The sequence below is a fragment of the Actinomadura verrucosospora genome (assembly GCF_039540335.1).
GTDB classification, from domain to species: Bacteria; Actinomycetota; Actinomycetes; order Streptosporangiales; family Streptosporangiaceae; genus Spirillospora; species Spirillospora verrucosospora.
Map to the genome: position 1 here is coordinate 57,330 of NZ_BAABEV010000028.1, position 56,160 is coordinate 113,489.

Consider the following 56,160-nt stretch of genomic DNA (forward strand, 5'->3'; position numbering starts at 1 on the left):
CCGCTTCCTGGACGCCGCCGGCGGGGAGCTGCCGCCGGGCGGAGCAGCGCTCGCCCAGCTGGCGTCGATCGACGACTCCGGGGTGCCGGACGAGGTCCGCGCGACCCGGTTCCGGGTGGCCTGCGACGTGACCAACCCGCTCGTCGGGCCGGACGGCGCCGCCGCCGTGTTCGGCCCGCAGAAGGGCGCGTCCCCCGGCCAGGTCGCCGATCTCGACGCCGCCCTCGCCGTCTTCGCCGACGTGGTCGCCGCGCGCGGCGGCCCTCGCGTGCACGACCTGCCCGGGGCCGGTGCGGCGGGCGGCACCTGCGGCGGGCTCGTCGGCCTGCTCGGCGCCGAGCCGTCCGGCGGCGCCCTCCTGGTCGCCGAGGCCGTCGGCCTGCCCGCCGCGCTCGACGGCGCCGACCTCGTCGTCACGGGCGAGGGACGGGTGGACGGGCAGAGCGCCGGCGGCAAGGTGGTCTCCGCGGTCGCGTCGCTCGCCCGGGACCGCGGCGTCCCGTGCGTCGCCCTGGCCGGCGGCGTCACCGGCCCGCTGGAGGAGCTGCACGCGCTCGGCCTGACCGCCGCGTTCAGCCTCGCCGACGGCCCCCGCACCCTGGAGGAGCTGAAGGCGGGGGCCGCGCCCCTGCTCACCGCCGTCGCCGAGCAGGCGGTCCGCCTGTTCCGCGGCTAGCAGGCGCCTGCGGGTTCGGGTTCTGGTTCGGGCGCCGGTGCGGGCGTGCGGGCCCCCACGGTCAGCCGGGGCAGCAGGACGTGCGTCAGGGGTCCGATCGCCACCGCGTAGAGGACCGTTCCAACACCGACCGTGCCGCCGAGCAGCCAGCCGACGGCCAGCACGGCCAGCTCGATCGTCGTCCGGACCACCCGGATCGAGTGGCCGCGCGCCGCGAGCCCCGTCATCAGCCCGTCCCGGGGGCCCGGGCCGAGGCCGGCGCCGATGTAGCAGCCGGTGGCGAAGCCGCCCACCAGCACGGCGGCGATCAGGAAGGCCCAGCGTCCGGCGAGCGCGCCGGGGGCGGGCAGCAGCCACAGGAACAGGTCGGCGAAGACGCCGACGAGGACGACGTTGCTGACGGTCCCGATGCCGGGCCGCTGCCGCATCGGGATCCACGCGAGCATCACGACCGCGCCCGCGATGATGATCCACGCGCCCATCGACAGGCCGAAGCGCCGTGAGAGCCCCTGGTGGAAGACGTCCCAGGGGTCGTTGCCCAGCCCGGACGACACCTGGAGGGCGATTCCGAGCCCGTACAAGGCCAATCCAACGTAGAGCTGCACCAGGCGGCGCACCATCAAGGCCATTTCGAGCTTCCCCTCCGCTGCCGGCCATCGTTTCGGACCACCTTGCCCCCGAGTGGACTGGAATCGGTAGAGCCAATGTGCGAAAGTGGCCCGTATGAGCACGCGCTACGTGAGCGGCCCGCACCTGGCCCGGCTGCTCGGGGACGTCTCGGGCGAGCGCCCCGTCTACGCGGCGGTGGCCCGGTCGCTGCGCGCCCTCGTCCTGGACGGCAGGCTCGCGCTGCGCACGCGGCTGCCCGCCGAACGCGACCTGGCCGCCGCCCTCGGCGTCAGCCGCACCACCGTGACGACCGCCTACGACCGGCTCCGCGACGAGGGCTACGTCCAGAGCCGGCAGGGCGCGGGAAGCTGGACGGCGCTGCCGCCGGTGCGCATGTCGTCGGCCGAGCCGCCCGGCGCGCCCGACGGCGGGGCCGTCCCCGCCGGCCACCGGTACGGCATGGCCCACCCCGCACCGGACGACCCGTCGTTCATCGACCTCGGCTGCGCCACCCCCGGCGCCCCCGCCATCTTCGAGGAGGCCGTCGCCGCCGCCGTCGACGAGCTGCCCCGCTACAGCTCCGGCCCCGGCTACGAGCCCGCGGGGCTGGCGAGCCTGCGGCAGGTCATCGCGGACGGCTACACCGCGCGCGGCGTCGCGACCCGCGCCGACCAGATCGTCGTCACCACCGGCGCGCAGCACGCGTTCACGCTGCTGACCCAGCTGCTGGTGGAGCCGGGCGACGCCGTGATGGTCGAGCGCCCCACCTACCCGCACGCGCTCGGCGCGCTGCGCCGCCGCGGGGCCCGGCTCGTCCCCGTCGGCGTCAACGAGGGCTGGGACGTCGAGCTCGCCGCCGGCGCCATGCGGCAGGCCGCCGCCCGGATGGCGTACCTGATCCCCGACTTCCAGAACCCGACCGGGTACGTGATGGGGGCGGGCGACCGGGCCGGGATGGTCGACGCGGCGCGGCGCGCGGACGCGTTCCTCGTCGCCGACGAGACCTTCGCCGAGCTCGCCCACGACCCCGACGCGCCGCGCGAGCCGCCGCTGGCCTCCTTCGACGCGGGCGGCCGGGTCGTCACGATCGGCTCGGCCTCCAAGCTGCTGTGGGGCGGGCTGCGGATCGGGTGGATCCGCGCCACCGCCCCGCTGGCCCGCCGCCTCGTGCTGGCCCGCGAGCCCCTCGACATGGCGAGCCCCGTCCTGGACCAGCTGATCGTCCGGGAGCTGCTGCTGCGGGTGGAGGAGGTCCGCGCCGAGCGCGCCGAGAGCCTGCTGCGCGGCCGCGACGCGCTCGCCGCGGCGCTGCGCGAGCTGCTGCCGGGCTGGGAGTTCCGGCTCCCGGACGGGGGGATGTCGTTGTGGGCGAGGATCGGCGCGCCGATCGCCTCCCGGCTCGCCGAGGCGTCAGAGCGGCTCGGCGTCCGCGTCGTCGCGGGCCCGGTGTTCGGGGCGGACGGCGTGCTGGAGGACTACGTGCGCCTCCCGTACGTGCTGCCGCCGGACACGCTACGCCTGGCGGTGCGGCGGCTGGCCCTCGCCCAGCGCGAGGCCGAGGCGGCGCCGGCGGCCCGGCCGCTGCCCGCCTACGTCTGACCGGGCCCGGCGCCGCGTCGGGCGGGCGTCAGGGAGCGCGCTGGATGTAGTCGACCAGGTGCTCGCGCTCGCTCTCCAGCTCGTCGATGGCGCTCTTGACGACGTCGCCGATGCTGACGATCCCGACGAGCCGGCCGTCCTCGACGACGGGCACGTGCCGGAACCGGTGCTCGGTCATGGCGCGGCGGAGGTCGTCCACCTGGTCGCCGGGGCCGCAGGTGCGGACCTCGGCGGTCATGATCTGCGAGACGGGGTGGTCGAGCAGCGCCGCGCCGTGCTCGTGCAGGCGCCGTACCACGTCCCGCTCGGACACGATGCCGGCGATCGAGGCGCCGTCGGGCGAGACCACCGCCGCCCCGATGTTGTGCTCCGCCAGGACGGCGAGGAGCTCTCGCACGGTGGCGTCGGGCCGCACCGTGGCCACCGCGTCTCCCTTCCTCCGCAGGATGTCGCGAATCCGCATGCCTCACGCTCCGGTGCCGGTTTCGGACCCGGGGGACGGCGGCCGCCGGGGGCGGGGGCCGCTGGCCGGGCCTTGGTCCTGCCAAAATCGCATGTTCCGGCTCCCAGCGAAACCCCCGGTCCGTGAACCCTTCCGGTCAGGCGACGGCATAAGGGCGGCATAAAAGCCGTAGATCGGGAACCAAGGGATGCATGTCGATGACGGCGGAACGAACCATCGAAACGGATATCCCGGCCCGGCTCGACCGGTTGCCGTGGTCACGCTGGCACTGGACGGTCCTGGTCGGCCTCGGCGCGGTCTGGATCCTGGACGGCCTGGAGGTGACCGTCGTCGGCGTCATCGGCCCGCGGCTCACCGACGCCTCCGGAGGGCTCGGGCTCACCGACGGGCAGGTCGGGCTGGCCGCGTCCATCTACGTGATCGGCGCCTGCCTGGGCGCCCTGTTCTTCGGGCATCTGACCGACCGGTTCGGGCGCAAGAAGCTCTTCATCGCCACGCTCGCGCTGTACCTGGCGGCGACGGTCGCGACCGCGTTCTCGTTCAACCCGATGTGGTTCTACGCCTGCCGGTTCCTCACGGGGGCCGGCATCGGCGGCGAGTACGCCGCCATCAACTCGGCCATCGACGAGCTGATCCCGGCGCGGGTGCGGGGCCGGGTGGACGTGGTGGTGAACGGCTCGTTCTGGATCGGGACGTCCATCGCGGCGGCGCTGTCGATCCCGGTGCTGAACGGCGACCTCGTCCCCGAGGACCTCGGCTGGCGGGCCCTGTTCGCTCTCGGCGCCCTCCTCGGCCTCGGCGTGCTGTTCGTCCGCCGGATGGTCCCGGAGAGCCCGCGCTGGCTGTTCATCCACGGGCGGGAGGACGAGGCCGAGCGCGTGGTGGGCGGCATCGAACGGGAGATCACCGAGGAGACCGGCGAGCCGCTGGAGGACCCCCGGCAGAGCATCCGGGTCCGGCAGCGCCGCGTCGTCTCGTTCGGGGAGATCGTCTCGACGGCGGTGCGGCGCTACCCGCGCCGGACGGTTCTCGGCCTCTCCCTCTTCATCGGGCAGGCGTTCCTCTACAACGCCGTCTACTTCACCTACGCGCTCGTGCTCAGCACGTTCTTCGACGTCCCCGACGCCAAGGTCGGCTACTACCTGATCCCGATCGGCATCGGCAACTTCCTGGGCGCGTTCTTCCTCGGCAAGCTGTTCGACACGGTCGGCCGCAGGACGATGGTCACGGCGTCCTACGTGGTCTCCGGCGTGCTGCTGATCGGCACGGGGCTGCTGTTCCGCGCGGATCTGCTCGACGCCTGGACGCTGACGGCCTGCTGGTGCGCGGTGTTCTTCTTCGCCTCCGCCGGCGCGTCGTCGGCCTACCTCACGGTCAGCGAGATCTTCCCGATGGAGACCCGGGCGATGGCGATCGCCGCGTTCTACGCGGTCGGGACGGGCCTCGGCGGCGTGATCGGGCCGGCGCTGTTCGGCCGCCTGGTGGAGACCGAGAAGGTGGCGAACGTCGTGAACGGCTACTACCTCGGCGCGGGGCTGATGATCGCCGCGGGGCTGGTGGAGCTGGCCATCGGCGTCGAGGCCGCGCAGCGCTCCCTGGAGGACGTGGCGGAGCCGCTCTCGGCGGAGAAGGCCGCGACCGCCTGACACACCCGCCCTGTCGCGCCTCCTCCCCCCGGTCAGGGGGCGAGGAGGCGCGAAAGCGCGCCGAGCGCCGGGGTGAGCAGGCGCCCCGCAGGACCGGCGTGGGCCAGGGCGGCGCGGGCCGCGTTGGCGCCGCACGCGCCGTGCACGCCGCCGCCCGGGTGAGCGGAGGCCGACGCCAGGTACAGGCCCGCGACCGGTGTCTCGGGGCGCCCGAGGCCGGGAACGGGCCGGAACACCAGTTGCTGGTGGAGCATCGCGGTGCCGCCGTTGAGCGCGCCGCCGCGCAGGTTGGCGTCGTGGTCCTGGAACGCGGGCGGCGCGGTGACGCGGCGGCCGAGGACGCGGGAGCGGAAGCCCGGGGCGAGGCGTTCGACGACGTCCTCGAGGCGGCGCGCCATGGCGTCGCGCTCGCGCTCGTCCCAGGCGCCGGTGATGCCGTCCGGCCCGGCGTCGGCCTTCACCCGGTGGGGGACGTGGGTGTACGCCCAGACCGACTCGGTTCCGGCGGGGGAGCGGGCGGGGTCGGCGGTCGTCATCTGGCCGAGGAGCGCGAAGGGCTCGGACGGGACGCGCCCGGTGGCGAGCTGCGCGCTGTAGTCGGTCATCGCGTCCAGGCCGGGGGACAGGTGGACGGTCCCGGCGCGCCCGGCGCCGTCCGCCGCCCACGGGATCGGCCCGGAGAGCGCCCAGTCCACCTTGAAGGTCGCGTGGTCCCAGACGAAGCGGCGCATGTCGGCGCGCAGGGAGGCCGGCAGGTCGGACCAGCCGACCAGGCCGCCGTAGAGGGCGGGGGCCGACACGTCGGCGAGGACGGCCCTCGCGGCGCGCACCGGTTCGCCCGACGCGGTGCGGACGCCGAGCGCGCGCCCGTCCCGCACGACGACCGAGGCGACCGGGGTGTCGCAGCGGACGCGCCCGCCGCGCGACTCCAGCCGCCGCACGAGCGCCGCCGTCAGCTCGCCCGCGCCGCCCTCGGGGACCGGCCACCCGTGCCGCTGCCCGGCCATGGCGAGCAGCCAGCCGAACAGCGACCCGGCGGTCGACTCGGGGAACATGTCGGTGTGCAGCGTCGACCCGGCGAGCAGCAGCGGGCCGCCGGGGCCGGCGAACTCCTGCTCCCCGAGCGTGCGGACGGGGGCCAGCAGCGTGCGGACGGCGCGGAGCCCGCCCGCCCGGCGCGCGGACGCCAGCAGCGGCAGCGCGGCCCGCACCGGCGGGAACGGGCCGAGCAGGGCGCGCAGGACGTCCTCTCCCATCTCGTCCCACAGGCGGCAGAGGCGCAGCCACGCCTCGCCGTCGCCCGCGCCGAGCGCGTCGAGGCCCGCGGCGGTCGCGTCGCGGTCGCGCTCCAGGACGGCGCAGCGCCCGTCCGGGAGCGGGTGGGCGAGGACGGCGGGCGCGTGCCGCCAGCGCAGCCCGTGCCGCTCCAGCTCCAGCGCCCGCATCGCGGGCGAGGCGACTCCGAGCGGGTAGAACGCGCTGCACAGGTCGCTCACGTGGTCGGGGTGCACGCCCCGGTCGCTGCGCACCGCGCCGCCCGGTTCGGGCTGCGCTTCGAGCACCTCCACGTCCCACCCGGCGTCGGCCAGCATGTTCGCGGCGACGAGGCCGTTGTGCCCCGCGCCGACGACGACGGCGTCGGCCATGCGGCATCCCTCCCGGTGATCACCTTACGGGCTCTCGCGGAGGGGCGGCGGTCAGCCCACGTCGAGCCGGGCCAGCAGCCGCATGACGCCCGGCGCCACGCGCGACCCGAGGTAGCCGAGGCGCGCCTCCGGGGTCACCGGGACGACCGCGCGGTCGCCGCGGACGGCCGCGACGATCTGCTCCGCCACGCGCTCCGGCCCGTAGCCGCGGCGCGCGTAGGCCCGCGCGACCCGCTCCCGGCTGAGCGCCTCGTCCTCCTCGCCCCGGCCGACGAAGCGGGACGTGCGGGTGATGTTGGTGTTGACGATCCCCGGGCACACGGCGCTGACCCCGATGCCCTGGCCCTTCAGCTCGGCGCGCATGCACTCCGACAGCATCAGCACGGCCGCCTTGCTGGTCGCGTAGGCGGGCAGCGCGCGGGACGGCGTGAACGCGGCGGCGGAGGAGGTGTTGACGATATGGCCGCCCTGCCCTCGCTCCACCATCTGCTCGGCGAAGAGCCGCGAGCCGTGGAGGACGCCCCACAGGTTGACGTCCAGGACTTTGCGCCAGTCGTCGGCGCTGTGCTCCAGGAACGGGCCGGCCATCCCGATCCCGGCGTTGTTGACCACGACGTCCGGCACGCCGTGCTCGTGCATGACCGCCTTGGCGAAGTCCTCCATCGCGCCGCGGTCGGACACGTCCACCTGGAAGGCGTGTGCCGCGGGGCCGAGGAGGCCGGCGAGTTCGGCGGTGCGCTCGGCGGAGGCCCGGTCGATGTCGGCGGCGACCACCTCGGCGCCGCGTTCGGCGAAGGCCAGCGCGGTCGCGCGGCCGATCCCGCTGCCCGCGCCCGTGACGACGACGAGGGAGCCGTCGAAGGACCGCCGGCCCCCGGCCACCCTGGCCCGCCTGAGCGCGCGCGACTCGGCGGCGCCGAGCGGGCCGCCCCGCACGCCCGCGATGTGCTCGCTCACCCAGCGGGCGACGACGTCGGGGTGGCTGCGGGGCACCCAGTGCCCGGCCTTGAGCGTGCGCAGCGACAGGTTCGGGACGCGTCCGGCCAGCCCGCCTACCAGGTGCGGCGAGACGAACAGGTCCTTGGTCGGGACGATGACCTGGGTCGGGACGTCCGTTCGCCGGTCGCGCGGGCGGCGCAGCCGCTGGAGCATGTTCGCCCGGTACAGCCCGACCCCCGCCGCGGCGTCGCGCGCCATGGTCCCGGCCGGGTGGCCCTGCCGGGGCGGGACGCCCTCTCCCAGCTCCAGGGCCTTGGCGAACGGCTTCGCCATCCCGGCCCGCCACAGCAGTTCCGGCAGCACCGGCGTCTGGAAGAAGTAGATGTACCAGGAGCGGAGGCCCTGCCCGGCCGCCCGCCGCAGGTTGGACGGGGTGGGGCGCGCCAGGTTCCGCCGCGTCCAGTGCGCGACGTGGTCCAGGCACGGGCCGGAGATCGAGGTGAACGAGGCGAAGCGGTCCGGCATCGTGCAGACCGCCTCCCACGCCTGGATGGAGCCCCAGTCGTGCCCCACCAGGTGCACCTTGCGCTCGGGCGCGGTCGCGTCCAGGACGGCCTCCATGTCGGCCATCAGGTACTCGAACGTGTAGCGCCTGCTCCCGCGCGGACGGGACGAGGCGCCCGCGCCGCGCACGTCGTACCGGACGACGTGGAACCGGTCGGCGAGCCGCGCCGCCACCTCGTCCCAGACGGCGTGGGTGTCGGGGTAGCCGTGGACCAGCAGGACGGTGGGGCGCGACCGGTCGCCCTGCTCGTAGACGGCGAGGTCGACGCCGTCTCCGCGGACGCGCCGCCGCGCGACGGGTGGGGCGGGGTGTGTCATGCGGTCGTCTCCCGTCGGGCCCACCGGTGCACGTGGGGCAGGTCGTCGTCGAGCCAGTGCGCGTCGTCCTCGGTGACCACGAGGATCTCCTCGAACTTCACGCCGACGCCGCGGAACCCGATGTGGGGCTCGACCGCCCACAGCCCGGGCGTCGGGGGGTGCTGGGACTGCGCGGCCCCGTTCCAGAGCGGGGAGCGCCCTTCCAGGCGCTCCTTGACCAGTTCGCGGCCGATGGTCTGGAGGAACCGTACACCGAATGGGAATCCCACGCGCTTCGGGAGGATCCCACCGATGACGCCGATCTGATGGCCGATGACGCGCCCCGGATACACGCGGTGGCGGCTGTCGTGGCCCTGGCGCTCGATGAGCGCGTCGACCTCGGCGTAGACGTCGGCGAACGTCCGCCGTTCGCGGACGAGACGCAGGATCAGCGCCCGGTAGGCGGCCAGGTCGGCGTCGAGTCGTTCCCAGATCCTGTTCTCGCCGAGGACGCCGCCGTACCCGATGTCGGCGGAGTAGCCGTCCCGCACCGGCGCCATGTCCAGGATGTAGGGCATGCCCTCCTCCAGGCGCGTCCCGCCGGGCAGGAACTGCGTGGGCAGCCGGAAGCCGCGGAAGGTCGACCGGTCGCCGAACCAGGCGAACGGGGTGTGCAGCCAGTCGTCGACGCCGCGTGCGCGCAGCCACCGGCGCATGCGGCGGCACGCCTCGCGCTCGGTCACGCCCGGTTCGAGCGTGCCGGCGACCTGCTCGGCGCACCGGTAGCACAGGCGCTGGACGGCGCGGAATCGTTCGAGCTCCGCGGCGTCGTGCACGCGGGCGAGCGCCACTTTATTGGACACAATGTTAATAAATCGCCGATCCGCCCCCGGGTCAAGTGGCTCGCGGAGTGACGCCCGCCACCGCGGAGTGCGCGGGACCGGGGCGCGGAGCGTGCCGCGGCGCGGTCTAGTAGGGGTCGTAGCCCGCGGCCCTGGCGGCGGGCGACCGCGTGAGGTAGTCCAGCGCGCGGGGCGTGGAGCAGACCTTGGAGGGGTGGTGGTCCGGCCTGAGGTAGACGGGCGCCTCGCCGAGCAGGAGCCGGAAGACGCCGGGCACGTGGCCGAGCCGCACCGACCGCCGGTAGGAGCGGTAGACGCGCAGCGGCGTCACCCTCCGCTTGATCGTCGGGTCCTGCTTGAGCAGGTAGAGCGAGCCGCCGATCAGCGCCCAGTAGAGGAAGAACAGCGACACCACCCACGCGGCGACGCGGGTCGGGTACCGGCCGCCCATGGCCGTGTAGACGTCGAAGACCACCGAGCGGTGCTCGACCTCCTCGGCGCCGTGCCAGCGCAGCAGGTCCAGCATCGTCGGGTCCACGCCGGCCTTGTCGAGCCGGTCGTTGTCCATGATCCACTGTCCGAGGACGGCGGTGTAGTGCTCGATCGAGGCGACCGCGGCCAGCTCGAAGCGCAGCCGGCGCCGCCAGGCCCGCGGATTCCGCTCCTTCAGCGCCGCCATCTGCGCGGGGCGCTCGGCGTTGCCCCGCCCCGCCGCGTCGGTGATCCTGGAGACGTCGATGCCCGCGCGCTCCAGGATCTGGTCCAGGACGCCCTGGTGGGAGCGGGCGTGCACCATCTCCTGCCCGATGAAGCCCTTGATCTCCTCCAGCAGCCGCTCGTCCCGGATGTACGGGCGGGCGTCCTTCACGCACTGGATGAACCACTTCTCGCCCTCGGGCAGGACGATGTGGAACGAGTTGATGATGTGCGTGGCGACCGGGTCGTTCGGGACCCAGTGCAGCGGGGTCCGCGACCAGTCGAAGGAGACGCGCCGCGGCTTGATCGGCGGATGGCGCTCGTCGACGGGCGCCGTGCCGCCGCTCGCCTGGGGCCTCGTCATGCGGTCCTCGCCTTCCACGCGTCCGGGCCGGCCGCGACGTGCCCCCGCGCCGCGCGTGTGCCATTGGCAGTGCAGTCAACTCCTGCGGCGCCCGTGGTTTCTTGAGACGAGGCCAACAAGTTACCGCTCGGTTTTCGGCCCGGCGTGACAAGTGGCGCCGCTCAGGGGCCGATACGCTCCGCACCCGTGTAGACGTTCATGGTCTCGCCGCGCAGGAAGCCGACGAGCGTCATCCCCGCGTCCTCGGCGAGGTCCACGGCCAGCGAGGACGGCGCCGACACCGCCGCGAGGACCGGGACGCCGGCCGTCATCGCCTTCTGCGTCAGCTCGAACGACGCGCGCCCGCTCACCATGAGGACCGTCCCGGTCAGCGGCAGCCGCCCCTGCCGCAGGGCCCACCCGATCACCTTGTCGACGGCGTTGTGGCGGCCGACGTCCTCGCGCAGGGCGAGGAGCCCGCCCTCGGCGTCGAAGAGCCCGGCGGCGTGCAGGCCGCCCGTCCGGTCGAACACCCGCTGCGCCGCGCGCAGCCGCTCCGGCATGGCCGCCAGCACGTCCGGGGTGAGCCGCACCGGGTCGCCGGCCACCTCGTAGGGCCGGTCGGTGCGCAGCGCCTCGATGCTCGACTTGCCGCACACCCCGCAGGCGCTGGTGGTGGTGAACGCCCGCGTCATGGAGTCGTCCGGCGGCGGCACGCCGGGGGAGAGCGCGACGTCCAGGGTGTTCTGCTCCGCGGTGTCGGCGCAGTACCGCATCGCCGCGATGTCGCCGGCCCGCCCGACCACGCCCTCGGCCGCCAGGAACCCGGCGACCAGGTCGAAGTCGTGCCCCGGCGTGCGCATCGTGATCGTCAGCGGTTTGCCGGCGACGCGGATCTCCAGCGGCTCCTCCGCCGCGAGCGTGTCGGGCCTGCGCACCCGGGCCCCGGACGCGCTCAGCCGAAGCACGGGCCTGCGTACGGTGATCCGCCCCATGACCGTTGACGGTACCCCGGGAACCGGCCCGAAACGAAGCCCTGGCGGGCGCGGCCGCCGCGCGGGCTAGTCGGGCACCCCGCGGGGGCGGGGCGCCCGCCACCCCTGGCGCATCGCGAGGACGCGCAACCCGAACGCCAGGGCGGCGGCGCCGGCCGTGACGGCGCCGCCGTGCAGGCCCGCGCTCTCGGCGCCCGCGGTCACGGCCGCCCCGAGCAGCGCGGGCACCGCGTACAGCTGCCGGTCGTACAGCACCGCCGGGATGCGGCCCGCCAGCACGTCCCGCAGGATGCCGCCGCCCACCGCCGTCACGATGCCGAGCAGCACCGCGTGCACCGGCGAGAGCCCGTACTCCAGCGCCTTGACCGTCCCCGTCGCGCAGAACAGCCCGAGTCCGGCCGCGTCGAACAGCAGCACCGCCGGCAGCAGCCGCGTCACCTGCGGATGCCAGAAGAACACCAGCGCCGACGCCGCCATCGGGACCAGCACGTACCCGAGGTCGGTGAACGCCGCCGGGGGGACGGCCCCGATGATCAGGTCGCGCAGGATCCCGCCGCCGAGCGCGGTGATCTCGGCCAGCACCACCATGCCGACGACGTCGAGCCGCTGCCGGACGGCCGCGAGCGCCCCCGACACGGCGAACACGAAGATCCCGGCGAGGTCCAGCAGCCACGCGGCCCCGTGGCCGCTCACCTACGGCGGTCCGTCCGGTCGATGTTCCAGTTGGCGACCACCACCGCGAACGGCGGGATCACGAGCGCCGCCACCGTCATCGCGATCGCGGCCGGGTGCGAGTACAGCCGGACCACCGCCCAGGCCAGCACGAACAGCGTGAGGCAGGTGCCCATCATGATCCCGTAGGCCAGCTTGCGACGCCTCATGCCCTCACGTTACGTCGCGCCCGCACGCCGCGGCGCGGGGCGGGGCGGGTGGCGGAGGCGTACGGGAATCGAACCCGCCGTCCCGAGATCCTCGGGACCGTCGGCTTTGAAGGCCGGGGAGGCCACCAGGCGCTCACACGCCTCCGGCGGTGATCTTAGCCGGTGTAGAGGCCGTCGATGTCGGCGGCGTACTTGGTGTGCACGACGCGGCGCTTCAGCTTGAGGGTCGGGGTGAGCTCCTCGCTCTCGGCGGTCCACTCGGCGGTGAGCAGGCGCCACCGCTTGACCTGCTGGACGCGGGCGAGCCGGGCGTTGGCGTCCTCGACGGCCCGGGCGACCTCCTCCAGGACGAGGGGGTGGTCGGCGAGGGCGGCCAGGTCGGTGGTGTCGACGCCGTGGGCGGCCGCCCAGACGGGCGCGACCTCGCCGTCGAGGGTGATGAGCGCGACGACGTAGGGGCGGCGGTCGCCGAAGGCGAGGGCCTGGCCGATGAGCGGGTGCTCCTTGAGGCGGTTCTCCACCAGGGAGGGGGAGATGTTCTCGCCGCCGGCGGTGATGATCAGTTCCTTCTTGCGGTCGACGACGGTGAGGAACCCGTCCGCGTCCAGGCGGCCGATGTCGCCGGTGTGCACCCAGCCGTCGGCGTCGATGAGGTCGGCGGTGGCGTCGGGGCGGTTCAGGTAGCCGGGGGTGCAGGTGGCGCCGCGGACGAGGATCTCGCCGTCGCCGGCGAGCCTGAGCTCGACGCCGGGGAACGGGCGGCCGACGGTGCCGAGCTTGAAGGAGTCGGCGAGGTTGGCGGTGACGGCGCCGGTCGTCTCCGTCATCCCGTAGGCGTCGAAGATCTTCAGGCCGAGCCCGGCGAAGAACCGGGCCACCTCGACGGGCAGCGGCGCGGCGGCGCTGGAGGCCTCGCGGACGCGGTCCAGGCCGAGCAGCGCGCGCATGGGGGTGAGGACGGCCCGGTCGGCCCGCTCGAAGGCCTCGGCGATCCGCGGGGTGAGGGTGTTGCCGTGCTCCTGCGCCGTGACGTACGCGCGGCCGGCGTCCAGGGCGGCGGCGACGGCCCGCTTCCTCGCCTCGTCCTGCTCGGCCGACAGCACCGCCTGGATGCCGCCCATGATCTTCTCCCAGACGCGCGGGACGCCGAAGAAGGAGTGCGGCCGCACCTCGCCGAGGATCGTCGTCAGCTGGGCCGGGTCGGGGCAGAAGTGGACGTGGGAGGCCAGCCGGACCGGCAGGTAGTAGCTCAGCACCCGGTCGGCGATGTGCGCGAACGGCAGGTAGGAGATGCCGGCGGGGTGCTCGGGCAGGACGGAGCTGCGCTCGACCATCTCCGCCTCGTGCAGCGCCATCGAGTGCGTGATCAGGACGCCCTTGGGGTCGCCGGTGGTACCGGAGGTGTACAGCAGCGTGGCGGTGTCCCCGGGCCCGACCGCCTGCCAGCGCCGGTCGATGGCGAGCGGGTCGGCGGCCAGCTCGCGGCGGCCGAGCTCGGTGAAGGCCTCCCAGCTGAGGAAGCGGTCGCCGGGCGGGCAGGCGGCGGAGTCCACCACGATGATCTTGCGCAGGTCCGGGAGGCGGTCCAGGACGGGCAGCCAGCGGCCGAGCTGGTCCGTGCCGTCCAGCACGGCGTACCTGGCCGAGCAGTCCCCGGCGACGAACGCGACCTGGTCGGGTGCGAGCGTCGCGTACACCGTGGTGGGAACGCCGCCGGCGTGCACGGCGCCGAGGTCGGCCAGCACGTGCTCGGACCGGTTCGGCATCATCAGCGCGACGACGTCGCCGGCCTCCAGGCCCAGGGCGGCGAACCCCGCGGCCGTCTCCAGCGCGCGGGTCCGCGTGTCCGCCCAGGTGAGCGTGCTCCACTCGCCGCCGGTCCGGTCGGAGTAGGCCGGCCTTCCGCCGTGCCGTGCGGCGGTCGCGGCGAGGGCGGTGCAGATCGTCTGCCCCGCGACGGCCCGGTCGAGGTCGGCCCGCTGTTCCTGGATCCCCATGTCGCCCCTCGTGGTCGGTGACCGAAGTAAGTGAAGACTTGCAGGAAGGAGATCGCATCACGCCGAACCGAGTTCGGACAAGGGGTTCGGGGGTTTTCGGCGCTGGTCGCGGGCCCGTTCGGCGGTCGGTGACCGGACGCGTACCGTCCGTTTGTTGATCATTTGAAGTAGTTGTGCGTTAAATTCAGCGGTGACCCGACTCGCCCCCGTGGCCCGCCTGACGCAGTACGCGCGCGGCGGCGGCTCCAGCAAAATTCCGCCCGGGGAGCTGGAGCGGGTCACGGCCGGTCTCACCGGCGGGGACGACGCCCTCCTCGTCGGCGGCCCCGACGGCGACGGCGCCGCCGTGCTGCGCCTCGACGGCGGCCGGGCCGTGGTCTCCACCGCCGACTTCCGCACCCCCGTCGTCGACGACGCCTACGACTGGGGGCGGATCGCCGCCGCCAGCGCGCTCTCCGACGTCTACGCCGTCGGGGGCGTGCCGCTGATGGCCCTGAACCTGCTCGGCTGGCCCGCCGACGCGCTGCCCGCCGAACTGGCCCGCGAGGTGCTGCGCGGCGGGCGGGACATGGCGGCCCTGGCCGGCGTCGCGATCGCCGGCGGGCACAGCATCGAGGACCCCGAGCCGAAGTACGGCCTCGCGGTCACCGGCACCGCCGACCCGGACCGCCTGCTGCGGCTGGACGCGGGCCGTCCCGGCGTCCCGCTCACGCTGACCAAGCCGCTCGGGGTCGGCGCGCTCAACGCCCGGCACCGGGCGACCGGGGAGGTGTTCCCGCACGCGGTCGCGGCCATGACGGAGCTGAACGCGGCGGCGGGCCTGGCCGCCCTCGAGCGCGGCGCCGCGTGCGCCGCCGCCGTCTCCGGCTTCGGGCTGCTCGGCCACCTGTACAAGCTGGCGCGGGCGAGCGGCGTCACGGCCGTCGTGGACGCCTCCGCCGTCCCCTGCCTCGACGGCGCGCGCGCCGCCGTGCGGGACGGGTTCGTGCCCGGCGGCACCCGCCGCAACCTCGCGTGGGTGTCGCCGCACACCCTCTTCCGCCGGATCGCCGAGGAGGAGCGGCTGCTGCTCGCCGACGCCCAGACCTCCGGCGGGCTGCTGGTCGCGGGGGAGATCCCGGGCGCGCCGGTCGTCGGGGAGCTCGTCGGCCGGGGGCGGCACACCCTCGTCGTCCGCTAGCGTCGCCCGGCCGTCCGCCGCCCGTGTCGCCGATCGGAGGGGCGGGTAGGTTCCCGGCACGGCCTCATCGGGGGCGGGGGAGGCGAGGCATGACCATCGGCGGACTCGTGGCCGCCGTCGTCCTGGGCGCCGCCATCGGTGTCCTGGGCAGGGTCGCCGTGCCGGGCCGCGAGAACATGCCGGCGTGGCTGCTGGTGGCGGTCGGGGTCGTCGCGGCGTTCGGCGGCACGGGCCTGGTCCATCTGTCCAGCCTCGGCGACGGCGGCTGGAACCTGTGGGAGGCGCTCTTCCAGATCTTCCTCTCGGTGGTCGCCGTCGTCCTGGTCGCGGCGTTCTGGCCGAAGCGGACCGGCCGCGACCCGTGACGCTCGCCCCCGGCGGTCTCTACTCCCGGCGCAGCACGGGGCGCAGGCCGTCCAGCACCTCCGGGTCCTCGATGGTGGACGGGACGGTCACCTCCTGCCCGTCGGCGATGCCCCGCATGACGCCTCGCAGGATCTTGCCCGACCGCGTCTTCGGCAGCGCGGGCACGACCGAGATCTCCCTGAGCGCGGCGACGGGCCCGATCTGCTCGCGCACCATCGCGACCAGTTCGGCGCACACCTCGCCCGGCTCGGCCAGGATGCCGCTCTTGAGCACGACCAGCCCGCGCGGCACCTGCCCCTTGAGCGCGTCCTGGACGCCGATGACGGCGCACTCGGCGACGGCCGGGTGGGAGGAGATGACCTCCTCCATCGTCCCGGTGGACAGCCGGTGCCCGGCCACGTTGATGACGTCGTCGGTGCGGCCCATCACCCAGACGTAGCCGTCCTCGTCGATGTGCCCGCCGTCGCCGGTCAGGTAGTGGCCGGGGAACTTCGTCAGGTACGACTCGACGAAGCGCTCGTCGTCCTGCCAGAGCGTGGGCAGCGTGCCCGGCGGCAGCGGCAGCCGGATCGCGATGTCGCCGTCGGCGCCGGGCGGGACGGGCGAGCCGTCCGGGCCGAGGACCCGCACGTCGTACCCGGGCACCGGCACCGACGGCGACCCCGCCTTGACCGGCATCGGCTCCAGCCCGCGCAGGTTCGCCACGATCGGCCAGCCGGTCTCGGTCTGCCACCAGTGGTCGATCACCGGGCGGTCCAGGACGCGCGAGGCCCAGCGGTAGGTGTCGGGGTCGAGGCGCTCGCCGGCGAGGAACAGCGTCTCCAGGGCCGACAGGTCGTGCCCGGCGAGCAGCGCGCCCTCGGGGTCCTCCTTCTTGACGGCCCGGATCGCGGTCGGCGCGGTGAACAGCGCCTTCACCCGGTGCTGCGCGGCCACCCGCCAGAACGCGCCCGCGTCCGGCGTCCCGACCGGCTTGCCCTCGTACAGCACGGTCGTGCAGCCGCTGAGCAGCGGCGCGTACACGATGTAGGAGTGCCCGACGACCCAGCCGACGTCGGAGGCCGCCCAGAACACGTCGCCCCGCCCCACGCCGAACACGTTCTCCATCGACCAGCGCAGCGCCACCGCGTGCCCGCCGTTGTCGCGCACGACGCCCTTCGGCCGCCCGGTCGTGCCGGAGGTGTAGAGGATGTAGAGCGGGTCGGTGGCGGCGACGGGGACGCACCCGGCGGGTTCGGCGGCCGCGACGGCCTCGTCCCACTCCACGTCCCGCGGCCGGACGAGGTCGGCGTGGAGCTGCTCGCGCTGCCGGATCACGCACCGCTCGACCTTGTGCCGGGCCAGCTCCAGCGCCCGGTCCAGCAGCGGCTTGTAGGGGACCACCCGGCCCGCCTCGATCCCGCAGGACGCCGACACGACCGCCTTCGGGCGGGCGTCGTCGATGCGCACCGCCAGCTCCCGCGCCGCGAACCCGCCGAAGACCACCGAGTGCACAGCGCCGAGCCGCGCGCACGCCAGCATCGCGATGACCGCCTCGGGCACCATCGGCAGGTAGATGACCACGCGGTCGCCGCGGTCGACGCCCAGCGCGCGCAGCGCCCCGGCGAACCGCGCGACATGGCCGGTCAGCTCCCGGTAGGAGTAGGTCCGCACGGTCCCGGTGACCGGGCTGTCGTAGATCAGCGCGGCCTGGTCGCCGCGGCCTTCCTCGACGTGCCGGTCCAGCGCGTTGTCGCAGGTGTTGAGCTCACCGCCGGTGAACCACCGGTAGAAGGGCGGCGCCCCGTCGTCCAGCACCCGGTCCGGCGGGACGAGCCACCGCACGTCCCGTGCCGCCAGCCCCCAGAAGCGGGTCGGATCGGCGATGCTGCGTTCGTACGCGGCCGCGTAGGCGCCCATGTCGTCCTCCCGGTGACGGGTCCTGGCCCGGATCTGCGCGGAGGCCCGGACCGGCGTCGCCGCGATTCGGGCCGCACCCCTATAGGGCATGGCGCGGGGCCGGTTCGTCAAGGGCCCGCGCCGCCGGGCGGGGTCTACCCGGGGTGGCGCAGGGCGTGCGCGACGGCGATGAGGGCGGCCAGCGCCGCCCCCGCGGAGACCACCCAGAAGCACAGCTCGTAGGCGCCGAGGGAGGGGACGCCGGCGCCCGCGGCCCGTCCGGCCAGGATCGACGCCGTGACGGCGCCCGCGACGCTGCCGCCCGTGGTGCGGACGAGCGAGTTGATGCCGCTGGCGATCCCGCTCTGGTCCATCGGGACGTGCCGGACGGCGAGCGTGCCGAGCGCGGCGTAGGCGATCCCGAACCCGACGCCCTGGAGGGCGCTGAACGCGAGCATGTCGTACACGTGCGCGTTCGACACCGCGAGCCACGCGTAGCAGAGCCCGGCGAACGCCGACCCGATCGCGAGGGTGTACGCGGGGCCGAGGCGCCCCGCGAGCCGCCCGGCCATCGCCGAGAACACCAGCATCGTCACGGTGCTCGGCAGCATGTAGAGCCCGACGTCCAGCACCGAGCCGCCGAGCCCGTACCCGACCTCCTCCGGCCGCGCCTGGACGAAGCCGGCGATCAGCGTGAAGGCGGCGAACATCGAGAAGCCGAGCAGCGCCGAGACGACGTTGGCCGACAGGGACCGGGGGCCGACCAGCAGGCCCAGCCGCACCAGCGGCGCGCGGACCCGCAGCTCGACCGCCGTCCAGACCGCGCACAGCGCGGCCGCGGCGCCGAACAGCCCCAGCACCCCGCGGGACGTCCAGCCCCAGGCGTTGCCCTGGCTGATGCCGAGCAGCAGGCAGACCAGCCAGCAGGCGAGCAGGGCCGCGCCCGGCAGGTCCGGCCGGCCGCCGGCGCGGACGCCGACGTCGCGCGCCGTCGCGGCGACCAGCACCAGCCCCGCCGCCGCCAGCGCGGCGGCGATCCAGAACACCGGGTGGTGGCTGCCGGTGCGGGTGGCGATCAGCCCGGTCACGATCATGCCGGCGCTGCCGCCGACGCCCATGGTGGCGCTGACGATGCCGATCGCCGTGGTCACCCGCTCGGCCGGGAACGTGTCGCGGATCATGCCGATGGCGAGCGGGATCAGCGCCGCCGAGACGCCCTGCAGGGCGCGCCCGGCGATCAGCACCGGCAGCGTGCCGGACACCGCGCACAGCACCGAGCCGGCCAGCAGCAGCGCGAGGGCGAGCAGGATCATCCGCTTCTTGCCGTACATGTCGCCGAACCGCGTCAGCAGCGGGGTGGCGACGGCGCCGGCCAGCAGGGACGCGGTGAACACCCACGTCACGTCCGTGATGGGGGCCTCGAAGCGGGTCATGAGCTGCGGCAGCAGCGGAAGCACGAGCGTCTGCTGCACCGACACGACCATCCCGGCGGCGGCGAGCGCGAGCAGGGTGGGGCCGGTGGGCCGGGCGGCCGGTGCGCCGGCTCCGGGCGCCGCCGGTGCGCCGGCCGCGCCGCCCTCCGGGGCGCCTGTGCCGCGAGCCGCCCGAGCGCCGGTCATGCGAACCTCCCGCATCGGCCGGTCGCCGGATCCCGGCGCGCGGCATGTAGTTACTTAACCTAAATAAGTGTAGAGCGGGCGAATCGCCCCTCGATGTCCGCAGGTCCGGCGCGACGCGCCAGCGCGTCGCGGTTTGCGCGGGGCCCGGGCGTCCCTAGGGTTGCCTTTCGTGGACCTTCGTCTGCGCAACCCCCGCACCGCCCTCCGGAACTCCGCCCCCCGCTCCGCCACTCCCCGCACGGCCCGTTCTCGCGCGGCCATCGGCGTTCAGGCCTGGAAAGGACGCTGATGCACGTCGTCACCACCGCCGGACACGGTGGGCACGGCAAGTCGGCGCTCGTGCGCGCCCTCACGGGCAGGAGTCCCGGCGAGACGGGCGCCTGGACGGAGCTGCCCTCGGGGAGGCGCGTCGCGTTCGTCGACGCGCCCGGCGACGAGCGGTCCGTTCCGGACTGGCTCGCCGGGGCGGCGCCCGCGTCCGCGGTCCTGCTCACCGTCGCCGCCGACGAGGGATGGATGCCGCAGACCCGCGAGCACCTGGAGGCCCTCTCCGCGCTCGGCGTCCGGTCCGGCGTCCTCGCGGTCACCAAGGCCGACGCCGCCGACCCCAGGCCCGCGCTGCGCCAGATCCGCGAGCGGCTGGCCGGGACGGCGCTGCGCGGTGCGGAGGCCGTCGCGGTGAGCGCCGAGACCGGCGCCGGGGTGGCCGAGCTGACCGCCGCGCTCGACCGCCTCGCCGGCCGGCTGCCCGTGCCCGACCCGGCCGCCCCGGTGCGGCTGTGGGCGGACCGCGCGTTCACCGCCGGGCGGCAGGCCGTCATCGCCGGCACCCTCGCCGCCGGGACGGTCGCCGTGGGGGACGAGCTGCTCCTCATGCCCGCGGGCGAGCGGGTCCGCGTCCGGACGATCGGCTGCGCCGGCGAGCCCCGGGAGTCGGTCGGCGGCGTCTCCCGCGTCGTGGTGACGCTGCGCGACGCCGGGCGCGTCGACCCCGGCATGGCCCTGGTCACGCCCGGCGCCTGGACGCACACCACCAGCGTCGACGTCCGGACCCGCTTCGGCGAGGCGTCCGGCAGGCTCGCGCGGCGGATGACGCTGCACATCGGGTCGGCCGCCGTCGCGGTCGGGCTGCGGCCCCTCGGCCCCGACACCGCGCGCCTGACCCTGAACACCCGGCTCGCCCTCCACCTCGGCGACACCGGGCTCCTGCGCGACCCCGACCGCCGCACGATCGCCGGGGTGAGCGTCCTGGACGTCCGGCCGCCCACCCTCGTGCGCCGCGGAGCGGGCGCCGCCCGCGCCCGCGAGCTGGCGACCTGGCCCGACCGCCCGGACGGCGCCGTCGTGCTCCGCCGGCACGGCGTGCTCCGGCGCTCGGAGCTGTCGGTCATGGGCTGCGCGCCGCCGCCCGGCGCCGTCGCCCTGGACGGCGAGTGGGTCGCCGACCCGGCGCACTGGCGGTCGCTGTTCGAGCGGCTCGCGGAGGAGACGGCCCGGCACGCCGCCGAGAGCCCCAGCGCCCCCGGCATCCCGCTGGAGTCCGTCCGGCTGCGCCTCGGCCTCCCCTCCCGGCAGCTCGCCGCCGCGCTCGTCCAGCCGCCGCTGCGCCTGGACGCGGGACGCGTCTACGGCCCGTCCCCGGGCCCCGGCCCCGCGCCGGCCGCCGAGCCCGCTCCTGCGGCGGTCGCCGCGGAACCGCCGCCGCCCTGGGCCGCGGCCGTGCGGCGCCTCCGCGCCGACCTCGCGGACACCCCGTTCGATCCCCCCAGCGCCGAGCGCCTCGAAGAGCTGGGCCTCACGGGCGAGGTCCTCGCCGGGGCGGAGCGCGCGGGCGCCGTCCTGCGGATCGACGACGGGGTCGTGCTGCTCCCGGGCGCCGACCGGGAGGCGCTGCGCGTCCTGTCCGAGCTCCCGCAGCCGTTCACGCCCGCCCAGGCCGGCGACGCGCTCGGGACCGGCCGGGACGTCGCCGTCGCCCTGCTGCGCCACCTCGACCGGCTCGGCCTCACCGAGCGCCGCCAGGGCGAAAACCGGTTGAACCGGGACGGGTGACTCTGGCGTCATAGATCGCGGTCCGGTTCCGTCGATCAAGGAGTGGGAATGCCGTACCAGACCCTGAAGGGCGGCCGCGTCCCGATCCGGATGTGGACCGACCCCGACACCGTCGAGGACCTCGCCCTCGACCAGCTGCGCAACGTCTCCGCCCTGCCGTGGGTGGAGGGCCTCGCGGTGATGCCCGACGTCCACTACGGCAAGGGCGCCACCGTCGGCTCGGTGATCGCGATGAGGAACGCGGTGTCCCCGGCCGCCGTCGGGGTCGACATCGGCTGCGGGATGACCGCCGCGAAGTCGTCGCTCACCGTCGAGGACATGCCCGACGACCTGTCGGGCCTGCGCTCGCGGCTGGAGAAGGCGATCCCCGTCGGGCGCGGCTCGCACAGGACCGCCGTGGACCCGTCCGCTCTGCCGGGCCTGAAGGAACGGGGCTGGTACGACTTCTGGAAGGCGTTCGACGACCTGCACCCGGCGGTGCGGTCCCGCCTCGGCCGCGCCCGCTCGCAGATGGGCACGCTCGGCGGCGGCAACCACTTCCTGGAGCTGTGCGCGGACGACGACGGCGCGATCTGGCTCGTCCTGCACTCGGGGTCGCGCAACATCGGCAACGAGCTGGCCGAGCAGCACATCGAGGCCGCCCGCAAGCTGCCGCACAACCAGGACCTGCCGGACGGCGACCTCGCCGTGTTCCTCACCGGCACCGCCAAGATGGACGCCTACCGGCACGACCTGTTCTGGGCGCAGGAGTACGCGCGCCGCAACCGCGCCGTCATGACCGCGCTCGCGCAGAACGTCGTCACCAGGCAGTTCGGCGAGAAGCGCTGCAGGTGGGGCGAGGTCATCTCCTGCCACCACAACTACGTGGCGGAGGAGGAGTACGGGGGAGTCGAGCTGCTCGTCACCCGCAAGGGCGCGATCCGCGCGGGCGCCGGCGACCTCGGGATCATCCCGGGCTCCATGGCGACCGGCACCTACATCGTCCGCGGCCTCGGCAACGAGACCGCCTACAACTCGGCCTCGCACGGCGCGGGCCGCAGGATGAGCCGCAACAAGGCCCGCAAGCACTTCACGGTCGAGGACCTGGTCGAGCAGACCAGGGGCGTCGAGTGCCGCAAGGACAGCGGCGTCATCGACGAGATCCCCGGCGCCTACAAGGACCTGGAGACGGTGATCGAGGCCCAGTCCGACCTCGTCGAGGTCGTGGCGCACCTCCGCCAGCTCATCTGCGTGAAGGGCTGACCCCGGCGGGGCGGCCGTGCCCGGCGGCCCGCCCCCCGCGGGCCGCCGGACCCTATTTCAGAAGCTGGGCCGTGTCGCTGTAGGCGTCCAGGTGCTCGGCGTGCGTCAGCCGGTAGACACCGGAATGGAAGTAGTTCGCCCACCGCAGCGGGTGGCCGAGGCTCGCGCGGGCCCGTCCCCAGTCGGTGACCGACCGCAGCCACCGATCGGACTTGGTGACGTCCCACGAGGCGTCCACGCCGTACTCGGCCAGGCCCAGGGAGATGCCGCGGGCGTCGGCGAACTGGCAGACCCGCCGCGTGCGGGCGTCCATCGGGGCGGCGTCCGTGGTGGAGGTGATCTCCCCGATCGGGTACTCGTCGATCGCGATGAAGTCGACCATGCCCGAGTCCGGCCAGTAATTCCGCAGCGCCGACCGCGGATCGGAGTAGGGCAGGTTGCACGAGTAGTTGGTGAAGCACACCCCCACCTTCACCCCCACCGCGCGGAACGGCGGCGCCGACCGCTTGTAGAGGCTGACGAAGGCGTCGCCGGACATGTTGTCGACCGGCTCGTGGTAGATGATCACGTCGCACTGGGCGCCCTTGGCGACGATGTCGGACGCGAGCGCCTGGAGCGCCGACAGCGGCGTCGACATGGTCGGCTTGATGCTGTAGACGCTCTTGCGCACGCCCACGTCGTAGCGGAGCTGCGAGGCGCTCACCGAGGACGGCGGGGCCCCGTCGTAGCAGCGGCGGACCGGCATGGGGCGGTCCGTGAGCGTCTCGAACGCGCTGATCGCCGCCGTCCACGTCTGGCCGGTCAGGGGGGTGACGGCCGCCCCCACCAGCGTCATGTGCCACCGTCCTCGCGGAGGTCCGCGGGCCGGCGCTCCACGGTCGCGACCGCCCGGTGGCGGATCCTCGTTCGGCTCATGTGCGCGTCCCCCCTTGGATCGCGAGATGGTGCCTCTCGGTAAAAATAATGCTACGTAGAGCGATATTGACTCGGCAGCCTTCTTTATGTGGCCATACCAGTCAGACGGGGGTGGCCGCGGGAGGACGGCGGGCGCGCCGCACCGGGTCGTCGGCGCCCGTGCGGGTCAGGCGCCGGACCGGGGCGCCTCCGGCAGGACGCGGTCGATGAAGGCGGTGACGTCGGCGAGGACCTCGTCGCGGTTGATCTCGTTGAAGACCTCGTGACGGGCGCCCGGATAGAGGCGCTCGGTGAGGTCGTCCCCGCGGATCGCCTCGATGCCGACGCGGGTGTCCCGCGGGCGGACGAGCTCGTCGGCGTCGCCGTGGACGTAGAAGGTCGGCAGCGCGCCCAGGGGCCCGTGCTCGTTGACGCGGCGCAGGGCGTCGTCCAGCGCCCGGACGGTGGGCTTCTTGAACGGGCCGTGCCAGATCAGCGGGTCCTCGGTGTAGGCCTTGCCGACCGCGGGGTCGCGAGAGAGCGTCGAGGTGTCGATCGGCTCGTCCGGCATCGCGTCGAGGGGCAGCAGCTCCTCGACGACGTGCCAGCGGCCGAGGACCGGTCCGGACAGCACGAGCGCTGCGAGGCCGTCGCCGTGGAGCTGGGCGTACCTGGTGGCGATCAGCCCGCCCATGGAGTGGCCGATCATGACGGCGGGCAGGCCCGGGTGGTCGCCGCGGGCCGCCTCCACGACCGTGTGCAGGTCGGCGACGACGTCCTCGACGTCCTCCACCAGCACGCGCTCGCCGGCCGAGCGGCCGTGGCCCGCGTGGTCCGGGCCGCAGACGACGGCCCCGTGCCGCACCAGGACGTCCGCGACGTGGCCGTAGCGGCCGAGGTGCTCGCCGTAGCCGTGCACGAGCACCGCGACGTAGCGCGGCTCGCCGTCCGCCCAGCTCCGGGCGGTGACCGCTCCCCGCGTGCCCGCGAACTCCCACTCCCGCGACGTCGCCACTCCGGCCTCCCTGCCGCCCGATGGAAGATCACCGTCTCCCGAGGGGGATCGGATCGTCAACCACCGCAATAGGCTGGAGATCCAGACCGCGACAGGAAGGGGTGCCCGTGCTGGTCGACACCTTCGGCCGTACCGCGACGGACCTGCGGGTCTCCCTCACCGACCGGTGCAACCTGCGCTGCTCGTACTGCATGCCGCCCGAGGGGCTGGACTGGCTGCCGAAGCCGGAACTGCTCACCGACGACGAGGTCGTCCGGCTGGTCGGGCTCGCCGTGCGCGACCTCGGCGTCACCGAGGTCCGCTACACGGGCGGCGAACCGCTGCTGCGGCGCGGCCTCGCCGGCATCGTGCGGCGGACGGCCGAGCTGGCGCCGCGCCCCCAGACCTCGCTGACCACCAACGGCATCGGGCTCGACCGGCTGGCCGCGCCGCTGGCCGAGGCCGGGCTCGACCGGGTCAACGTCTCCCTCGACACCCTCGACCGCGAGACCTTCCGGCGCCTCGCGCACCGCGACCGGCTCGCCGACGTGCTGGAGGGGCTGGCGGCGGCGCGCCGGACGGGCCTCGCACCGGTCAAGATCAACACCGTGCTGATGCGCGGGATCAACGACCACGAGGCCGTCCCGCTGCTGCGGTACTGCCTGGAGCACGGCTACCGGCTGCGGTTCATCGAGCAGATGCCGCTGGACGCCCAGCACGGCTGGACCCGCGAGAACATGATCACCGCGGACGAGATCCTGGACCGGCTGTCCGCCGAGTTCGACCTCGTGCCCGACACCGCGCACGAGCGCGGCAGCGCCCCCGCCGAGTCGTTCCTGGTCGACGGCGGCCCCGAGACGGTCGGCGTGATCGGCTCGGTCACCCGGCCGTTCTGCGGGGCCTGCGACCGGGTGCGGCTCACCGCCGACGGACAGGTCCGCAACTGCCTGTTCGCCACCGAGGAGTCCAACCTGCGGGACGCGATGCGCGGCGGCGCCGACGACGCCGAGCTGGCCGAGCGGTGGCGCCGGGCCGTGCGGACCAAGCGCGCCGGGCACGGCATCGACGACCCGGCGTTCCTCCAGCCCGCCCGGCCCATGTCGGCGATCGGCGGCTGACCCGCGTGGACGCCGGCCCGCCCTTCGACGCCGTGCTGCTCGCGGGCGGGCGCGCCCGGCGGTTCGGCGCCGACAAGCCCGCCGCCCCCGTGGGGGGACGCCGGCTGATCGAGTGGGCGGCGGCCGCCGCGTCCGGAGCGTCCCGGCTGATCGTCGTGGGGCCGCGCCGCGACGTCCTGCCGGGCGCCGTCGTCGTCCGCGAGGACCCGCCCGGCGCCGGGCCGGTGCCCGCGCTGCGCGCCGGGCTCGCCGAGGTCCGCGCGCCGAGGCTGGCGCTGCTCGCCGCCGACCTGCCCTTCCTCCGCCCCGCCCACGTCGCGGCGCTGCTGGAGGCGGCGGCGGAACGCGACGGGGCCGTCCTCGTGGACGGCGACGGCCGCGAGCAGTGGCTCGCGGGCTGCTGGCGCGCCGGCGCCCTGCGGACGGCGCTGGCGGGCTACGACGGCGCGTCCCTGCGCGGCCTCCTCGGCCCCCTGGACCCCGTGCCGGTCGCCCTGCCCCCGGACGCCCGCCCCGCCTGGTACGACTGCGACACCCCGGAGCAGCTGGCCGCCGCCGAGCGCCTGCTTTGATCGTGCGAGAGTGGGCACACCACCAGCACCATGCTCGAAGGGGGAACCCATGTCTGTCCTTGAGGACTGGCTCAGCGCGGCGTGCCTCGAACTGGGGCTGGAGCGCGGGGACGTCGACCAGGGCCTCGTCCTGGACCTCGCACGCGACGTCGCCCACAACGTCGCGCGGCCCGGCGCGCCGCTGACGGCCTACCTGCTCGGCCTCGCGGTCGGCCGCGGCGTGCCGGCGCGGGACGCCGCCGCCCGGCTGACCGAGATGGCCGAGGGCTGGCGGGCCGAGGTGCCCGAGCAGGCCGGCGAGCCGGTCCTCGACGACGCCTAGCCGCGGCCGGCGGGCTCGTCGCGCTCCGCGACCGGCACCACGTCCTTCAGGAAGTCCCGGCGGGACAGGAACGCCGACAGGCTCTCGCGGTGCTCGTCGCAGGCGAGCCAGACCTTCCGCCGGTCCGGCGTGTGGATCTTAGGGTTGTTCCACCGCAGCGCCCATACGGCGTCGGCACGGCACCCCTTGGCGGAGCACTGCAGTTCCTCAGGGCCGTTCCCCGGATCGGCGTTGGTCATGGGGCGAGCTTAGACACCTCCAGAGGCCGCGAAAACGACTCACCCGCCCGCGACCTCAGCCACCCACCACCGCAACGGAACGACAACCCCAACGGTTTCGATCGCGTCCGAAGGCAGGGCCGGGGGCGGAGACGCGAGCAAAGCGAGAACCGGATCGCGCAGCGAGCCTCTTTGCGAGTCGGAGCAGTGCCAGCGATCGCCGCGTTTTTCGACGATGGAGGGCCCTCCGGGCCCGAAGGAGGAGAACAAGGCAATGGACAGGCGGTGGCGAGCGCTTTCTGTGTGCCTTGTCGCGGCGTTCATGACGCTGCTGGACGTCAGCATCGTCAACGTGGCGCTGCCGTCGATCCGGGCGGGTCTGCACGCGTCCGACGCCCAGTTGCAGTGGATCCTGTCGGGGTACGCCCTGACGTTCGGGCTCGTCCTCGTCCCGGCGGGGCGGCTCGGTGACGCCCGCAGCCGCCGGGCGGTGTTCATGTCCGGGCTCGCCCTGTTCACGGCGGCGAGCGCGGCGGCGGGCGTCGCCCCGACGATCCTGCTGCTCGTCCTCGCCCGGCTCGTGCAGGGCGTCGCGGGCGGCATCCTCAACCCGCAGGTCGCCGGGCTCATCCAGCAGCTGTTCCGGGGCGCCGAGCGCGGACGGGCGTTCGGGGCGCTCGGCGCCGTCATCGGGGTCGCGACCGCCGTCGGCCCGCTGCTCGGCGGCGGGCTGATCGCGATCGCCGGATCGGCGGAGGGCTGGCGGTGGGTGTTCTACGTCAACATCCCCGTCGGGATCGCGGCGCTGTTCCTGGCGTGGCGGCTGCTGCCCGCCCCGGTCTACGGGCAGCGGCAGGGCCTGGACCCGCTCGGGGTGCTGCTGCTGGGCGCGGGGGTCCTGTGCGTGCTCCTGCCGCTCGTCCAGGAGCAGCAGTGGCGGGGCGCCCTGAAGTGGCTGCTGATCCCCGCGGGCGCCGCGCTGCTGGTGGCCTTCGCGGCCTGGGAGCGCCGGGCGCGGACGCCGATGGTCGTCCTCTCGCTGTTCCGCCTCCGCTCCTACACGCTGGGCACGGCGATCGCGCTGCTGTACTTCGCCGGGTTCACCGCGGTGTTCTTCATCTTCACCCTCTACCTGCAGAACGGCCTCGGCTACAGCGCGCTCGGCGCGGGCCTCGCCATCACCCCCTTCGCGGTCGGGTCCGGTGTGGCGTCCGCGCTCGGCGGCCGGGTCGTCTCCCGGTTCGGCCGCCCCCTCGTCGCCGCCGGCCTGTGCCTGGTGCTCGCGGGGCTCGGCGCGGCGTGGCTCGCGGTCGAGCTGAGGCCCGGCGCCGGCGTGGCCTGGGCGACCGCGGCGCCGCTGCTGCTGGCCGGGCTCGGCACCGGCCTGGTCATCTCGCCGAACCAGACGATCACGCTGTCGGAGGTGGACTACACCGAGGGCGGCAGCGCGGCGGGCGTCCTGCAGACCGGCCAGCGGGTCGGCACCGCGATGGGGATCGCCGCCGTCGGGGCGGTGTTCTTCGCCACGCTGGCCGGCACCGGCGGGGAGTGGGCGGCCGCCTTCCGGCACGGGCTGATCGTCGTGCTGGGGTTCGTGCTGGCGGCGCTGGCGGCGGCCGTCGCCGATCTGGCGGCCGGCCGCCGGCCGGCGTCAGCGCCGCCGGGCGAGGGCCCGCAGTCCGAGGCCGAGGGCCGCCGCGGAGCCGAGGGCGGCCGCGGCTAGCACCCGGTTCTGCCGCCTGATCCGCGCCGGGATCCGGGCGTACGGGATCGTCGAGAACGACACCAGCTCGTAGCGGGAGACGTAGCGTCCGGCCAGGCGGCGCTCCAGCGCGTGCGTCGCCGCCTGCTTCGCCCGGTAGACCGGCGAGGACACCCGGTCGCGCATCTCGACGAAGTTGTCCAGCGCCATCTCGGCGATCGCGTCGGTGTTGGCCTTGCGCCGCTCCTGGTAGAGCCGCAGCGCGCGGGCCCAGTCGCCGCCGGTCTCGGTCAGGCACCGGTCGATCTCGATGCAGTCCTCGAACGCGCAGTTCGCGCCCTGCCCGAAGAACGGCACGATCGCGTGCGCGGCGTCGCCCAGCAGCGCCACCACGGCTCCGTCGCCGGACCGCGTCCACGGCCAGCACCGGACGGTCACCAGCGACCCGACCGGGTTGCGCTCATAGTCGTCCGCGAGTTCCGGCATCAGGCCCGCCACGTCGGGATAGTGCCGCTCGAAGTAGGCGGTGACCTTCTCCGGGGAGTCGAGGGCGGCGAAGTCCTCCTTCGGCCAGAACAGCGTGCAGGTGAAGGAGCGGTCCAGGTTCGGCAGCGCGATCATCATCGAGGTCCCGCGCGGCCAGATGTGCAGGGCGTCGGGGTCGAGCGCGAACCCGCCGTCCTTCGGCGGGACGGTCAGCTCCTTGTAGCCGTGCTCCAGGAAGTCGGCGTCCTCGTCCAGGCGCAGCGACCGGCGGACCGCGCTGTAGGCGCCGTCCCCGGCCAGGACGACGTCGGCGGGCTCGGGGGCCGCGTCCTCCAGCAGGAGGGCGCCGGCCTCGACGTCCACGCCGGTGACGCGCTGGGAGAACCGCAGCGTGACGCCCGGCGTGCTCTCGGCGGTGTCCAGCAGCGACCGGTTCAGCTCGGCGCGGCTGATGGAGTTGATGGCGCGCTCCCCGTCGGCGCTGTAGGGCTGGAAGTTCCGCGCCCCCGACAGGGGGCGCACCATCCGCCCGTGCATGGGCAGCGCCTGCTTGAGCGACCGGTCGCGCAGGCCGACCTGCTCCAGCGCGGCCAGGCCCCGCGCCGAGACCGCCAGGTTGATCGAGCGTCCCCGCTCGGCGCCCGCGACGCGCGGGTCGGGGCGCCGCTCGTACACCGTCACCGCGATGCCGCGGCGGCCGAGCAGCACCGCGAGCAGGCAGCCCGCCAGGCCCGCCCCGACGATCGCGACCCGCTCGCCGCCCTCAGCCGCCATGGGCGGGGACCTCCTCGGTCTGGGAGCGGACCTCCCACAGGTCGGGGAAGGCGGGGGCGAACAGGGTGCTGCGCAGGTAGTCGGCGCCGGCCGACCCGCCCGTGCCGATCTTCGCGCCGATCGTCCGCTCGACCATCTTCAGGTGCCGGTACCGCCACTCCTGGACGCCCTCGTCCACGTCGACGAGCGCCTCGCAGACCTCGGCGGCCGGCCCGGACTCGTCCGCGTAGACGGCGAGCAGGACCTTCTGCACCCCGGGGTCGGGCTCCCACGGCCGGGAGAAGTCCCGCTCCAGGGCCTCGCGCGGCACCGGGTGGCCGCGCCCCGCGAGGTAGCGCAGCAGCGAGTCGAACACCGAGGGGCGGGACACGGCCGCCTGGAGCCGCTCGTCGCCGCGCAGGTCGGAGGCAGGGAAGGAGCGGCGCCCGAGGACGGCCTCGATCTCGCGGAACTGCTCGCTCTGGAAGCCGCTGGAGCTGCCGAGCGCGTCGCGGAACGAGGCGAACTGCCGGGGCGTCATCGTCTCCAGGACGTCCAGCTGCCCGACGACGGTCTTGAGGATCTTGGCGATGCGGCGGGCGGTGTGCAGCGACCCCCCGCTGTTGCCCTCCTCCAGCCGGCGCTGCAGCAGCGCGGCCTCGTGCAGGATCTGCTTGAACCACAGCTCGTAGACCTGGTGGATGATCACGAAGAGCAGCTCGTCGTGCGCCCGGGTCTTCGGCTCCTGGCACGACAGCAGGTCGTCGAGCCTCAGATAGCCGCCGTACGTCATCGTCGGCGAATCCGCCATCACGCCTCCTTGCGACACAACGGATGTGATTCGCAGCATATGGGATGGATCAGCACGTCCAGGCGGTGGGTGGTCGTGCGGAGGCGATACCCCCTACTGTTCAGAACCTGATTCGGCAACGGGCCGGGAGGCGCCGGATGGGCGAGATCGTCAGGGAGTTCGTGGGGCTGCCGTCGCCCCTGGCCGGCCGGGCGGGCGCGGGCGGCCACCCGTGCCAGGGGATCTACCACCGCCCCGCCGGGGCCGCCCCGAGGACCGCGTTCATCGCGGCCCACTACAACGTCGACTTCTCCGAGCACTACCTCGCCGAGCACCTCGCGGCCCGCGGCCACGGCTTCCTCGGCTGGAACACCCGCTTCCGCGGCAACGAGGCGTACTTCCTGCTCGACCACGCCCTCGCGGAGATCGGCGAGGGCGTCCGCTGGCTCCGCGAGCGGGCGGGCGCCGAGCGGATCGTCCTGCTCGGCAACTCCGGCGGCGGCTCGCTGATGGCCGCCTACCAGTCCCAGGCCGTCGAGCCCAACGTCACGCCCGTCGCGGGGATGCGTCCGGTCGCCGCCATCGAGGACCTGCCCGCCGGTGACCTGTTCGTCGCGCTCGCCGCCCACTCCGGCCGCCCGGAGGTCCTCACCGCCTGGATGGACCCCTCGGTCACCGACGAGACCGACCCGCTGTCGGCCGACCCGTCCCTGGACCCCTTCGACCCCGGCAACGGCCCCCCGTACAGCGCGGAGTTCCAGGCCCGCTACCGCGCCGCCCAGCGCGCGCGCAACGAGCGCATCACCGACCGGGTCCTCGCCCGCCTGGACGCGCTGAAGGGCACCCGCGCCCGCGACGCGCTGTTCACCGTGCACCGCACCTGGGCCGACCTGCGGATGGTCGACCCCGCCATCGAGCCGTCCGACCGCGAGCCCAACCGCTGCTACCTCGGCGACCCCGCCAAGGCCAACTACGGCGTGTTCGGCATCGGCTCGCTGTGCACGCTGCGCTCCTGGCTGTCGATGTGGAGCCTGCGCACCTCGCAGTGCACTGCCGCCCCGCACCTGGCGCGCATCACCGTCCCGTCGCTGGTGGTGCACGCCACGGCGGACGAGTGCGTCTACGAGAGCGACGCCCGCGCGATCTTCGACGCCCTGGCCGCGTCCGACCGGACCCTCCACCGCATCAGGGACACCCACTACCTGCCGGACTCCCGGCCCGAGGCCGCCGACCTGGTCGACGCCTGGGTCCGCGCCCGCTGAGTCACCACAGCCGCAGCGACCGGGTGAAGATCCCGGCCACGGCCTCCTCGTCCACCGGACGCGGCGAGGTCGCCAGCAGCCGCTGCTGCTTCATCGCCCCCTCCACCAGCGCGGGGACGTCGCCCTCCCCGTATCCGACGCCGCCGATCCCGTCCGGGATGCCGATGTCGCGCATCAGCCGCAGCACCGCCAGGGGCAGGTGCTCGGCGGGGTCGTCCGGCCGGTCCATCCGCGGGTCGAGCAGCTCCGCGGCCCGGACGTGCCGCTCGGGGCGCGCCTCGAAGGTGAACCGGAACGCCTCGGGCGCGGTCAGCGACACCGACATGCCGTGCGGGACCATCGCCTCCCCGCCGGGGTAGCCGTCCGGCCGGAAGTCCCTGACCTGCCCGGCGATGGGGTAGGCGTTGGCGTGCGGGATGTGCACGCCGGCGTTGCCGAACCCGAGCCCGGCGAACGTCGCCGCGAGCGCCATGTCGGTGCGCGCCTCTCGGTCGTCCCCGTCCGCGACGGCCCGGCGGAACGACCGCGACAGCAGGCTCAGCGACTTCTCGGCCCACATGTCCGACACCGGGTTGGCCCCGCAGTACGGCACCCGCTCCTCGGGCCTCTTGCGCTCGTACCGGTCGTAGGGGCGCGCGGTGTAGCTCTCCAGGGCGTGGCACAGGATGTCCATCCCCGCCGACGCGGTCACGCCGGGCGGCTGCGACATCGTCAGCTCCGGGTCCACCACGGCCAGCGCCGGCCGCAGCCGGGGGTGGCTGATGCCGGTCTTGACCCGCAGGTCCAGGACGTCCAGGACGCAGACCGTGGTGCTCTCCGCGCCGGTGCCCGTCGTGGTGGGGACGGCGACCAGCGGCAGCAGCGGCCGCTCCGGCGCCCGTCCCGCCCCCACGGGCGGGTTCAGGTAGTCGGCGAGATCGCCCTCGTTGGTCGTCAGGAGGTTGACGGCCTTCGCGGTGTCGATGCTCGACCCGCCCCCGACCGCCACGTAGGCGTCGTAGGGGCCGGTCGCGCGGGCGTGCTCGACCGCCGCGCGCATGCTCGCGTCCGTCGGCTCGACGCGCACGCCCTCGAACACCGCGGCCTCGATCCCGTAGGCCCTCATCGCGTCCGCGATCCGGTGCGGCCCGCCCGTCGCCGCGATCCCCGCGTCGGTGACGACCAGCACCCGCCGCGCCCCGAACTGCGCCAGATCGAACCCGATCTCGTCCGCGGCCCCGCTCCCGAACTTCAGCTGCGGCGCCCCATAGGTGAAGACCGTCTCGCTCGTCATCTTCCCAAGGTGCCACAGCCCCCGGCAGGGGGATCAGTCCAGATCTCCGGTGGCCATGCGGACGCGGCGCAGGGCGGTGGTGATGTCGGCGGCCTCGGCGGCGGGGAGGCCGGCGATGCCGAAGCCGGACTCGTTGAGGGCGAGCGTGGCCTCCTCGGCGAGGTCGCGGCCCGCGGGGGTGATGGTGGCGAGGACGACGCGGCGGTCGTCGGGGGAGGGGCGGCGGCCGACCAGGCCCCGCTGCTCCAGGCGGCCGATCACGTTGGTCACGGACGCGGGGTGCACCATGAGGCGGGCGCCCATCTTGCCCATGGGGAGGGTCCCGGTGCGGGCGAAGGCGAGCAGGCGCAGCGCCTCGTAGGCGGCGAACGTCAGCCCGTACGGCTTGAGGACGGCCTCGATCCGGCTGAGCAGGATCTGCTGGGCCCGCATCACCGAGGTGACGGCCGCCATGCGGTCGGCGTGCTCGGGCCAGCGGCCGCTCCACTGGCGGTGGGCCTCGGCGATGGGATCGGGCATGTCGGGCACCGGGCCACCGTATTCGGTCTTGACTGCGTCGCGCACGGAAACTATTTTAACTTCCAAATATTGGATGTCCAAGGGTTGAGGTGGAGACGGTGACGCGGGAGCTGCACGCGCCGGTGCACCCGGTGCGCTTCGTGACGGCGGCGGCGCTGTTCGACGGCCATGACGCGGCCATCAACATCATGCGGCGCATCCTGCAGTCCCAGGGCGCCGAGGTGGTGCACCTGGGGCACGACCGCTCCGTCCGGGAGGTCGTCGACGCGGTCCTGGAGGAGGACGCGCAGGGCGTGGCGATCAGCTCCTACCAGGGCGGCCACGTCGAGTACTTCGAGTACCTGTCGCGCAGCCTGAAGGAGGCCGGCGCCGAGCACGTGAAGGTGTTCGGCGGGGGCGGCGGCGTCATCGTGCACGAGGAGATCGCGCGGCTGTCGGACGCCGGCGTGCGGATCTTCTCCCCGGAGGACGGGCAGCGGCTCGGCCTGCCCGGCATGATCAACGAACTGGTCCGCGAGTGCGACGTCGACCTGGCCGCCGAGCCCGTGCCGGCCGACGCCGTGGTGGCGGGGGAGCGGCGCGCCCTCGCCCGGGCCATCACCTGCCTGCAGGCCGGCGGCCTGCCCGGGGACGACCGCGCGCGGCTCGCCGAGGCGGCGGCCGGGCGGCGCGTCCCCGTGCTGGGGATCACCGGGACGGGCGGCTCCGGGAAGTCGTCGCTCACCGACGAGCTGGTGCGGCGGCTGCGCGTCGACCAGGGCGACCGGCTGCGCGTCGCGGTGCTCGCCGTCGACCCGACGCGGCGGCGCGGCGGCGGCGCGCTGCTCGGCGACCGGATCAGGATGAACTCCCTGGACGGCGACCGCGTGTTCTTCCGCTCGCTGGCGACCCGGGGCGCGCGGGAGCTGCCGGAGAACGTCGAGGACATCGTCACCGCCTGCAAGGCCGCCGGATACGACCTGGTGGTCCTGGAGACGCCCGGCATCGGGCAGGGCGACGCCGCGATCGTCCCGCTGGTCGACGTGTCGCTGTACGTTATGACGCCGGAGTTCGGCGCCGCGTCCCAGCTCGAGAAGATCGACATGCTCGACTTCGCGGACGTGGTCGCCATCAACAAGTTCGAGCGGCGCGGCGCGGCCGACGCCCTGCGCGACGTGGGCCGCCAGCTCGTGCGCAACCGGGAGGCGTTCGGTCAGCGACCCGAGGACATGCCGGTGTTCGGCACCAGCGCCGCCACGTTCAACGACGACGGAGTCACGGCGCTCTACCAGCACCTCGGCGGGCTGCTGGCGGAGCACGGCCTGCGCCTGGAGGACGGAGCGCTCCCCGAGGTCGGAACCAAGGTGTCCACCGGCGCCGCGACCGTCATCCCGCCGAACCGGGTGCGGTACCTGTCCGACATCGCCGAGACCGTCCGGAACTACCACGCCGACACGGTGACGCAGATGGAGGCGGTCCGGCGCGTCCAGCGGCTGGACGAGGTGCGCGCCGAGCTGACGGACGCCTCCGAGGTGGAGGGCCTGCTGGAGAAGGCGCGCCGGGACGTGGAACCCGCGAACGCCGAGCTGGTCGAGGGGTGGCCCGCCGTCGTGGAGTCCTACTCCGGCGACGAGCAGGTCGTGAGGATCCGGGACCGGGAGCTGCGCACCAAGCTCACGCGCGAGTCGCTGTCGGGCAGCCGGATCCCCCGCGTCGCCCTGCCGCGCTACACCGACCACGGCGAGCTGCTGCGGTTCCTCCGCAACGAGAACCTGCCCGGCCGGTTCCCGTTCACCGCCGGGGTGTTCCCCTTCAAACGCGACAACGAGGACCCCGCCCGCATGTTCGCGGGCGAGGGCGACCCGTTCCGCACCAACCGACGCTTCAAGCTGCTGTCGGAGGGCCAGCCCGCGACGCGCCTGTCCACCGCGTTCGACTCGGTCACCCTGTACGGGCGCGACCCCGACGAGCGCCCCGACGTGTACGGCAAGGTCGGCACGTCCGGGGTGTCGATCGCCACGCTGGACGACATGAAGGCGCTGTACGACGGGTTCGACCTGTCGTCGCCGACCACCTCGGTGTCGATGACCATCAACGGTCCCGCGCCCACGATCCTGGCGTTCTTCCTCAACACGGCCATCGACCAGGGGCTGGACACCTTCTACGAGGAGAACGGGCGGGAGCCGTCCGAAGAGGAGGCCGCGCAGATCCGGGCGCGCGTCCTGTCGACCGTGCGGGGCACCGTGCAGGCCGACATCCTCAAGGAGGACCAGGGGCAGAACACCTGCATCTTCTCCACCGAGTTCTCGCTGCGGATGATGGGCGACATCCAGGAGTGGTTCATCGCCAACCAGGTCCGCAACTTCTACTCGGTGTCCATCTCCGGCTACCACATCGCCGAGGCCGGGGCGAACCCCATCAGCCAGCTCGCCTTCACCCTCGCCAACGGCTTCACCTACGTCGAGTCCTACCTGGCGCGCGGCATGGACGTCGACGACTTCGCGCCCAACCTGTCGTTCTTCTTCTCCAACGGCATGGACCCCGAGTACAACGTGCTGGGACGCGTGGCCCGCCGCATCTGGGCCGTCGCCATGCGCGACCGGTACGGCGCGAACGAGCGCAGCCAGAAGCTCAAGTACCACGTCCAGACGTCCGGTCGCTCCCTGCACGCGCAGGAGATGCACTTCAACGACATCCGCACGACGCTGCAGGCGCTCATCGCCATCTACGACAACTGCAACAGCCTGCACACCAACGCCTACGACGAGGCCGTCACCACGCCGACGGCCGAGTCGGTGCGGCGGGCCCTGGCGATCCAGCTCATCATCAACCGCGAGTGGGGCCTGGCGATGAACGAGAACCCGCTTCAGGGGTCGTTCATCATCGACGAGCTGACCGACCTGGTCGAGGAGGCGGTGCTGGCGGAGTTCGACCGCATCAGCGAGCGCGGCGGCGTCCTCGGCGCGATGGAGACCGGCTACCAGCGCGGCCGCATCCAGGACGAGTCGATGCTGTACGAGCAGCGCAAGCACGACGGCTCCCTGCCGATCGTCGGCGTCAACACCTTCCGCGGCCCCGAGGCCGGCGACGGGACGCCGCAGACGATCGAGCTCGCCCGCGCGACCGAGGACGAGAAGCGCTCCCAGCTCGACCGCGTCCACGCCTACCAGGGGGCGCACCGGGACGAGGCGCGGTCCGCCCTCGCCGCGCTCAAGGACGCGGCCCGGTCCGGCGAGAACGTGTTCGCGGTGCTGATGGACGCGGCGCGCGTGTGCAGCCTCCAGCAGATCACCGACGCGTTCTTCGAGGTCGGCGGCCAGTACCGCCGCAACGTCTGACGCCCCGCCGCCGATGGCCGTCCACGACGACACCGGCGCCCCGGCCCGTCTCCCGGACCGGGTGCGCCGCGTCGTGTCGATCGTCCCGTCCCTGACCGAGGCGGTCGCGGCGACCGCGCCGGAGCTGCTCGCCGGCGCCACCGACTGGTGCACCCGCCCCGAGGGCCTGGACGTGCCGCGGGTGCGGGGCACCAAGAACCCCGACCTGGAGAAGATCATCGGGCTGCGGCCCGACGTCGTCGTCGGCAACACCGAGGAGAACCGGCCCGCCGACGTCGCGGCGCTGCGCGCGGCCGGCGTGCCGGTGTGGATGACGCGGATCCGCACGGTCGAGGAGGCGCTGGCGTCGCTGGGGCGCATGCTCGCCGAGGCGTGCCGGGCACCGGCGCCCGGCTGGCTGGCGGAGGCGTCCCGCGTCTGGGCGGAGGTCGAACCCGGCGAGCCCCGGACGGCGGTGGTCCCGATCTGGCGACGGCCGTGGATGGTCGTCGGGCGCGACACCTTCGCCGGCGACGTCCTGGCCCGGCTCGGCGTGTCCAACGTCTACGCCGGGCATCCCGAGCGCTACCCGAAGATCCCGCTCGGTGAGCTGAACGCGGCCGGCGCGGAGCTGGTGGTCCTGCCGGACGAGCCGTACCGCTTCACCGAGGACGACGGCCCCGAGTCCTTCCCCGGCATCGACGCCGCGCTCGTCAGCGGCCGGCTCCTCACCTGGTACGGCCCGTCCCTGATCGAGGCCCCGGCCGCCCTCGCGGAAGGGCTCGCCGCGGCCCGCCCCCGCTAGCCGGGGCGGCGCGCGAACATGGCCTCCACGCAGCGGGCCATGCGCTCGTCGAGCTCCTCGGCGGGCACACCGATCTCCCGCGCGAGGTGCTCGCGCAGCAGCGTGTACCCGTAGACCGTGGACGCGATGGCCGCCTGCACGGCCGCCACGTCCTCGACCGGCAGCTCGCCGCGCGCCGCCTCCGCCGCGAGGTCCTCCCGGCCGGCGCCCCGGTTGAGCAGGACCCGGGGCCGGTCGTCGCCGTCCAGGACCAGCAGCGTCGCCAGACGGACCGGCTCGGGGTTGCGCAGGCTCGTCCAGAACAGCCGCGACAGCCGCTCCCGCAGCGGCAGCCCTGCCGCGTCCACCGCGTCCTCGGCGTTCGGGCGCGAGCGGTGGAACAGCGCCGAGCGCAGCAGCGCCCGCCGGGAGCCGAAGTACTGGTAGACCAGCCCGCGGTTGACCCCGGCCTCGTCGGCGACCTGGCGCAGGTTCAGCCCGGCGAGGACGCCGCCGCGCCGCAGCAGCGCGACCGCCGCCGCGCGCAGCGACTCCTCCGTCCTCTCCCGGTCGCGCGCCCGGGGCGCCCCGTCACGCGCGGGGACCACCGGCCACATAGATGACCTGCCCGGACACGAAGGACGCGTCGTCGCTCACCAGGAACGCGACGGTCCCGGCGATGTCCTCGGGCACGCCGACGCGCCGGACCGGGATCTCCTTGGCGGCCGCGGCCTTGAAGTCCTCGAAGTCGACGCCGACGCGGGCGGCGGTCGCGGCGGTCATCTCGGTGGCGATGAACCCGGGCGCGATCGCGTTGGCCGTGACCCCGAACCTGCCCAGCTCGATCGCCAGCGTCTTGGTGAACCCCTGGAGGCCCGCCTTGGCCGCCGAGTAGTTGACCTGGCCGCGGTTGCCGAGGGCCGACACCGACGACAGGTTCACGATCCGGCCCCAGCCGGCCTTGGTCATGTGCTCCTGCGCGGCGCGGGTCATCACGAACGAGCCCCGCAGGTGCACCGACATGACCGAGTCCCAGTCGTCGTCGGACATCTTGAACAGCAGGTTGTCGCGCGTGATGCCGGCGTTGTTCACCAGGACGACGGGCGGGCCGAGCTCCGCGGCGACGCGCGCCACGGCGGCGTTCGCCCGCGCGGTGTCGGCGACGTCCACGCCGACGGCGAGCGCGGTGCCGCCCTCCCCGGCGATCGTCTCGACGGTGCCGGCGCAGGCGGCCTCGTCCAGGTCGCAGACCGCGACGGCGAACCCCTCCCTGGCGAGACGGACGGCGGTGGCGGCGCCGATGCCGCGCGCGGCGCCGGTGACGATGGCCACCCGGGTGTCGGTCATGTGCGCAGCCCTTCCGTCAGACCTGGATGTCCTTGGCGATGATGGTCTTGAGCACCTCGCTGGTGCCGCCGTAGATCCGGGCGACCCGGGCGTCGGCGTACAGGCGCGCGATCGGGTACTCCAGGATGTAGCCGTAGCCGCCGTGCAGCTGGAGGCACTTGTCGACGACGCGGGCCTGCACCTCGGTGCAGAACAGCTTGCAGACGGCGGCGTCGGCGGGGGTGAGCTCGCCGGCGTCCAGCGCCTCGATGCAGCGGTCGACGAGCGAGCGGGCGGCCTCGACCTCGGTGGCGCACTCGGCCAGCACGAACTTGGTGTTCTGGAACGACGACACGGTCTTGCCGAAGACGGTGCGCTCCTGGACGTACCGGCGGGCGAACTCGACGGCGGCGGCCGCCGACGCGTAGGAGCTGGTCGCGATGCCGAGGCGCTCCTCGGCGAGGTTGTGCGTCAGGTACTCGAACCCGCGGCCCTCCTCGCCGAGCAGGTCCTCCACGGGCACCCGGACGTCGGTGAACGACAGCTCGGCGGTGTCGGAGCTGCGCAGCCCGATCTTCTCCAGCTTGCGGCCGACCGCGTAGCCCTCGCTCCGGGTGTCCACGGCGAGGATCGACAGGCCCGCCCGGCGGTTCTCCGGCGTGGCCGGGGACGTCCGCGCGACCACGAGCACCCGGTCGGCGAGGACGCCGCCGGTGATGAACGTCTTGGCGCCGTTCAGGACGTAGTGGTCGCCGTCCCGCCGCGCCGTGGTCTGCATGCCGGCGAGGTCGGAGCCGGTGCCGGGCTCGGTCATCGCGATGGCCGTCATCATCTCGCCGGACACGAACGGCGGCAGCCAGCGCTTCTTCTGCTCCGGCGACCCGTACTTCAGCAGGTAGGGCAGGACGAGGTTGACGTGCACGCCGTAGCCGCCGAAGCTCACGCCGGCGCGGGCGCACTCCTCGGAGATCACGGCCTGGTACTTGAAGCTCGTCTCGCCCGCGCCGCCGTACTCCTCGGGCACCTGGATGCCGAACACGCCGAGCTCGCCGAGCTTGGTGTAGAAGTCGCGCGGCGGGTGGCCGGCGTTCTCCCACTCCTCGTAGACCGGGGCCACCTCGGCCTCGATGAACGCCCGGATCGTGTCCCGGAAGGCCTCGTGGTCCTCGTTGAAAACGGTGCGGCGCACGCCGTGCCCCTCTCGCCAGCGTTGTTAACAGAACGCTAAGTTAACTCGAAGGTAGTTCTAGAATCAAATGCGAGAGGGGTGCGCGGGCAGGTCAGCAGTCGGGTTCGCAGACCCGGCGCGAGACCGCCCTGAGGAAGATCGCCTGGATCTGCCCGGGCGTCCGGGCCACGTAGGCGTCGCCGTGCGTCACCTGCGCGATCCGCCGCAGCTCGTTGACGTCCACGTCCGATCCGTAGCCGAGCATGTTGACCTGGACGGGCCGCTCCGGGTCGTACTCGCGCCGCATGTGGGCGAGCGTCTCCTCCAGGGACGGGCCGCGCGGGTCCTCGTTCCTCCCGTCCGTCCACAGCAGGACCGAGTTCACGTACTCCGGCTTGTAGGTCCGCTTCATGTGGTCGAACGCCGCCATGACCGTGTCGTACAGCCCGGTGTCGCCGTGCTCCTTCACCCGGATCCGCGCGAACGCGCTCAGCACGAGCTGCCGCCGGGTCGCCGAGCCCAGCCGCTCGTCGAGCGGTCCCACGCTGACCAGCTCCCGCCAGTCCCGGCCGCCCTGGAGCTCCGTGGAGAAGATCCACTGGCCGAGCTCGCTGTCGTCCGGCAGCAGCGCCAGCCCGCTCTGGGCCGTGCGCACCGTGGACTGCAGCCGCGTCACGCCGGGCCCGACCTCCTCGTCCATCGACCCCGACACGTCGATGATGCTCAGCATCCGGATGCTCAGCGACAGCTGGGCCCACGACTGCATGGTGCGCCGCACCTCCGCGGCGGGCGTGTCGGGGAGCGCCACCGGGGGCCGCGGATCCAGCCCGGTCCGCGGGGAGAACGACGCGGGCGCGGTTCCGCCGGGCGTCCGGAAGCCCAGCCGCTGGAGGTCCTCCCGGGCGGCCCTGCCCGCGAGCTCCTTCTCGAGTAAGCGCGCCGCGCTCGCCTTGGCCCGGTCCTGCGCCAGGACGGTGAACGGGTGGTCGAGGTAGACCGTCCCCTCGGCCGGGTACACGGCGACCGCCGCCTCGGCCGGGCGCCGCGCGTTGTAGGCGAACACCGCCTGCTCGGGCGCCATCGCGACCGGGTAGCGGTCCGCCTCGCCCCGGCCGGACGAGGCGGACGCCGCGAACGCGGCGAACTCGGCGTCGACGGAGACGGCGACGCCCTCCCGGATCGTGCGGACCACCCCGGTGAACGACGCCTCGCCGCCGGGGGCGCCGCCCAGCAGCGCACCCGCCAGGATCAGCGAGCCCATGCCGGTCGCGCTGCGGGCCGGATCGGGGACCTGGAGCCGGAGCAGCCGCGGCGGGATCACCCCGGCGTCGTCGGCCGGATCCCGTCCGGCGTCCGGGGCCGTCCCGGCCGCGGCGAGCAGGTCCTTCCACGACGGCCGCTCCGGGGCGCCGAGGTTGCGCAGCTGCGTCGCCAGGCCGCGCGGCACGGCCAGGACGATCGGAGTCGAGGCGATCCCGGCGGACCGTCCCGAGGCGCCGCCCGCCGGGGCGTGCCCGGAGCCGCCGACGAGCGCGGTCCAGAGCGAGGAGTCGGGGATCCAGACGTCCGGCCTGCGGGCGACGCCGGCCACGCCCTTGCCGGACAGCAGCGTCGCGACCGCGGCGGGGTCGGCGGCGCGCACACGCGCGCGGGCGCACCGCCCGCCCGCCTCGCGGCGCGCGTCGTTGAAACGCCGTGCCGCCCGCACGACCGCCGGTGCGACGTCCGGCGCCGCGGCCACGTCGAGCGTCACCGCGCCGCCGGAGCAGCCGTCGCCCGTCGAGGCGATCGCGTACGCGCCGAACCCGGTGAGCAGCACCAGGCCGACGGCGCCCGCCAGCGGCCCGAGCAGGACGCCGCCGATCCGCCGCGGCGGCCGGCCCCCGCCCAGCGCCCACGGCCCCCGCGGCTGTTCGGCGGCGTGCGCCGGGCCCGGGCGACGGGGGGACCGGTCGGGTCTGCTGAAGGCGTCGAAGGGGTCGTCCTCCCGGTCGCCCGGCGTGCGGCGGGGCGGGAGCCCGGCCGGCTGCGAGGCCCCGAGGAAGGGGGTCGGGGACGCGGGGCCGCCCGGCTCCGGCAGGTTCCTGGGCGCCCACTCGGGCACGTCGTCGAAAGCGCTCATGGCCGATCTCCGTTTCCCGGGCGGGGCTGCGGGCCGTGCCGCGCCCGGGGGCGGACGGCCCGCCACTGAGACACATGGTCGATATGTCTCAGGCGAGGCAGCTGTGATGTTCGTCTCGACAGCCGCCTTCGTCAAGGGGGCGCCGCTCCGCAGTACGCGGCGGGCGGCGGGAAGGATCGGCCCGCGCCCGGCCGCCCTGGCGAAGGGGCCCGCGCGGCAGCGCCCGGGCCCCGCGATTCCGGGCGCGAAAGGATGTGAAATGACCAGTTTTGGGGGCATGGCCGGACCAGGACAGCGCGGAGGGCTTGCGTTCTCGCGAGGATGTGCCCGGCCCGGACAGGTCGGTCAAGCGAAGGTGCGAGGGAGGTCATCCGTGAGCATGGGAGGCGTCAACAGGATTCCCGGGCAAATAAAAGCGGCGCCGGGTGGATACGGGGGCAATCCACCCGGCGCCGCATCATCGGTGTTCCGACGGGGGCCCGGAACACCGGCACGGGCGCTCCGACGGGGGACCAGAGCGCCGGTACAAATCGTACACCGAAACCCCCCGCGGTTAGTCAAGAGAATGTCACGACCGGATTTCTGGTCGCTGTCCGGAAACCGGCTTCTGTTCCCGGCGGTGACGGTCGTCGAAGGCCGCCCGGGCGGTCGGTTCGCGACCCCCGTTCGCGAAGATCACGGCGACGTAGGGGAGCACCGCGGCGCCGACCACCATGAGCAGCGCGAGCCACCACGGCGCGCCCGCCACGGCGGCCACCACCGCCCCCACGAAGCAGATCGTGCGGACGCCCATGGACATCAGGTACCGGCGCTGGCGGTGGCCGATGTCCTCCGACATGGGGCGGGGAGCGTCGGTGACCGTGTAGACCGCCGGCTCGCGGTGGTGGCGGTGATTGACCTTCACCATTCCACGGTAAGCCCATGGAGGCCGACCCGCACCGGCGGCACCGGGCAAAACATCTGGAGGAGTCGATGACCGATCGCACGTACCGCGTGACCGAGATCGTGGGGACCTCGCCGGAGTCCGTCGAGGCCGCGATACGCAACGGCGTCCGGCGCGCCTCGCAGACCCTGCGGCACCTCGACTGGTTCGAGGTGACCGAGGTCCGCGGCCATATCGAGGACGGCGAGGTGGGCCACTTCCAGGTCACCATGAAGGTCGGCTTCCGCCTGGAGGACGCCTGACGCGCGCCGGGCCCGGCGCCGGGGCCGCCCCGCCGTCCGGCCCGCCGCGCCGGGCGGCGCGGGGGCGCCGGCGCCGGGACCGGCCCGGCCCCGGCGACGCCCTCGCGCCGTCCCCGGCCGCGGCGGCTCAGGTGGCCTGGCTCACCGTCGACATGTGGAAGTCGGGGACCCGGATCGCCGGCATGGCGGTGCGGGTGAAGTAGTCCGACCACTCGCGCGGCAGCGTCGGCCCCGTCTCGCCGACCTCGGAGATCCGCGATAGCAGGTCGACCGGGCTCTCGTTGAACCGGAAGTTGTTCACGGCCCCGACGACCTCGCCGTCCTCGACGAGGTAGACGCCGTCGCGGGTGAGGCCGGTCAGCAGCAGGCTCTGCGTGTCGACCTCCCGGATGTACCACAGGCACGTCAGCAGCAGCCCGCGCTCGGTGCGGGCGATCATCTCCTCCAGGGACGCGCCGCCGTCCGGACCCCTCATCGACAGGTTGTCGACGGCGGGGGTGAGCGGCAGGCCGGTGCGCTCGGCGGAGTGCCGGGTCTGGGCGAGGGACGCGAGGGCGCCCTCGCGGATCCAGTCGGTGGGGCCGAGCGCGAGCCCGTTGTCGAACACCGAGGACTCGCGGCTGGAGGCGTGCGCGATGACGAACGGGGCGCACTGCATGCCCGGCGCGGCCGGGTCGCTGGACAGGGTGACCGGCAGGTCGCTGAGCCGCTCCCCGACGCGGGTGCCGCCGCCGGGGGCGCTGAACACCGTCCGGCCGTCCTGCGCGTCCTGGGCGCCCGCCGACCAGTACAGGTAGATCATCAGGTCGGCGACGGCGGACGGCGGCAGGATCGTCTCGTACCGGCCGGCCGGCAGGTCCACGCGCCGCTCGCCCCACTCCAGCCGCCGGGCGAGCCCGCCGGTGAGGCCGGCGACGTCGACGTCGGTGAAGTCGCGGGTGCCCACGCCCGCCCACGCCGAGCCGCCCGCGCCCTTGGCGTTCAGCTCCAGCAGCCCCGTGGGCTGGTCGTGGCGCAGCCGCAGCCCCGCCGAGGAGCCGAGGAACGTCGAGGTGAGGACGTGGTTGGCGAACCCGTACAGGCGCCGGTCGCCGGCCTGCGCGGCTGCGAACGCCTCGCCCAGCGCGGGAGCGAAGCCCTCGAACACCCCGATCCCGGTCTCGGCGGGCTCGTCGTCCCATCCGGCCGCGCCGGAGGGCGGCCCCTCGGAGACCAGCGGCCGGGCGTCCTCGGCGGCCTCGTTGCCGGCGGCGTCGGCCTCGGCGGCGCGCACCAGGTCCTCGATGCCGTCGGCGCCGACGGCCGACCGCGACACCACGCCCGCCGCCACGCCGTCCGCCGTGTTCCGCAGCGCGATGACGGTGAGGCGGCTGGAGCGGGTCACGCCGTTGGTGGTCAGGGTGTTGCCCGCCCACCGCAGGTTCGCGGTGCTCGCCTCGTCGGCGATGACGACGCAGTCGTCGGCGCGCGACAGCGACAGGGCCCGCTCGACGGCCTCCTGCGGCCTGATCGTGCTCACTGGCCGGCCTCCTTCAGCGCGTTGAGGATGTTGACGCCCCGGAACAGCGCCGACGGGCAGCCGTGGCTGACCGGCGCGACCTGCCCCGGCTGGCCCTTGCCGCAGTTGAACGCGCCGCCGAGCACGTAGGTCTGCGGCCCGCCGACGGCCTCCATCGAGTTCCAGAAGTCGGTGGTGGTCGCCTGGTAGGCGACGTCGCGGAGCTGCCCGGCGAGGCGGCCGTTCTCGATGCGGAAGAACCGCTGCCCGGTGAACTGGAAGTTGTAGCGCTGCATGTCGATCGACCAGCTCTTGTCGCCGAGGATGTAGATGCCGCGCTCGACCCCGGAGATCAGCTCCTCGGTGGACGGGCCGCCCTCGGCGGGCTTGAGCGAGACGTTCGCCATCCGCTGGATCGGCATGCTGGACGCGGCGTCGGCGAAGGCGCAGCCGTTGGAGCGCTCGGCGCCGGTGAGGCGGGCGATGCGGCGGTCGGTCTGGTAGCCGGTGAACAGGCCCCCGGAGACGATGTCGAACGACTGGGCCTGCACGCCCTCGTCGTCGTAGCCGATGGTGGCCAGCCCGTGCTCGGTGGTCCGGTCCCCGGTGACGTTCATGATTTCGGAGCCGTACCGCAGCGTCCCGAGCTTGTCGGGGGTGGCGAACGAGGTGCCCGCGTAGGCGGCCTCGTAGCCGAGCGCCCGGTCCAGCTCGGTGGCGTGCCCGATCGACTCGTGGATCGTCAGCCACAGGTTGGACGGATCGACGACGACGTCGTACACCCCCGGCTCCACCGACGGCGCGGCGAGCTTCTCGGCGAGCAGTTCGGGGATGCGGGCGAGCTCCCCGTCCCAGTCCCAGTGCTCGCCCGACAGCCACTCCCATCCGTAACCGGCGGGCGGCGCCAGCGTGCGCATCGTGTCGAACAGGCCGCCGGCGATGCCCACGGCGTTGACGACGGGATGCAGCCGGACGCGCTGCTGGGTGGTGACCGTGCCGGCGAGGTCGGCGAAGAACTTGTTCTCCTTGACCTGCAGCAGGGTCGCGTCGACGTGGTCGACGCGGTCGTCGCCGAGCAGCAGGCGGCTCCAGCCCGCCAGCAGCGCGACCTTGTCGGCGGTCGGCACCTCGAAGGGGTCGGTCTCGTAGGCCGAGACCCAGGTGCGCTCCCCGTGGACGGGCTCGGGCGCCAGCTCGATGGGCTCGCGGTTGACGGCCCTGGCGACGGCGGCGACCTCCACGGCCTGCGCGGCGACGCGGGCGGCGCCGTCGGGCGTCAGGTCGATGCCGGCGGCGAAGCCCCAGGTGCCGTCCTTGACGACCCGGACCGACAGCCCGACGTCGTCGGCGTCCAGGGCGGTCTCCAGGGCGGCGTCGTGGAGCCGGAGGGTCTGGCTGCGGATGCGCTCCAGGCGGAAGTCGGCGTGCTGCGCGCCCAGCTCCCTGGCGCGGGACAGCGCCGCGTCGGCCAGCGCGCGAAGCGGCAGCGCGGTGAAGGCGGGATCGATGTCATGCACCCTCCGCAACCTACCGTCCGCGCCCGTCCCGCCGGGGGCCCGCGCGCCGCGCGAACAAAGGGAGGTGAGCGGATCTTGTCGGTTCGGCACATCCGCAGCGGCCGCACGGGCCGCTAATGTCGTGCAGCAGCCAACGAGCAGTACAACGAGAGGGTCCTGATGAGTCGCTCTGTCCTCGTGACCGGCGGTAACCGGGGCATCGGCCTCGCCATCGCCCGCGAGCTGGCCGCGGCGGGCGACGCGGTCGCGGTCACCTACCGGTCCGGAGAGCCGCCCGAGGGGCTGTTCGGCGTCCGGTGCGACGTGACGAGCGCCGAGGACGTCGACGCGGCCTTCAGCAAGGTGGAGGCGGAGCAGGGGCCCGTCGAGGTGGTCGTCGCCAACGCGGGGATCACCAAGGACACGCTTCTGGCGATCATGAGCGAGGAGTCGTTCACCTCGGTCCTCGACACCAACCTGACCGGGTCGTTCCGGGTGGCCAAGCGCGCGGTCAAGGGCATGATGCGCAAGCGCGCGGGCCGGATCGTGCTGGTCTCCTCGGTCGTGGGGCTGCTGGGCTCGCCGGGGCAGTCCAACTACGCCGCGTCCAAGGCCGGCATGGTCGGGTTCGCGCGCTCGCTCGCCCGCGAGCTCGGGTCCCGGGGCATCACGGTCAACGTGGTGGCGCCCGGGTTCGTCGACACCGACATGACGGCGGTGCTGACGGAGGACCAGCAGAAGGCCATCACCGCCGCGGTGCCGCTCGGCCGCATCGCGAAGCCGGAGGAGATCGCCAAGGCCGTCCGGTTCGTCGCCAGTGAGGACGCCGCCTACATCACCGGGGCCGTGATCCCGGTCGACGGCGGCCTGGGAATGGGGCACTGACAGTCATGGGAATCCTCGAAGGCAAGCGCATCCTGGTCACCGGCGTCCTCACCGACGCCTCCATCGGCTTCCACGTCGCGCGGATCGCGCAGGAGCAGGGCGCCGAGGTGGTGCTGACCGCCTACCCGCGGCCCACCCTCACGCAGCGGACCGCCAAGCGGCTGCCGTCCGGCCCTGACAACCCGCCGCCGGTGCTGGAACTCGACGTGACCGACGCCGACCAGCTGGGCGCCCTCGCCGGGAACCTGCGCGACAGCGGCTTCGACCGCCTCGACGGCGTGGTCCACGCGATCGGCTTCGCGCCCCAGACCGCGCTCGGCGGGAACTTCCTGGAGACGCCCTGGGAGGACGTCGCCACCGCCGTGCACGCCTCCGCGTACTCGCTGAAGTCGCTGACGATGGCGTGCCTGCCGCTGATGAAGGACGGCGGCTCGGTCGTCGGCCTCGACTTCGACGCCACCAAGGCGTGGCCGGTCTACGACTGGATGGGCGTGGCCAAGGCCGGCCTGGAGTCGTGCGCCCGCTACCTGGCCAAGTACCTGGGCCCGCAGGGCATCCGGGTGAACCTCGTCGCCGCGGGCCCGCTCGCGACGATGGCGGCCAAGAGCATCCCCGGTTTCGAGGGCATGACGGAGCTGTGGCCGAAGGCGGCCCCGCTCGGCTGGGACATCAAGGACAGCGAGCCGACGGCCCGCGCCTGCGCGGCCCTCCTGTCGGACTGGTTCCCCGCGACGACGGGCGAGATCGTCCACGTCGACGGCGGGCTGCACTCCATCGGCGCGCCCTCCATGTGACCCCGGCGGCCGCGCCGGACTCCGGCGCGGCCGAGGGAGCCGTTCTCAGCGGGCCCCGCGCCGGCGGCGGAGGGCGCGGCCCGCGACGCTGACGTTGAGCGCGCCCACGGCCCCGGCGGCCCCGGCCGCCGCGGCGATCAGCATCATCTGGCCGTTGTCCTGGCCGGTGGCGGCGACGGGGGAGATGAGGCGGGTCTGCGGCATGGCGGCCGTCCCGCCGACGGCGTTCGGGTCGGCCGCGATCTCAGGGGTGGGCAGCACGCCGGGCAGTCCCGCCGCGGTGGCGGGCGCCTGCCCGGAGTACGGCTTGAGTCCGCCCGGCCCTGTCATCGGTGCCGGGCCGGGCACCGCGCCCCTCCCGCCGCTCGGCGCAGAGGGCGCCTTGCGGGGGGCCTTGGCGGGCGCCTTGGCCGGCGTCCTGGTCTTCTTCGTGGTCTTCTCAGGGACGGGCTTCAGGCTCTTGGTCGGCGCCGGCGTCGGCGCGGGCGTCTTCGGGGTGAGCGCCTCGCGCAGGTTGCCGAGGTTGCACTTCCAGTTCTCGACCGTGCTCTCGGGGTCGACGCCCTTCTTGCACGTCTCCGCCGCCGCCTCGGCCGCCGGGGCGGCGAGGACGAGGACGAGCGCCCCCGCCGAGACCGCCGCCGACGCCGTTCCGAGCCGCCTGAGCCGCTGGGGCATGTCGCTCCTCCACCCGATGCCGTGCCTGACCCTTGTTGACCCTGTCCCTTGTTGACATCGTGTCCCATACGGGGTCGTCCGTAAACCGCGACACGGGGGTTTCTTTACCCATCAGTACCTCACTGGGCCACCAGCCTCGCGAGCCTGGTGCGCCGCGCGGGCGCGTCCTCCTCGCGGACGGCCCTGGCCAGGGCGGGTCCGGCCGCCTGCACGACGGACAGGTGGCGGCGCGCGAGGCCGAACGCGGTGGCCACCAGCGGCCGTGACAGGCCGTCCGCGCCCAGGACCGCCACCACGCCGGGCCGCCGCGTCCCGCGCGCGAGCGCCACGGGCACCGCCCAGCCGTGCCGCAGCCGGGACGCCTCCGCCGGGGCGACGACCGCGGCGCCGCCCGGGAAGTCGACCTCCAGCCCGTGCGGGCCGCCGCCGGTCACCACGCCCGTCTCGCCGAGCGGCGCCTGCGGGAGCGGCGCCGCCACGACCACGCGGTCGCCGGGGTCCAAACCGCCGAACGCGCCGGGGCCGGGGTTCAGCCGGGCCTTGAGCGCGGCGTTCAGGGCGCCCGCGCCCGCGTCCCCGCCCGCCGCCGGGGCGACGACCTGGACGTCCTCGACGGGGATGCCGAGGGCGCGGGGGATCGAGTCGGTGACGAGCTGGACGGCCCGGTGCACCGCCTCGCCGGCGTCCTCGGCGGGCACGATGACCACCTCGCGGCCCGGGGCGTCCACGGCGGTCAGCTCGCCGCCGCGCACCGCCTCGGTCAGGACGCCGAGCGGGCCGGACGGCGGCTCCGCGTCCAGCGCCACGACGGGCACGGTCTCCGACGCCTCCAGATCGTCCAGCGGACGGCCGGGCCCGGCGGGCGGCGGGGCGCCGGGCTCGCGGCACAGCACGAGGTGGGCGCCGTCGGGGCACGCCTCGGCCAGCACCGCGCACAGCTCGACGTCGAGCGCCGCGCCGTCCGCCACGACGAGCAGGTCGAGATCGAAGGGCCGCTGCTCGCCGCGCCCGTAGACGACGGCCCCGGGCGCGGCCGAGGGGTCCTCGCGCGGCTCCAGCAGCCGGTGCAGGCTGGTGACCGCGACGCCCTCCGCCGCGCCGGCGGGGAAGGCGGCCGCGAGATCGGCGGCGGCGCGGTCGGTGGGTGCCGCCACGGCCGTCCGCAGGCCCTGCGAGACCGCGGCGGAGGCGATCCCGGCGATCGTGCGGGCGAGGCCGTCCGCCGCGCCGGACAGGATGCTGACGCCGGTGCGCAGCGCGGCGGTGAGGGCCAGGGAGCGGTCCTCGGGGAGCCCGTCGCGCAGGCCCTTCAGGGCCGCGTCGTCAAGCAGCGGCGCGGCGGTCAGCGTCAGGCGCTGGAACCCCTCGGCCGCCGCCTCCTCCGCGAGCGCCCACCGCGCCGGGCCGAGCGTCTCCTCCGGCTCCGGCGGCTCGGCGCCCTCCTCGAACGCCTCCTCGTCGAACTCCGGCTCCTCGGTCAGCGCCAGGACCTCCGCCTCGTCCAGCGCCGCGTCGACGGCGCGCCGCGGGTCGGGGAAGCGCAGGCGCTCCAGCGCGGTCAGCACGTCGGCGGCGGGCGTGACCGTGTGGCCCTGGCGGGCCGCCTCCGTCAGCAGGTGCAGGACGAGGGCCCCGCCGCGGCGGGGATCGTCCGGGCGGGCGTCCTCGCCGAGCAGGGCGCGGGCGAAATGGTCGGCCTGGCCGGGCCGGACGCCGGGGACGCTCAGCAGGCGCCACGGGTCCTCGCGCAGCCGTCCGGCGGCGCCCGGCCCCAGCCGCGCCGCGGCGCGGGAGGCGAGCGCGGCGGGCACGCCAGTCTCGGCGAACAGCCCGCCGAGGGCGCGCAGGTCCTCCTCCGGGCCGGCGGCGGGCGGCGGCGGCGGCGCGAGCGCGGGCGCGGGCGCGGGGGAGTCCCGCCCGTCGAGCGCTCCGGCGGCGGCCTCGGCCGCGCGCATGGCGGCCTCGGCGCGCGCCTTGCGCTCGGCGGCGGAGGGGGCGGCGGACTGGTCAGGGGTGTCGGTCACGGGCTTCCCGTCACGGCTGATCTCGGTTGGCGGTGGACCGTCCAGAGCGTGCCACGGACGGCCCCGGGGTTCACGGACGAATCACGGGGGGAGGACAGATCACGGGTGGGAGGCGGCGTCGGAGAGATCGGAGACGTCGTCCAGCGCGCTGCGGATCTCGTGCGGCAGGGTGACCTCCTCGCTCTCCAGGATCGCGCCGAGCTGCGCCGCGGTCCGCGCGCCGACGATCGGCGCGGCGACGCCCTCGCGGTCGCGGACCCACGCCAGCGCCACGGCGAGCGGGGAGCACCCGAGGCCCTCGGCGGCGGTCACCACCGACTCCACGATGCGGGCGCACTCCTCGTCCAGGTAGGGCTGGACGAAGTCGGCGAAGTGCGGCGCGGCGGCGCGCGACCCGGCGGGGATGCCGGTGCGGTACTTGCCGGTGAGGACGCCGCGGCCGAGCGGCGACCACGGCAGCAGCCCCGCCCCGGCGTCCAGCGCGGCGGGCACGACCTCCCGCTCGATGTCGCGGCGCAGCAGCGAGTACTCCAGCTGCGCCGACACGACCGGCGCGCGGCCCGGCCAGGCCCGCTGCCAGGCGGCGGCCTTGGCGACCTGCCAGCCCGCGTAGTTGGAGACGCCGACGTACCGGGCCCGGCCCGAGGAGACCGCCTCGTCCAGCGCCGAGAGCGTCTCCTCCAGCGGCGTGCCCGGGTCGTAGACGTGCAGCTGCCACAGGTCGACGTGGTCGAGGTCCATGCGGTCGAGGGAGGCGTCGAGGGCGTGCAGCAGGTGCCGGCGCGAGGCGTCGTAGCGCCCGTTCGGCCGGATCGCGGCCTTGGTCGCGACGACGAGGTCGTCGCGGTCGACCAGCTCGCGCAGCAGGTGGCCGAGGATGCGCTCGCTGTCGCCGTCGCTGTAGACGTCGGCGGTGTCGACCAGGGTGCCCCCGGCCTCGACGAAGGCGATGAGCTGCGCGGCCGCCTCGTCCGGGGCGGTGTCCTGGCCCCAGGTCATGGTGCCGAGTCCCAGCCGGGACACCAGCAGCCCGCTCCGCCCGAGGTGACGCTCCTTCATAGGCGGCCAATCTAGCGGTCCGGGCGAGCGGCGCGGAAAGCGAGCGGCCGCCCCGGCCGGGCGGGTCCGCGGCGCGAAGATCCTGGTGAGGATCTATTGCGGCGGGGCACCGCCGGGTTAGAGTTCGCAGCCATGGCGCCACCCCCGTTCTCGATGTACTCGCCGAAGACGCCGGAGGGCGACGGCGGGCCGGACGTGGCGCCGGTGTTCGGCGCCGGCCCCGGCGACGACCCCGGCTACCTCGCCTCGCTGCGAGGCGGCACCGAGCTCGGCCGGATGCGCCTGATGATGCTGGCGCTGCTGGCCGCCCCCGTCCTGATCCTGGCGATCGTGCCGCTGATCGTCGAGGGCGGCCCCGGAGACGGGCCGTCGTGGATCTACCTGCCGCTCGCGGCCGCCGCGCTGCCGGCCCTGCTCGCCGGGCCCCGCGCTCCGCGCCCGATGGCGCCGGGCGCCGACCCGGCCGCGGCGGCGCGGACCGCGCTGATGATGTTCCGGCAGGCCGTCCTGCTGCGGTTCGCGCTCGCCGAGGGCGTGATCCTGCTGGGACTCCCGCTGGCGATGGTCGCCCACAGCGAGCTGGTCTTCGTCGCGGGGTTCGTCATCGGCTACCCGCTGCTGGTCTGGCTGGCGCTGCCCACGCGCTCCGGCGTGGAGCGGATCCGCCGCCGCCTGGAGTCGCAGGACGCCGAGTCGCACCTGTGGGCGGTGCTCCTCGCCGCGCCCGCGTCCCCTCACGACTCCGGCGCCTAGAGCCAGCCGCTCTTGCGCAGGCGGCGGAACAGCAGCACGCACAAGACGGCCATCACCACGATGACCAGCGGGTAGCCGATGGTCCAGTGCAGCTCGGGCATGTGGTCGAAGTTCATGCCGTAGATCCCGGCGATCGCGGTGGGCACGGCGATGATCGCGGCCCACGCGGAGATCTTGCGCATGTCCTCGTTCTGCCGCTTGCCGAGCAGCGCCAGGTGCGCGGTCAGCACGCTGTTGAGCAGCTCGTTGTGCGCGTCGACCTGCCCGTCGACGCGCAGCAGGTGGTCCAGGACGTCGCGGAAGTACTCGCGGGTGGAGCCGCACTCGGCGACCCGGCCCTTCACGATCTCCTGCAGCACGGGGACGAGCGGGTCCTCGGCGCCGCGGAACTCCAGCACCTCCCGCTTGAGCGAGTAGATGTCGGCGGTGACGTCCCGGGCGTTCGGGTCGAACACGGCCCGCTCCAGCCCGATGATGTCGACCTCGACCTCGTGGGCGACGACGCCGTACCGGTCGACGACCTCGTCGCACACGGCGTACAGGACGGCGGTGGCGCCGTGGCCGAGCAGCTCCGGGTTGTCCTCCAGCCGCTTGCGGACCGGCCCGAGCGGGTTCCCGGCGCCGTGCCGGACGGTCACCACGAAGTCGCGGCCGAGGAAGACCATGATCTCGCCGACCTCGATGTCGGAGGTCTTGTCGACGTAGGCGAGCGTCTTCAGCACCACGAACAGCGTGTCGTCGTAGCGCTCCATCTTGGGCCGCTGGTGCGCGGAGACCGCGTCCTCGGCCGCCAGCGGGTGCAGGTTCAGCTCGTCCTTGACCAGCTCGAACTCGTCCTCGTCGGGCTCGAAGAGGCCGATCCACAGGAAGCACTCGCCGTCCTCGCGGGCGAGGTCGAAGGCGTCGCTGATGTCGCCCTCGATGTCGCGGCGCTTCCCGCCGGCGTAGATGGCCTTGTCGACGATCACACCACGCATTGTCGCGCATCCGGGGCGTCGGGACGTCCGAATGATCTCCTAGAGTGGCCGGTGTGACGACGCTTCTGCTGGTTCGGCATGGCCTGACCGCTATGACCGGCCCCGTGCTGGCCGGATGGACGCCCGGAGTGCGCCTGGACGAGCGCGGCCGCGCGCAGGCGGCGGCGCTCGCCGCCCGCCTGGCGCCCCTGCCGCTCGCCGCCGTCGTGTCCAGCCCGCTGGAACGCTGCGTCGAGACCGCCGAGGCCGTGGCCGCGGGGCGCGCCGAGAAGGTCGAGAAGGTCGAGACCGACGACCGGTTCGGCGAGGTCCGCTACGGCGACTGGACGGGCCGTCCCCTCAAGGAGCTGGCCGAGGAGCCGCTCTGGCGCGTCGTGCAGGCCCATCCGAGCGCCGCGCGGTTCCCCGGCGAGGCGGGGGAGGCGCTGGCGGACGCCCAGCACCGCGCCGTCACCGCCGTCCGCGACTGGAACGAGCGGATCGCCGCCGCCCGGGGGCCGGACGCGCTCTACGCCGTGTGCAGCCACGGCGACATCATCAAGTCGATCGTCGCCGACGCCCTCGGCCTGCACCTGGACCAGTTCCAGCGCATCCAGGCCGACCCGGCGTCGCTCACCGTGATCCGCTACACCGAGACGCGCCCGTTCGTCGTCCGGCTCAACGACACCGGAGGCGACGTCGCCGGGCTGATCCCGGAACCGCCGGAGGAACGTTCCGGGAAAGACGGACTCGGGTCGAGTGACGCGGTCGTGGGCGGCGGCGCGTAGGGTCGTTGTCATGCCCGTCATCTCCTACGATCCGCCGGAGCGCTTCGTCGCCGGCGCCGTCGGGCGCCCCGGCGACCGCGCGTTCTACCTGCAGGCGCGCTCCGGCCGCCGCGTCACCAGCGTCGGCCTGGAGAAGTTCCAGGTGACGCTGCTGGCCGAGCGGCTGGAGGAGCTGCTGGACGAGGTCCTGCGGCGCAGCGGCGGGGACGCCGACGTGCCCCCGGTCGCCCCCTCCGAGCTCAAGGACGACGGTCCCCTCGACCAGCCCGTCGAGGAGGAGTTCAAGGTCGGCACGATGGCGCTGGCCTGGGACCCCGACGGCGAGCAGGTGGTCATCGAGGCGCAGGAGGTCACCGAGTCCGACGAGGAGCCCGAGGTCGGCGAGGACGACCCCGCCGTCGCGGTGCTGCGGGTTCGGATCAGCGCGGCGCAGGCCCGCGCGTTCGCCGAGCGCGCCCTGAAGGTGGTCGCGGCGGGACGCCCGCCGTGCCCGCTGTGCGGCCTGCCGCTCGACAGCGAGGGGCACGTCTGCCCCCGCCAGAACGGATACCTCGGCTGAGATGACACCCCGCTGTGCTGGATCATGGACGACGTGGCCGGGAGAATGAACGCATGACGCAGTCCTCCCGGGGCCGGGCGCCCGCCGGCGACGCAGGCGGGCCGGGCGAGGCCGGGCGCGCGGTGTCCCCGCGCGACGCGGCCGCCGCCGAACGGCTGCTGTCCGCCGGCCGCCTCGCCGTGGAGGGCCGGCTAGTCCAGGCGTCCAACGCCACCCTCTACTGCGCGATCGAGCACGACGGGGTCTCGGCCAACTGCGTCTACAAGCCGGTCGCGGGGGAGCGGCCCCTGTGGGACTTCCCCGACGGGACCCTCGCCGAGCGGGAGGTCGCCGCCTACGAGGTCTCCAAGGCGATGGGCTGGAACACCGTCCCGCCCACCGTCCACCGCGACGGCCCCTACGGGCCCGGGATGGTGCAGCTGTGGGTGGAGCCCGACCCCGGTGTCGACCTCGTCGGCCTGTCGCGCTCCGACGACGAGGCCGTCCGCCGGATGGCCGTCTTCGACGCCGTCGTCAACAACGCCGACCGCAAGATCGGCCACCTGCTGCCGCCCGGCGACGGCCACGTGTACGGCTGCGACCACGGCGTCTGCTTCTCCGTCGAGTACAAGCTGCGCACCGTGCTGTGGCAGTGGCGCGGCAAGCCCCTGACCCCGGAGGCCGTCGAGGCGCTCGGCCGGGTCGACGCGGGGCTGCGCGGCGGCGCCCTCGGCGCGCGGCTCGCCGAGCTGCTCACCGCCGAGGAGGTCGACGCCACCCGGCGCCGCGTCGAGCTGATGCTCAAGCACCGCATCCACCCCTACCCGCCCGAGGACTGGCCCGCCATCCCCTGGCCGCCGCTGTAGCCCGCCCCCGCCGGGATCGGCGCACCGGTGGAATGCTCCAATTGGGGCATGTGTACGGCGATCATCAGTGTCGACCCGTCCTCCCCGGTTCCGGTGCTCCTCGTGGGCGTGCGCGACGAGTTCACCGCGCGCGCGTGGGAGCCGCCCGCCCGGCACTGGCCGGACCGCCCCGGCCTCGTCGGCGGCCGCGACCTGCGCGCGGGCGGCACCTGGCTGGCGGTGGACCCCGGCGCGCCGCGGGCCGCCGTCGTGCTGAACGGCCGCGGCGCCATGGCGCCCGAGGCGGGCCGCGCCTCCCGCGGGGAGCTGCCGCTGCGGGTCGCCGCCGACGGCAAGCTCGGCGGGCCGGACCTCGCCGCGTTCGACCCGTTCCACCTCGTCGGGGCCGAACCCGACCGGGTGCGGCTGTGGAGCTGGGACGGCGCGGCCCTGACCGAGCGCGGGCTCGGACCCGGCCTGCACATGATCGTCAACAGCGGGCTGGAGGGGGAGGGCCAGCCGGAGGGCGAGA

At 74.4% G+C, this 56,160-nt stretch carries 52 protein-coding genes and 1 tRNA gene (2 of these 53 running past the window's edge); 22 read left to right on the forward strand and 31 right to left on the reverse strand.

Annotation, left to right across the window (positions count from 1 at the left end):
• Positions 1-676, forward strand: partial view of a glycerate kinase gene (locus tag ABD944_RS26720; RefSeq protein ID WP_345181108.1) — the 3' portion only. The gene continues 452 nt to the left of window position 1, outside the view; the window shows 676 of its 1,128 coding nt (coding positions 453-1,128); its start codon lies off the left edge, out of view; its stop codon occupies positions 674-676.
• Here ABD944_RS26720 and yczE read toward each other — a convergent pair.
• A complete protein-coding gene (yczE, locus tag ABD944_RS26725; RefSeq protein ID WP_345181111.1) occupies positions 673-1,305 on the reverse strand; it encodes a membrane protein YczE in 633 nt (210 codons plus the stop codon). The two genes, ABD944_RS26720 and yczE, sit on opposite strands and share 4 nt — an antisense overlap.
• A gap of 94 nt (positions 1,306-1,399) precedes the next feature.
• Here yczE and yczR point away from each other — a divergent pair, with 94 nt between their 5' ends.
• A complete protein-coding gene (yczR, locus tag ABD944_RS26730) occupies positions 1,400-2,884 on the forward strand; it encodes a MocR-like transcription factor YczR (protein ID WP_345181113.1) in 1,485 nt (494 codons plus the stop codon).
• Between the two features lie 28 nt (positions 2,885-2,912).
• On the opposite strand, the gene ABD944_RS26735 is transcribed toward yczR, so the two are convergent.
• Positions 2,913-3,347 carry a CBS domain-containing protein gene (locus ABD944_RS26735; RefSeq protein ID WP_345181116.1) on the reverse strand — a complete coding sequence of 145 codons (435 nt, stop codon included), beginning with the start codon at positions 3,345-3,347 and terminating at the stop codon, positions 2,913-2,915.
• 197 nt (positions 3,348-3,544) lie between these two features.
• Between ABD944_RS26735 and ABD944_RS26740 the strand changes: the two genes are divergently transcribed.
• A complete protein-coding gene (locus tag ABD944_RS26740) occupies positions 3,545-4,993 on the forward strand; it encodes an MFS transporter (RefSeq protein WP_345181118.1) in 1,449 nt (482 codons plus the stop codon).
• A gap of 32 nt (positions 4,994-5,025) precedes the next feature.
• Here ABD944_RS26740 and ABD944_RS26745 read toward each other — a convergent pair whose 3' ends face one another.
• From ABD944_RS26745 to ABD944_RS26785, 9 genes are all read right to left on the reverse strand, one after another.
• Positions 5,026-6,639, reverse strand: coding sequence for a phytoene desaturase family protein (locus ABD944_RS26745; protein ID WP_345181120.1), 1,614 nt, complete (start codon positions 6,637-6,639; stop codon positions 5,026-5,028).
• Between the two features lie 51 nt (positions 6,640-6,690).
• Positions 6,691-8,460: an SDR family oxidoreductase gene (locus ABD944_RS26750; RefSeq protein WP_345181122.1), complete on the reverse strand. Its 1,770-nt coding sequence runs from the start codon at positions 8,458-8,460 to the stop codon at positions 6,691-6,693.
• On the reverse strand, positions 8,457-9,302 hold the full coding sequence (locus tag ABD944_RS26755) for a M24 family metallopeptidase (RefSeq protein WP_378187584.1): 846 nt from the start codon (positions 9,300-9,302) through the stop codon (positions 8,457-8,459). Before ABD944_RS26755 ends, ABD944_RS26750 begins: the two co-directional genes overlap by 4 nt.
• Positions 9,303-9,408: 106 nt before the next feature.
• Positions 9,409-10,341: a metal-dependent hydrolase gene (locus tag ABD944_RS26760; RefSeq protein ID WP_345181125.1), complete on the reverse strand. Its 933-nt coding sequence runs from the start codon at positions 10,339-10,341 to the stop codon at positions 9,409-9,411.
• A gap of 161 nt (positions 10,342-10,502) precedes the next feature.
• Complete coding sequence (fdhD, locus tag ABD944_RS26765; RefSeq protein WP_345181128.1) at positions 10,503-11,315, reverse strand: formate dehydrogenase accessory sulfurtransferase FdhD; 813 nt, start codon at positions 11,313-11,315, stop codon at positions 10,503-10,505.
• A 66-nt stretch (positions 11,316-11,381) separates the two neighbouring features.
• Positions 11,382-12,008 (reverse strand): trimeric intracellular cation channel family protein, encoded by a 627-nt coding sequence (locus ABD944_RS26770; protein ID WP_345181130.1) that lies wholly within the window; start codon positions 12,006-12,008, stop codon positions 11,382-11,384.
• Positions 12,005-12,196 (reverse strand): DUF3099 domain-containing protein, encoded by a 192-nt coding sequence (locus tag ABD944_RS26775; RefSeq protein WP_345181133.1) that lies wholly within the window; start codon positions 12,194-12,196, stop codon positions 12,005-12,007. Before ABD944_RS26775 ends, ABD944_RS26770 begins: the two co-directional genes overlap by 4 nt.
• A gap of 49 nt (positions 12,197-12,245) precedes the next feature.
• Positions 12,246-12,341, reverse strand: a tRNA-Sec gene (locus ABD944_RS26780).
• Positions 12,342-12,351: 10 nt separating this feature from the next.
• Positions 12,352-14,193, reverse strand: a complete 1,842-nt coding sequence (locus tag ABD944_RS26785; protein ID WP_345181135.1) for an AMP-dependent synthetase/ligase — start codon at positions 14,191-14,193, stop codon at positions 12,352-12,354.
• Between the two features lie 190 nt (positions 14,194-14,383).
• Here ABD944_RS26785 and selD point away from each other — a divergent pair, with 190 nt between their 5' ends.
• Positions 14,384-15,373 carry a selenide, water dikinase SelD gene (gene selD / locus ABD944_RS26790; protein ID WP_345181137.1) on the forward strand — a complete coding sequence of 330 codons (990 nt, stop codon included), beginning with the start codon at positions 14,384-14,386 and terminating at the stop codon, positions 15,371-15,373.
• Positions 15,374-15,462: 89 nt separating this feature from the next.
• Entirely contained in the window at positions 15,463-15,738 is a 276-nt protein-coding gene (locus tag ABD944_RS26795) for a GlsB/YeaQ/YmgE family stress response membrane protein (RefSeq protein WP_345181139.1), read from the forward strand.
• A gap of 19 nt (positions 15,739-15,757) precedes the next feature.
• Here the strand turns inward: ABD944_RS26795 and ABD944_RS26800 are convergent, their stop codons facing one another.
• Together ABD944_RS26800 and ABD944_RS26805 are read right to left on the reverse strand one after the other, a co-directional pair.
• Positions 15,758-17,851 (reverse strand): propionyl-CoA synthetase, encoded by a 2,094-nt coding sequence (locus ABD944_RS26800; protein WP_378187588.1) that lies wholly within the window; start codon positions 17,849-17,851, stop codon positions 15,758-15,760.
• Positions 17,773-19,236, reverse strand: a complete 1,464-nt coding sequence (locus ABD944_RS26805; protein ID WP_345181143.1) for an MFS transporter — start codon at positions 19,234-19,236, stop codon at positions 17,773-17,775. The genes ABD944_RS26800 and ABD944_RS26805 overlap by 79 nt, the downstream gene beginning before the upstream one ends.
• 288 nt (positions 19,237-19,524) lie before the next feature.
• On the opposite strand from ABD944_RS26805, the gene ABD944_RS26810 reads away from it, so the two are divergent.
• Together ABD944_RS26810 and ABD944_RS26815 are read left to right on the forward strand one after the other, a co-directional pair.
• A complete protein-coding gene (locus ABD944_RS26810; protein ID WP_345181145.1) occupies positions 19,525-21,288 on the forward strand; it encodes a SelB domain-containing protein in 1,764 nt (587 codons plus the stop codon).
• 48 nt (positions 21,289-21,336) lie between these two features.
• Complete coding sequence (locus ABD944_RS26815) at positions 21,337-22,530, forward strand: RtcB family protein (RefSeq protein WP_345181147.1); 1,194 nt, start codon at positions 21,337-21,339, stop codon at positions 22,528-22,530.
• A 52-nt stretch (positions 22,531-22,582) separates the two neighbouring features.
• On the opposite strand, the gene ABD944_RS26820 is transcribed toward ABD944_RS26815, so the two are convergent.
• Positions 22,583-23,365, reverse strand: coding sequence for a hypothetical protein (locus tag ABD944_RS26820; protein WP_345181149.1), 783 nt, complete (start codon positions 23,363-23,365; stop codon positions 22,583-22,585).
• Between the two features lie 246 nt (positions 23,366-23,611).
• Positions 23,612-24,439, reverse strand: coding sequence for an alpha/beta hydrolase (locus tag ABD944_RS26825; protein ID WP_345181151.1), 828 nt, complete (start codon positions 24,437-24,439; stop codon positions 23,612-23,614).
• A 107-nt stretch (positions 24,440-24,546) separates the two neighbouring features.
• Between ABD944_RS26825 and moaA the strand changes: the two genes are divergently transcribed.
• Genes moaA through ABD944_RS26840 form a run of 3 tightly spaced genes read left to right on the forward strand, consistent with a single transcriptional unit; the run spans position 24,547 to position 26,430 of the window.
• Positions 24,547-25,536, forward strand: a complete 990-nt coding sequence (moaA, locus tag ABD944_RS26830) for a GTP 3',8-cyclase MoaA (protein WP_345181154.1) — start codon at positions 24,547-24,549, stop codon at positions 25,534-25,536.
• 5 nt (positions 25,537-25,541) lie between these two features.
• Positions 25,542-26,108, forward strand: coding sequence for a molybdenum cofactor guanylyltransferase (gene mobA, locus ABD944_RS26835; RefSeq protein WP_345181156.1), 567 nt, complete (start codon positions 25,542-25,544; stop codon positions 26,106-26,108).
• Positions 26,109-26,157: 49 nt separating this feature from the next.
• Positions 26,158-26,430, forward strand: coding sequence for a DUF6457 domain-containing protein (locus ABD944_RS26840; protein WP_345181158.1), 273 nt, complete (start codon positions 26,158-26,160; stop codon positions 26,428-26,430).
• Here ABD944_RS26840 and ABD944_RS26845 read toward each other — a convergent pair.
• Positions 26,427-26,669 (reverse strand): hypothetical protein, encoded by a 243-nt coding sequence (locus ABD944_RS26845; RefSeq protein ID WP_345181160.1) that lies wholly within the window; start codon positions 26,667-26,669, stop codon positions 26,427-26,429. The genes ABD944_RS26840 and ABD944_RS26845 overlap by 4 nt on opposite strands.
• 280 nt (positions 26,670-26,949) lie before the next feature.
• On the opposite strand from ABD944_RS26845, the gene ABD944_RS26850 reads away from it, so the two are divergent.
• Positions 26,950-28,371: a DHA2 family efflux MFS transporter permease subunit gene (locus ABD944_RS26850; protein ID WP_345181163.1), complete on the forward strand. Its 1,422-nt coding sequence runs from the start codon at positions 26,950-26,952 to the stop codon at positions 28,369-28,371.
• Here the strand turns inward: ABD944_RS26850 and ABD944_RS26855 are convergent.
• Entirely contained in the window at positions 28,300-29,610 is a 1,311-nt protein-coding gene (locus tag ABD944_RS26855; protein WP_345181165.1) for an FAD-dependent oxidoreductase, read from the reverse strand. The two genes, ABD944_RS26850 and ABD944_RS26855, sit on opposite strands and share 72 nt — an antisense overlap.
• Complete coding sequence (locus tag ABD944_RS26860) at positions 29,600-30,400, reverse strand: tryptophan 2,3-dioxygenase (protein ID WP_345181167.1); 801 nt, start codon at positions 30,398-30,400, stop codon at positions 29,600-29,602. The genes ABD944_RS26855 and ABD944_RS26860 overlap by 11 nt, the downstream gene beginning before the upstream one ends.
• Before the next feature lie 137 nt (positions 30,401-30,537).
• Between ABD944_RS26860 and ABD944_RS26865 the strand changes: the two genes are divergently transcribed.
• Positions 30,538-31,641 (forward strand): alpha/beta hydrolase, encoded by a 1,104-nt coding sequence (locus ABD944_RS26865; RefSeq protein ID WP_345181169.1) that lies wholly within the window; start codon positions 30,538-30,540, stop codon positions 31,639-31,641.
• Between the two features lies 1 nt (position 31,642).
• Here the strand turns inward: ABD944_RS26865 and ABD944_RS26870 are convergent, their stop codons facing one another.
• Positions 31,643-32,914, reverse strand: a complete 1,272-nt coding sequence (locus tag ABD944_RS26870; RefSeq protein WP_345181171.1) for a hydroxyacid-oxoacid transhydrogenase — start codon at positions 32,912-32,914, stop codon at positions 31,643-31,645.
• Between the two features lie 33 nt (positions 32,915-32,947).
• A complete protein-coding gene (locus tag ABD944_RS26875) occupies positions 32,948-33,433 on the reverse strand; it encodes a MarR family winged helix-turn-helix transcriptional regulator (RefSeq protein WP_345181233.1) in 486 nt (161 codons plus the stop codon).
• Between the two features lie 89 nt (positions 33,434-33,522).
• Between ABD944_RS26875 and icmF the strand changes: the two genes are divergently transcribed.
• Both icmF and ABD944_RS26885 read left to right on the forward strand, forming a co-directional pair.
• Positions 33,523-36,750, forward strand: coding sequence for a fused isobutyryl-CoA mutase/GTPase IcmF (gene icmF, locus ABD944_RS26880; RefSeq protein ID WP_345181173.1), 3,228 nt, complete (start codon positions 33,523-33,525; stop codon positions 36,748-36,750).
• A gap of 13 nt (positions 36,751-36,763) precedes the next feature.
• Complete coding sequence (locus tag ABD944_RS26885) at positions 36,764-37,534, forward strand: helical backbone metal receptor (protein WP_345181175.1); 771 nt, start codon at positions 36,764-36,766, stop codon at positions 37,532-37,534.
• Here the strand turns inward: ABD944_RS26885 and ABD944_RS26890 are convergent.
• The 5 genes from ABD944_RS26890 to ABD944_RS26910 form a co-directional block, all read right to left on the reverse strand.
• Positions 37,531-38,121, reverse strand: coding sequence for a TetR/AcrR family transcriptional regulator (locus ABD944_RS26890; protein ID WP_345181177.1), 591 nt, complete (start codon positions 38,119-38,121; stop codon positions 37,531-37,533). The genes ABD944_RS26885 and ABD944_RS26890 overlap by 4 nt on opposite strands.
• On the reverse strand, positions 38,105-38,860 hold the full coding sequence (gene fabG / locus ABD944_RS26895; protein ID WP_345181179.1) for a 3-oxoacyl-ACP reductase FabG: 756 nt from the start codon (positions 38,858-38,860) through the stop codon (positions 38,105-38,107). Before fabG ends, ABD944_RS26890 begins: the two co-directional genes overlap by 17 nt.
• 16 nt (positions 38,861-38,876) lie before the next feature.
• Positions 38,877-40,028 carry an acyl-CoA dehydrogenase family protein gene (locus ABD944_RS26900; RefSeq protein ID WP_345181181.1) on the reverse strand — a complete coding sequence of 384 codons (1,152 nt, stop codon included), beginning with the start codon at positions 40,026-40,028 and terminating at the stop codon, positions 38,877-38,879.
• Between the two features lie 91 nt (positions 40,029-40,119).
• Positions 40,120-42,129 (reverse strand): substrate-binding domain-containing protein, encoded by a 2,010-nt coding sequence (locus ABD944_RS26905; protein WP_345181183.1) that lies wholly within the window; start codon positions 42,127-42,129, stop codon positions 40,120-40,122.
• Positions 42,130-42,697: 568 nt separating this feature from the next.
• On the reverse strand, positions 42,698-43,033 hold the full coding sequence (locus ABD944_RS26910) for a DUF3099 domain-containing protein (RefSeq protein WP_345181185.1): 336 nt from the start codon (positions 43,031-43,033) through the stop codon (positions 42,698-42,700).
• Between the two features lie 68 nt (positions 43,034-43,101).
• Between ABD944_RS26910 and ABD944_RS26915 the strand changes: the two genes are divergently transcribed.
• Entirely contained in the window at positions 43,102-43,314 is a 213-nt protein-coding gene (locus ABD944_RS26915) for a dodecin (RefSeq protein ID WP_185024725.1), read from the forward strand.
• A gap of 127 nt (positions 43,315-43,441) precedes the next feature.
• Here ABD944_RS26915 and ABD944_RS26920 read toward each other — a convergent pair whose 3' ends face one another.
• Positions 43,442-44,824 carry a metallopeptidase TldD-related protein gene (locus ABD944_RS26920; RefSeq protein ID WP_345181236.1) on the reverse strand — a complete coding sequence of 461 codons (1,383 nt, stop codon included), beginning with the start codon at positions 44,822-44,824 and terminating at the stop codon, positions 43,442-43,444.
• Positions 44,825-44,829: 5 nt separating this feature from the next.
• Positions 44,830-46,329, reverse strand: a complete 1,500-nt coding sequence (locus ABD944_RS26925; protein WP_345181189.1) for a TldD/PmbA family protein — start codon at positions 46,327-46,329, stop codon at positions 44,830-44,832.
• A gap of 159 nt (positions 46,330-46,488) precedes the next feature.
• On the opposite strand from ABD944_RS26925, the gene ABD944_RS26930 reads away from it, so the two are divergent.
• Together ABD944_RS26930 and fabI are read left to right on the forward strand one after the other, a co-directional pair.
• On the forward strand, positions 46,489-47,193 hold the full coding sequence (locus ABD944_RS26930) for a beta-ketoacyl-ACP reductase (RefSeq protein WP_345181191.1): 705 nt from the start codon (positions 46,489-46,491) through the stop codon (positions 47,191-47,193).
• A gap of 5 nt (positions 47,194-47,198) precedes the next feature.
• Positions 47,199-47,987 carry an enoyl-ACP reductase FabI gene (gene fabI, locus ABD944_RS26935; protein ID WP_345181193.1) on the forward strand — a complete coding sequence of 263 codons (789 nt, stop codon included), beginning with the start codon at positions 47,199-47,201 and terminating at the stop codon, positions 47,985-47,987.
• A gap of 45 nt (positions 47,988-48,032) precedes the next feature.
• Here the strand turns inward: fabI and ABD944_RS26940 are convergent, their stop codons facing one another.
• From ABD944_RS26940 to ABD944_RS26950, 3 genes are all read right to left on the reverse strand, one after another.
• Positions 48,033-48,665, reverse strand: a complete 633-nt coding sequence (locus tag ABD944_RS26940) for a hypothetical protein (RefSeq protein WP_345181195.1) — start codon at positions 48,663-48,665, stop codon at positions 48,033-48,035.
• Positions 48,666-48,784: 119 nt separating this feature from the next.
• A complete protein-coding gene (locus ABD944_RS26945) occupies positions 48,785-50,689 on the reverse strand; it encodes a helix-hairpin-helix domain-containing protein (RefSeq protein ID WP_345181197.1) in 1,905 nt (634 codons plus the stop codon).
• Between the two features lie 99 nt (positions 50,690-50,788).
• Positions 50,789-51,748 (reverse strand): aldo/keto reductase, encoded by a 960-nt coding sequence (locus ABD944_RS26950; RefSeq protein ID WP_345181200.1) that lies wholly within the window; start codon positions 51,746-51,748, stop codon positions 50,789-50,791.
• A 132-nt stretch (positions 51,749-51,880) separates the two neighbouring features.
• Between ABD944_RS26950 and ABD944_RS26955 the strand changes: the two genes are divergently transcribed.
• On the forward strand, positions 51,881-52,501 hold the full coding sequence (locus ABD944_RS26955) for a hypothetical protein (RefSeq protein WP_345181202.1): 621 nt from the start codon (positions 51,881-51,883) through the stop codon (positions 52,499-52,501).
• Here ABD944_RS26955 and corA read toward each other — a convergent pair.
• Complete coding sequence (gene corA, locus ABD944_RS26960) at positions 52,498-53,469, reverse strand: magnesium/cobalt transporter CorA (protein ID WP_345181204.1); 972 nt, start codon at positions 53,467-53,469, stop codon at positions 52,498-52,500. The genes ABD944_RS26955 and corA overlap by 4 nt on opposite strands.
• Positions 53,470-53,531: 62 nt before the next feature.
• On the opposite strand from corA, the gene ABD944_RS26965 reads away from it, so the two are divergent.
• The 4 genes in view from ABD944_RS26965 to ABD944_RS26980 are tightly spaced (at most 53 nt apart) and all read left to right on the forward strand, a layout consistent with a single transcriptional unit that may run on beyond the window.
• The gene (locus ABD944_RS26965) at positions 53,532-54,245 is read left to right on the forward strand and encodes an MSMEG_4193 family putative phosphomutase (protein WP_345181206.1); all 714 of its coding nucleotides are present in this window, start codon (positions 53,532-53,534) and stop codon (positions 54,243-54,245) included.
• Between the two features lie 10 nt (positions 54,246-54,255).
• The gene (locus ABD944_RS26970; RefSeq protein WP_345181208.1) at positions 54,256-54,804 is read left to right on the forward strand and encodes a DUF3090 domain-containing protein; all 549 of its coding nucleotides are present in this window, start codon (positions 54,256-54,258) and stop codon (positions 54,802-54,804) included.
• A 53-nt stretch (positions 54,805-54,857) separates the two neighbouring features.
• Entirely contained in the window at positions 54,858-55,649 is a 792-nt protein-coding gene (locus ABD944_RS26975) for an SCO1664 family protein (protein WP_345181210.1), read from the forward strand.
• Positions 55,650-55,697: 48 nt separating this feature from the next.
• A protein-coding gene (locus ABD944_RS26980; protein WP_345181212.1) for an NRDE family protein crosses the window boundary here: on the forward strand, positions 55,698-56,160 show its 5' portion. 302 nt of this gene lie beyond the right edge of the window; only the first 463 of its 765 coding nucleotides appear in the window; the start codon lies at positions 55,698-55,700; its stop codon lies off the right edge, out of view.

Coding starts and splice junctions, on each gene's coding strand:
- ABD944_RS26870 (WP_345181171.1), bottom strand. CDS start 32,914: ATGACGAGCGAGACGGTCTTCACCTATGGGGCGCCGCAGCTGAAGTTC.
- ABD944_RS26885 (WP_345181175.1), top strand. CDS start 36,764: ATGGCCGTCCACGACGACACCGGCGCCCCGGCCCGTCTCCCGGACCGG.
- ABD944_RS26805 (WP_345181143.1), bottom strand. CDS start 19,236: ATGACCGGCGCTCGGGCGGCTCGCGGCACAGGCGCCCCGGAGGGCGGC.
- ABD944_RS26855 (WP_345181165.1), bottom strand. CDS start 29,610: ATGGCGGCTGAGGGCGGCGAGCGGGTCGCGATCGTCGGGGCGGGCCTG.
- ABD944_RS26760 (WP_345181125.1), bottom strand. CDS start 10,341: ATGACGAGGCCCCAGGCGAGCGGCGGCACGGCGCCCGTCGACGAGCGC.
- ABD944_RS26795 (WP_345181139.1), top strand. CDS start 15,463: ATGACCATCGGCGGACTCGTGGCCGCCGTCGTCCTGGGCGCCGCCATC.
- ABD944_RS26735 (WP_345181116.1), bottom strand. CDS start 3,347: ATGCGGATTCGCGACATCCTGCGGAGGAAGGGAGACGCGGTGGCCACG.
- ABD944_RS26950 (WP_345181200.1), bottom strand. CDS start 51,748: ATGAAGGAGCGTCACCTCGGGCGGAGCGGGCTGCTGGTGTCCCGGCTG.
- ABD944_RS26845 (WP_345181160.1), bottom strand. CDS start 26,669: ATGACCAACGCCGATCCGGGGAACGGCCCTGAGGAACTGCAGTGCTCC.
- ABD944_RS26970 (WP_345181208.1), top strand. CDS start 54,256: ATGCCCGTCATCTCCTACGATCCGCCGGAGCGCTTCGTCGCCGGCGCC.
- ABD944_RS26875 (WP_345181233.1), bottom strand. CDS start 33,433: ATGCCCGATCCCATCGCCGAGGCCCACCGCCAGTGGAGCGGCCGCTGG.
- yczE (WP_345181111.1), bottom strand. CDS start 1,305: ATGGCCTTGATGGTGCGCCGCCTGGTGCAGCTCTACGTTGGATTGGCC.
- fabI (WP_345181193.1), top strand. CDS start 47,199: ATGGGAATCCTCGAAGGCAAGCGCATCCTGGTCACCGGCGTCCTCACC.
- ABD944_RS26820 (WP_345181149.1), bottom strand. CDS start 23,365: ATGACGCTGGTGGGGGCGGCCGTCACCCCCCTGACCGGCCAGACGTGG.
- ABD944_RS26775 (WP_345181133.1), bottom strand. CDS start 12,196: ATGAGGCGTCGCAAGCTGGCCTACGGGATCATGATGGGCACCTGCCTC.
- ABD944_RS26940 (WP_345181195.1), bottom strand. CDS start 48,665: ATGCCCCAGCGGCTCAGGCGGCTCGGAACGGCGTCGGCGGCGGTCTCG.
- ABD944_RS26810 (WP_345181145.1), top strand. CDS start 19,525: ATGCACGTCGTCACCACCGCCGGACACGGTGGGCACGGCAAGTCGGCG.
- ABD944_RS26840 (WP_345181158.1), top strand. CDS start 26,158: ATGTCTGTCCTTGAGGACTGGCTCAGCGCGGCGTGCCTCGAACTGGGG.
- ABD944_RS26740 (WP_345181118.1), top strand. CDS start 3,545: ATGACGGCGGAACGAACCATCGAAACGGATATCCCGGCCCGGCTCGAC.
- ABD944_RS26750 (WP_345181122.1), bottom strand. CDS start 8,460: ATGACACACCCCGCCCCACCCGTCGCGCGGCGGCGCGTCCGCGGAGAC.
- ABD944_RS26905 (WP_345181183.1), bottom strand. CDS start 42,129: ATGAGCGCTTTCGACGACGTGCCCGAGTGGGCGCCCAGGAACCTGCCG.
- fdhD (WP_345181128.1), bottom strand. CDS start 11,315: ATGGGGCGGATCACCGTACGCAGGCCCGTGCTTCGGCTGAGCGCGTCC.
- ABD944_RS26915 (WP_185024725.1), top strand. CDS start 43,102: ATGACCGATCGCACGTACCGCGTGACCGAGATCGTGGGGACCTCGCCG.
- ABD944_RS26930 (WP_345181191.1), top strand. CDS start 46,489: ATGAGTCGCTCTGTCCTCGTGACCGGCGGTAACCGGGGCATCGGCCTC.
- fabG (WP_345181179.1), bottom strand. CDS start 38,860: ATGACCGACACCCGGGTGGCCATCGTCACCGGCGCCGCGCGCGGCATC.
- ABD944_RS26975 (WP_345181210.1), top strand. CDS start 54,858: ATGACGCAGTCCTCCCGGGGCCGGGCGCCCGCCGGCGACGCAGGCGGG.
- ABD944_RS26860 (WP_345181167.1), bottom strand. CDS start 30,400: ATGGCGGATTCGCCGACGATGACGTACGGCGGCTATCTGAGGCTCGAC.
- ABD944_RS26955 (WP_345181202.1), top strand. CDS start 51,881: ATGGCGCCACCCCCGTTCTCGATGTACTCGCCGAAGACGCCGGAGGGC.
- yczR (WP_345181113.1), top strand. CDS start 1,400: ATGAGCACGCGCTACGTGAGCGGCCCGCACCTGGCCCGGCTGCTCGGG.
- ABD944_RS26865 (WP_345181169.1), top strand. CDS start 30,538: ATGGGCGAGATCGTCAGGGAGTTCGTGGGGCTGCCGTCGCCCCTGGCC.
- ABD944_RS26785 (WP_345181135.1), bottom strand. CDS start 14,193: ATGGGGATCCAGGAACAGCGGGCCGACCTCGACCGGGCCGTCGCGGGG.
- ABD944_RS26745 (WP_345181120.1), bottom strand. CDS start 6,639: ATGGCCGACGCCGTCGTCGTCGGCGCGGGGCACAACGGCCTCGTCGCC.
- ABD944_RS26815 (WP_345181147.1), top strand. CDS start 21,337: ATGCCGTACCAGACCCTGAAGGGCGGCCGCGTCCCGATCCGGATGTGG.